Source organism: Pseudarthrobacter sp. L19 (assembly GCF_050859435.1).
Taxonomy (GTDB): domain Bacteria; phylum Actinomycetota; class Actinomycetes; order Actinomycetales; family Micrococcaceae; genus Arthrobacter.
In genome coordinates this window covers 1,711,080-1,765,106 of sequence record NZ_CP193935.1, presented here as the reverse complement: position 1 = coordinate 1,765,106, position 54,027 = coordinate 1,711,080, and the positions used below count along the sequence as shown (strand labels likewise).

Annotated in this window: 53 protein-coding genes and 7 pseudogenes (2 of these 60 running past the window's edge); 22 read left to right on the top strand and 38 right to left on the bottom strand. The window is 69.7% G+C overall.

Annotation, left to right across the window (positions count from 1 at the left end):
• A protein-coding gene (locus ACRQ5B_RS08365) for a phosphoribosylaminoimidazolesuccinocarboxamide synthase (RefSeq protein ID WP_432393243.1) crosses the window boundary here: on the bottom strand, window positions 1-907 show its 5' portion. Its footprint begins 35 nt before the window's first position; the window shows 907 of its 942 coding nt (coding positions 1-907); the start codon lies at window positions 905-907; the stop codon falls past the left edge of the window.
• Between the two features lie 2 nt (window positions 908-909).
• Window positions 910-2,214 carry a phosphoribosylamine--glycine ligase gene (gene purD, locus ACRQ5B_RS08360; RefSeq protein WP_432393242.1) on the bottom strand — a complete coding sequence of 435 codons (1,305 nt, stop codon included), beginning with the start codon at window positions 2,212-2,214 and terminating at the stop codon, window positions 910-912.
• A 165-nt stretch (window positions 2,215-2,379) separates the two neighbouring features.
• On the opposite strand from purD, the pseudogene ACRQ5B_RS08355 reads away from it, so the two are divergent.
• The 3 genes and pseudogenes from ACRQ5B_RS08355 (at window position 2,380) to ACRQ5B_RS08345 (ending at window position 5,341) form a co-directional block, all read left to right on the top strand.
• A pseudogene (locus ACRQ5B_RS08355) lies at window positions 2,380-3,919 on the top strand (molybdopterin-dependent oxidoreductase).
• A gap of 36 nt (window positions 3,920-3,955) precedes the next feature.
• The gene (locus ACRQ5B_RS08350; protein ID WP_432393241.1) at window positions 3,956-4,972 is read left to right on the top strand and encodes an asparaginase; all 1,017 of its coding nucleotides are present in this window, start codon (window positions 3,956-3,958) and stop codon (window positions 4,970-4,972) included.
• Between the two features lie 4 nt (window positions 4,973-4,976).
• Window positions 4,977-5,341: pseudogene (locus ACRQ5B_RS08345) on the top strand (sterol carrier family protein).
• Between the two features lie 61 nt (window positions 5,342-5,402).
• Here the strand turns inward: ACRQ5B_RS08345 and ACRQ5B_RS08340 are convergent.
• Entirely contained in the window at window positions 5,403-6,161 is a 759-nt protein-coding gene (locus tag ACRQ5B_RS08340) for an SDR family oxidoreductase (protein WP_432393240.1), read from the bottom strand.
• Between the two features lie 84 nt (window positions 6,162-6,245).
• Here ACRQ5B_RS08340 and ACRQ5B_RS08335 point away from each other — a divergent pair, with 84 nt between their 5' ends.
• Window positions 6,246-7,193: a CHAD domain-containing protein gene (locus ACRQ5B_RS08335; protein WP_432393239.1), complete on the top strand. Its 948-nt coding sequence runs from the start codon at window positions 6,246-6,248 to the stop codon at window positions 7,191-7,193.
• 31 nt (window positions 7,194-7,224) lie between these two features.
• Here ACRQ5B_RS08335 and ACRQ5B_RS08330 read toward each other — a convergent pair whose 3' ends face one another.
• From ACRQ5B_RS08330 to ACRQ5B_RS08315, 4 genes are all read right to left on the bottom strand, one after another.
• Complete coding sequence (locus ACRQ5B_RS08330) at window positions 7,225-8,400, bottom strand: zinc-dependent alcohol dehydrogenase (protein WP_432393238.1); 1,176 nt, start codon at window positions 8,398-8,400, stop codon at window positions 7,225-7,227.
• A 139-nt stretch (window positions 8,401-8,539) separates the two neighbouring features.
• A complete protein-coding gene (locus ACRQ5B_RS08325) occupies window positions 8,540-9,232 on the bottom strand; it encodes an HAD family hydrolase (RefSeq protein ID WP_432393237.1) in 693 nt (230 codons plus the stop codon).
• Window positions 9,219-9,518, bottom strand: coding sequence for a YegP family protein (locus ACRQ5B_RS08320; RefSeq protein ID WP_290256181.1), 300 nt, complete (start codon window positions 9,516-9,518; stop codon window positions 9,219-9,221). Before ACRQ5B_RS08320 ends, ACRQ5B_RS08325 begins: the two co-directional genes overlap by 14 nt.
• Window positions 9,519-9,647: 129 nt before the next feature.
• The gene (locus ACRQ5B_RS08315) at window positions 9,648-11,423 is read right to left on the bottom strand and encodes a glycoside hydrolase family 15 protein (RefSeq protein ID WP_432393236.1); all 1,776 of its coding nucleotides are present in this window, start codon (window positions 11,421-11,423) and stop codon (window positions 9,648-9,650) included.
• 42 nt (window positions 11,424-11,465) lie between these two features.
• On the opposite strand from ACRQ5B_RS08315, the gene ACRQ5B_RS08310 reads away from it, so the two are divergent.
• Complete coding sequence (locus tag ACRQ5B_RS08310; RefSeq protein ID WP_432393235.1) at window positions 11,466-12,236, top strand: DUF72 domain-containing protein; 771 nt, start codon at window positions 11,466-11,468, stop codon at window positions 12,234-12,236.
• Window positions 12,237-12,256: 20 nt separating this feature from the next.
• The gene (locus tag ACRQ5B_RS08305; RefSeq protein ID WP_432393234.1) at window positions 12,257-13,429 is read left to right on the top strand and encodes an App1 family protein; all 1,173 of its coding nucleotides are present in this window, start codon (window positions 12,257-12,259) and stop codon (window positions 13,427-13,429) included.
• Here the strand turns inward: ACRQ5B_RS08305 and ACRQ5B_RS08300 are convergent.
• From ACRQ5B_RS08300 to ACRQ5B_RS08285, 4 genes and pseudogenes are all read right to left on the bottom strand, one after another.
• Window positions 13,323-14,848: pseudogene (locus tag ACRQ5B_RS08300) on the bottom strand (GH1 family beta-glucosidase). The gene ACRQ5B_RS08305 and the pseudogene ACRQ5B_RS08300 overlap by 107 nt on opposite strands.
• Window positions 14,849-14,967: 119 nt before the next feature.
• The gene (locus ACRQ5B_RS08295) at window positions 14,968-15,357 is read right to left on the bottom strand and encodes a hypothetical protein (protein WP_412884001.1); all 390 of its coding nucleotides are present in this window, start codon (window positions 15,355-15,357) and stop codon (window positions 14,968-14,970) included.
• Between the two features lie 57 nt (window positions 15,358-15,414).
• The gene (locus ACRQ5B_RS08290; protein ID WP_432393233.1) at window positions 15,415-15,732 is read right to left on the bottom strand and encodes a J domain-containing protein; all 318 of its coding nucleotides are present in this window, start codon (window positions 15,730-15,732) and stop codon (window positions 15,415-15,417) included.
• Window positions 15,733-15,859: 127 nt separating this feature from the next.
• Window positions 15,860-16,285 (bottom strand): Hsp20/alpha crystallin family protein, encoded by a 426-nt coding sequence (locus ACRQ5B_RS08285; RefSeq protein ID WP_432398724.1) that lies wholly within the window; start codon window positions 16,283-16,285, stop codon window positions 15,860-15,862.
• Between the two features lie 75 nt (window positions 16,286-16,360).
• Here ACRQ5B_RS08285 and ACRQ5B_RS08280 point away from each other — a divergent pair, with 75 nt between their 5' ends.
• Window positions 16,361-16,759 carry a MerR family transcriptional regulator gene (locus ACRQ5B_RS08280; RefSeq protein ID WP_432393232.1) on the top strand — a complete coding sequence of 133 codons (399 nt, stop codon included), beginning with the start codon at window positions 16,361-16,363 and terminating at the stop codon, window positions 16,757-16,759.
• A gap of 42 nt (window positions 16,760-16,801) precedes the next feature.
• Here the strand turns inward: ACRQ5B_RS08280 and ACRQ5B_RS08275 are convergent, their stop codons facing one another.
• Window positions 16,802-17,584, bottom strand: coding sequence for a phosphatase PAP2 family protein (locus ACRQ5B_RS08275; RefSeq protein ID WP_432393231.1), 783 nt, complete (start codon window positions 17,582-17,584; stop codon window positions 16,802-16,804).
• A 314-nt stretch (window positions 17,585-17,898) separates the two neighbouring features.
• Between ACRQ5B_RS08275 and ACRQ5B_RS08270 the strand changes: the two genes are divergently transcribed.
• Window positions 17,899-18,108: a hypothetical protein gene (locus ACRQ5B_RS08270; protein ID WP_432393230.1), complete on the top strand. Its 210-nt coding sequence runs from the start codon at window positions 17,899-17,901 to the stop codon at window positions 18,106-18,108.
• Window positions 18,109-18,290: 182 nt separating this feature from the next.
• On the opposite strand, the pseudogene manD reads toward ACRQ5B_RS08270, so the two are convergent.
• The 7 genes and pseudogenes from manD to ACRQ5B_RS08235 form a co-directional block, all read right to left on the bottom strand.
• Window positions 18,291-19,519: pseudogene (gene manD / locus ACRQ5B_RS08265) on the bottom strand (D-mannonate dehydratase ManD).
• 75 nt (window positions 19,520-19,594) lie between these two features.
• Window positions 19,595-20,623, bottom strand: a complete 1,029-nt coding sequence (locus ACRQ5B_RS08260; RefSeq protein WP_432393229.1) for a sugar kinase — start codon at window positions 20,621-20,623, stop codon at window positions 19,595-19,597.
• On the bottom strand, window positions 20,620-21,288 hold the full coding sequence (locus ACRQ5B_RS08255; RefSeq protein WP_432393228.1) for a bifunctional 4-hydroxy-2-oxoglutarate aldolase/2-dehydro-3-deoxy-phosphogluconate aldolase: 669 nt from the start codon (window positions 21,286-21,288) through the stop codon (window positions 20,620-20,622). Before ACRQ5B_RS08255 ends, ACRQ5B_RS08260 begins: the two co-directional genes overlap by 4 nt.
• A gap of 5 nt (window positions 21,289-21,293) precedes the next feature.
• A complete protein-coding gene (gene dgoD, locus ACRQ5B_RS08250; protein WP_432393227.1) occupies window positions 21,294-22,442 on the bottom strand; it encodes a galactonate dehydratase in 1,149 nt (382 codons plus the stop codon).
• A gap of 6 nt (window positions 22,443-22,448) precedes the next feature.
• Window positions 22,449-23,342 (bottom strand): carbohydrate ABC transporter permease, encoded by an 894-nt coding sequence (locus tag ACRQ5B_RS08245; protein ID WP_432393226.1) that lies wholly within the window; start codon window positions 23,340-23,342, stop codon window positions 22,449-22,451.
• A complete protein-coding gene (locus tag ACRQ5B_RS08240) occupies window positions 23,339-24,307 on the bottom strand; it encodes a carbohydrate ABC transporter permease (protein WP_432393225.1) in 969 nt (322 codons plus the stop codon). The genes ACRQ5B_RS08245 and ACRQ5B_RS08240 overlap by 4 nt, the downstream gene beginning before the upstream one ends.
• Window positions 24,308-24,417: 110 nt before the next feature.
• On the bottom strand, window positions 24,418-25,713 hold the full coding sequence (locus ACRQ5B_RS08235) for an ABC transporter substrate-binding protein (RefSeq protein ID WP_400158396.1): 1,296 nt from the start codon (window positions 25,711-25,713) through the stop codon (window positions 24,418-24,420).
• A 133-nt stretch (window positions 25,714-25,846) separates the two neighbouring features.
• On the opposite strand from ACRQ5B_RS08235, the pseudogene ACRQ5B_RS08230 reads away from it, so the two are divergent.
• Together ACRQ5B_RS08230 and ACRQ5B_RS08225 are read left to right on the top strand one after the other, a co-directional pair.
• Window positions 25,847-26,008, top strand: a pseudogene (locus ACRQ5B_RS08230) (GntR family transcriptional regulator); the annotation flags it as partial.
• Between the two features lie 157 nt (window positions 26,009-26,165).
• Complete coding sequence (locus ACRQ5B_RS08225; RefSeq protein WP_432398723.1) at window positions 26,166-26,651, top strand: FadR/GntR family transcriptional regulator; 486 nt, start codon at window positions 26,166-26,168, stop codon at window positions 26,649-26,651.
• 19 nt (window positions 26,652-26,670) lie between these two features.
• On the opposite strand, the gene ACRQ5B_RS08220 is transcribed toward ACRQ5B_RS08225, so the two are convergent.
• Together ACRQ5B_RS08220 and ACRQ5B_RS08215 are read right to left on the bottom strand one after the other, a co-directional pair.
• On the bottom strand, window positions 26,671-27,702 hold the full coding sequence (locus ACRQ5B_RS08220; RefSeq protein ID WP_432393224.1) for an aldo/keto reductase: 1,032 nt from the start codon (window positions 27,700-27,702) through the stop codon (window positions 26,671-26,673).
• Window positions 27,703-27,710: 8 nt separating this feature from the next.
• Complete coding sequence (locus ACRQ5B_RS08215; protein WP_432393223.1) at window positions 27,711-28,583, bottom strand: NAD-dependent epimerase/dehydratase family protein; 873 nt, start codon at window positions 28,581-28,583, stop codon at window positions 27,711-27,713.
• A gap of 157 nt (window positions 28,584-28,740) precedes the next feature.
• On the opposite strand from ACRQ5B_RS08215, the gene ACRQ5B_RS08210 reads away from it, so the two are divergent.
• From ACRQ5B_RS08210 to ACRQ5B_RS08200, 3 genes are all read left to right on the top strand, one after another.
• Window positions 28,741-29,214, top strand: a complete 474-nt coding sequence (locus ACRQ5B_RS08210; protein ID WP_432393222.1) for a universal stress protein — start codon at window positions 28,741-28,743, stop codon at window positions 29,212-29,214.
• A 17-nt stretch (window positions 29,215-29,231) separates the two neighbouring features.
• A complete protein-coding gene (locus ACRQ5B_RS08205; protein WP_432393221.1) occupies window positions 29,232-29,951 on the top strand; it encodes a hypothetical protein in 720 nt (239 codons plus the stop codon).
• 101 nt (window positions 29,952-30,052) lie between these two features.
• A complete protein-coding gene (locus tag ACRQ5B_RS08200; RefSeq protein ID WP_432393220.1) occupies window positions 30,053-30,319 on the top strand; it encodes a DUF6480 family protein in 267 nt (88 codons plus the stop codon).
• A gap of 36 nt (window positions 30,320-30,355) precedes the next feature.
• Here the strand turns inward: ACRQ5B_RS08200 and ACRQ5B_RS08195 are convergent.
• The 4 genes and pseudogenes from ACRQ5B_RS08195 to mgtA form a co-directional block, all read right to left on the bottom strand.
• Window positions 30,356-30,780 (bottom strand): annotated as a pseudogene (locus tag ACRQ5B_RS08195) (DUF302 domain-containing protein).
• 3 nt (window positions 30,781-30,783) lie between these two features.
• A complete protein-coding gene (locus ACRQ5B_RS08190; protein ID WP_432393219.1) occupies window positions 30,784-32,136 on the bottom strand; it encodes a phosphoribosyltransferase family protein in 1,353 nt (450 codons plus the stop codon).
• A 102-nt stretch (window positions 32,137-32,238) separates the two neighbouring features.
• Entirely contained in the window at window positions 32,239-32,667 is a 429-nt protein-coding gene (locus tag ACRQ5B_RS08185; RefSeq protein ID WP_432398722.1) for a hypothetical protein, read from the bottom strand.
• A gap of 11 nt (window positions 32,668-32,678) precedes the next feature.
• On the bottom strand, window positions 32,679-34,985 hold the full coding sequence (mgtA, locus tag ACRQ5B_RS08180) for a magnesium-translocating P-type ATPase (RefSeq protein ID WP_432393218.1): 2,307 nt from the start codon (window positions 34,983-34,985) through the stop codon (window positions 32,679-32,681).
• 299 nt (window positions 34,986-35,284) lie between these two features.
• Between mgtA and ACRQ5B_RS08175 the strand changes: the two genes are divergently transcribed.
• Complete coding sequence (locus ACRQ5B_RS08175) at window positions 35,285-36,019, top strand: GAF and ANTAR domain-containing protein (RefSeq protein ID WP_432393217.1); 735 nt, start codon at window positions 35,285-35,287, stop codon at window positions 36,017-36,019.
• Here the strand turns inward: ACRQ5B_RS08175 and ACRQ5B_RS08170 are convergent.
• From ACRQ5B_RS08170 to ACRQ5B_RS08160, 3 genes are all read right to left on the bottom strand, one after another.
• Window positions 36,016-36,696, bottom strand: coding sequence for an esterase/lipase family protein (locus tag ACRQ5B_RS08170; protein WP_432393216.1), 681 nt, complete (start codon window positions 36,694-36,696; stop codon window positions 36,016-36,018). The genes ACRQ5B_RS08175 and ACRQ5B_RS08170 overlap by 4 nt on opposite strands.
• Complete coding sequence (locus ACRQ5B_RS08165) at window positions 36,693-37,574, bottom strand: alpha/beta fold hydrolase (protein WP_432393215.1); 882 nt, start codon at window positions 37,572-37,574, stop codon at window positions 36,693-36,695. The genes ACRQ5B_RS08170 and ACRQ5B_RS08165 overlap by 4 nt, the downstream gene beginning before the upstream one ends.
• Window positions 37,575-37,754: 180 nt before the next feature.
• A complete protein-coding gene (locus tag ACRQ5B_RS08160) occupies window positions 37,755-38,096 on the bottom strand; it encodes a cupin domain-containing protein (protein WP_432393214.1) in 342 nt (113 codons plus the stop codon).
• 197 nt (window positions 38,097-38,293) lie between these two features.
• On the opposite strand from ACRQ5B_RS08160, the gene ACRQ5B_RS08155 reads away from it, so the two are divergent.
• A complete protein-coding gene (locus ACRQ5B_RS08155; RefSeq protein ID WP_432398648.1) occupies window positions 38,294-38,536 on the top strand; it encodes a hypothetical protein in 243 nt (80 codons plus the stop codon).
• On the opposite strand, the gene ACRQ5B_RS08150 is transcribed toward ACRQ5B_RS08155, so the two are convergent.
• Window positions 38,533-38,946 carry a VOC family protein gene (locus ACRQ5B_RS08150; protein ID WP_432398646.1) on the bottom strand — a complete coding sequence of 138 codons (414 nt, stop codon included), beginning with the start codon at window positions 38,944-38,946 and terminating at the stop codon, window positions 38,533-38,535. The two genes, ACRQ5B_RS08155 and ACRQ5B_RS08150, sit on opposite strands and share 4 nt — an antisense overlap.
• A 193-nt stretch (window positions 38,947-39,139) precedes the next feature.
• A complete protein-coding gene (locus ACRQ5B_RS08145) occupies window positions 39,140-39,706 on the bottom strand; it encodes a type 1 glutamine amidotransferase domain-containing protein (RefSeq protein ID WP_290256213.1) in 567 nt (188 codons plus the stop codon).
• A 253-nt stretch (window positions 39,707-39,959) separates the two neighbouring features.
• Between ACRQ5B_RS08145 and ACRQ5B_RS08140 the strand changes: the two genes are divergently transcribed.
• A complete protein-coding gene (locus ACRQ5B_RS08140; RefSeq protein WP_432398644.1) occupies window positions 39,960-40,211 on the top strand; it encodes a DUF2630 family protein in 252 nt (83 codons plus the stop codon).
• A 124-nt stretch (window positions 40,212-40,335) separates the two neighbouring features.
• Complete coding sequence (locus ACRQ5B_RS08135; protein WP_432398642.1) at window positions 40,336-41,757, top strand: S8 family peptidase; 1,422 nt, start codon at window positions 40,336-40,338, stop codon at window positions 41,755-41,757.
• 77 nt (window positions 41,758-41,834) lie between these two features.
• Here the strand turns inward: ACRQ5B_RS08135 and ACRQ5B_RS08130 are convergent, their stop codons facing one another.
• A complete protein-coding gene (locus tag ACRQ5B_RS08130) occupies window positions 41,835-43,313 on the bottom strand; it encodes a purine-cytosine permease family protein (RefSeq protein WP_432398640.1) in 1,479 nt (492 codons plus the stop codon).
• 313 nt (window positions 43,314-43,626) lie between these two features.
• On the opposite strand from ACRQ5B_RS08130, the gene ACRQ5B_RS08125 reads away from it, so the two are divergent.
• Together ACRQ5B_RS08125 and ACRQ5B_RS08120 are read left to right on the top strand one after the other, a co-directional pair.
• Window positions 43,627-44,991, top strand: coding sequence for an ammonium transporter (locus ACRQ5B_RS08125; RefSeq protein WP_412884027.1), 1,365 nt, complete (start codon window positions 43,627-43,629; stop codon window positions 44,989-44,991).
• Window positions 44,992-45,033: 42 nt separating this feature from the next.
• Window positions 45,034-46,906, top strand: a pseudogene (locus ACRQ5B_RS08120) (Na+/H+ antiporter).
• A gap of 73 nt (window positions 46,907-46,979) precedes the next feature.
• On the opposite strand, the gene ACRQ5B_RS08115 reads toward ACRQ5B_RS08120, so the two are convergent.
• Window positions 46,980-47,645, bottom strand: coding sequence for a Pr6Pr family membrane protein (locus tag ACRQ5B_RS08115; protein WP_432398638.1), 666 nt, complete (start codon window positions 47,643-47,645; stop codon window positions 46,980-46,982).
• A gap of 184 nt (window positions 47,646-47,829) precedes the next feature.
• Here ACRQ5B_RS08115 and ACRQ5B_RS08110 point away from each other — a divergent pair, with 184 nt between their 5' ends.
• Window positions 47,830-48,159 carry a DUF6221 family protein gene (locus ACRQ5B_RS08110; protein WP_412884031.1) on the top strand — a complete coding sequence of 110 codons (330 nt, stop codon included), beginning with the start codon at window positions 47,830-47,832 and terminating at the stop codon, window positions 48,157-48,159.
• Window positions 48,160-48,270: 111 nt separating this feature from the next.
• On the top strand, window positions 48,271-48,912 hold the full coding sequence (locus tag ACRQ5B_RS08105) for an NADPH-dependent F420 reductase (protein WP_432398636.1): 642 nt from the start codon (window positions 48,271-48,273) through the stop codon (window positions 48,910-48,912).
• Here ACRQ5B_RS08105 and ACRQ5B_RS08100 read toward each other — a convergent pair.
• The 3 genes from ACRQ5B_RS08100 to ACRQ5B_RS08090 form a co-directional block, all read right to left on the bottom strand.
• Window positions 48,909-49,508 (bottom strand): DUF1992 domain-containing protein, encoded by a 600-nt coding sequence (locus ACRQ5B_RS08100; protein ID WP_432398634.1) that lies wholly within the window; start codon window positions 49,506-49,508, stop codon window positions 48,909-48,911. The genes ACRQ5B_RS08105 and ACRQ5B_RS08100 overlap by 4 nt on opposite strands.
• A 103-nt stretch (window positions 49,509-49,611) precedes the next feature.
• Window positions 49,612-51,300: a long-chain-fatty-acid--CoA ligase gene (locus ACRQ5B_RS08095; protein ID WP_432398633.1), complete on the bottom strand. Its 1,689-nt coding sequence runs from the start codon at window positions 51,298-51,300 to the stop codon at window positions 49,612-49,614.
• Window positions 51,301-51,355: 55 nt separating this feature from the next.
• On the bottom strand, window positions 51,356-52,135 hold the full coding sequence (locus ACRQ5B_RS08090) for an SDR family NAD(P)-dependent oxidoreductase (protein WP_432398631.1): 780 nt from the start codon (window positions 52,133-52,135) through the stop codon (window positions 51,356-51,358).
• A gap of 112 nt (window positions 52,136-52,247) precedes the next feature.
• On the opposite strand from ACRQ5B_RS08090, the gene ACRQ5B_RS08085 reads away from it, so the two are divergent.
• Window positions 52,248-52,790, top strand: a complete 543-nt coding sequence (locus ACRQ5B_RS08085; protein WP_432398629.1) for a TspO/MBR family protein — start codon at window positions 52,248-52,250, stop codon at window positions 52,788-52,790.
• A gap of 42 nt (window positions 52,791-52,832) precedes the next feature.
• Here ACRQ5B_RS08085 and ACRQ5B_RS08080 read toward each other — a convergent pair whose 3' ends face one another.
• The 3 genes in view from ACRQ5B_RS08080 to ACRQ5B_RS08070 are tightly spaced (at most 46 nt apart) and all read right to left on the bottom strand, a layout consistent with a single transcriptional unit that may run on beyond the window.
• On the bottom strand, window positions 52,833-53,330 hold the full coding sequence (locus tag ACRQ5B_RS08080) for an SRPBCC family protein (RefSeq protein WP_432398627.1): 498 nt from the start codon (window positions 53,328-53,330) through the stop codon (window positions 52,833-52,835).
• A gap of 32 nt (window positions 53,331-53,362) precedes the next feature.
• Window positions 53,363-53,731 (bottom strand): ArsR/SmtB family transcription factor, encoded by a 369-nt coding sequence (locus tag ACRQ5B_RS08075; protein ID WP_432398625.1) that lies wholly within the window; start codon window positions 53,729-53,731, stop codon window positions 53,363-53,365.
• 46 nt (window positions 53,732-53,777) lie between these two features.
• Window positions 53,778-54,027, bottom strand: partial view of an ATP-binding protein gene (locus tag ACRQ5B_RS08070; protein WP_432398623.1) — the final stretch only. Its footprint extends 1,739 nt past the window's final position; the window shows 250 of its 1,989 coding nt (coding positions 1,740-1,989); its start codon lies beyond the right edge, outside the window; its stop codon occupies window positions 53,778-53,780.

The window sequence follows — 54,027 nt, the reverse complement described above, 5'->3', positions numbered from 1 at the left end:
CCTCCAAGTAGCGGCTCCGGGTGCGGGCGACGACGTCGTCCGGCAGCGCCGGCGGCGGCGTGTCGGAGGACTTGTCCCAGCCCGACGCGGCCGAGGTCAGCCAGTCGCGGACATACTGCTTGTCGTAGGAGGGCTGCGCCTTGCCCGGCTCGTAGGTGGCGGCGTCCCAGAACCGTGACGAGTCGGGCGTCAGGACCTCGTCGCCGAGGGTGATCACACCGGTGGCGGCGTCCACGCCGAACTCCACCTTGGTGTCCGCGAGGATGATCCCGCGGCCCCGGGCGATGCCCTCGGCCTTGGTGTAGATCTCCAGGGTCAGGTCCCGCAGCCGCGCGGCGGTATCGGCGCCGACCAGATCCACGACGGCGTCGTAGGTAATGTTCTCGTCGTGCTCGCCCACCTCGGCCTTCGCGGAGGGAGTGAAGATGGCCTGCTCCAGCCGGGAGCCGTCCACCAGCCCGGGCGGCAGCGGGATGCTGCAGACCGTGCCGGAGTCCCGGTATTCGACCAGGCCGGAGCCGGTGAGGTAGCCGCGGGCGATGCATTCGACCGGGAACATGTCCAGCTTCTTGCAGATCATGGCCCGGCCCTCCACCTCTGCCGGGACGCCGTCGGCGGCCATGGCGGCGAGGACGTGGTGCTCGACGCCGAGCTGCTCGAACCACCACAGGCTCAGCTGGGTCAGGATGCGGCCCTTGTCCGGGATCTCGCTGGCCAGCACGTGGTCATAGGCGCTGATCCGGTCGCTGGCCACCACCAGGACGCAGTCCTGGCCCATCCGCTCCGTGATGGCGGGGTCCGCCGGCGCGTAGAGGTCGCGGACCTTGCCCGAGTAGATGTGCTTCCAGCCCGGCAGCTCGGGGGCTTGGGTCTGGAGACCGCCGGCGAGGGGTTCGTGTGCGTTCATGGTCAGGACTTCGCTTTCGTCGCGGCGGCGGGGCCGGCCACGGTGATCGCACCGCGGGCGGCCTTGGCACCGATGTCGGTGCGGTACTGGGATCCCTCCAGCTGGATCAGCTCGACGCCGTCGTACGCCCGTTCCCGGGCCTCCACCAGATCCGTTCCAAGCGCGACGACGGCGAGGACGCGGCCGCCGGCCGAGACCACCTTGCCGTCGTCGTCGAGCCGGGTGCCGGCGTGGATGACGTGGACGCCATCCAGGGCCTCGGCCTTCTTGAGCCCGCGGATCCTGTCACCGGTGCGCGGGGTGCCGGGGTAGTTTTCGGCGGCGACGACGACGGCCACCGCAGTGTCCCTGGACCAGCGCAGCGGCTGGGCCTCGGCGAGTTCGCCCTTCGCGGCCGCCATCAGCAGGCCGCCCAGCGGGGTCTTCAGCCGGGCCAGCACCGCCTGCGTTTCCGGGTCACCGAAGCGGACGTTGAACTCGATCACCCGGGTGCCGCGCGAGGTGAGCGCCAGGCCGATGAAGAGCACGCCGACGAACGGGGTGCCGCGGTGGGCCATCTGGCTGACGGTGGGCTGAGCCACCCGTTCCAGGACCTCGTCCACGAGGCCTTCCGGCGCCCATTCCAGCGGGGTGTACGCGCCCATGCCGCCGGTGTTGGGGCCCTCGTCATTGTCGAAGATGCGCTTGAAGTCCTGCGCCGGGGAGAGCGCCACCGTGGTGCTGCCGTCACAGAGGACGAACAGCGACACCTCTGGCCCGTCGAGGAACTCCTCGATGACCACGGTACCGCCGGCGTCGAAGCAGCTCTGCGCGTGGGCCAGCGCCTCGTCCCGGTCGTTGGTGACCACGACGCCCTTGCCCGCGGCGAGCCCGTCGTCCTTGACGACGTACGGGGCGCCGAAGGTGTCGAGGGCGTCGGCGGCTTCCTCGGCGTTGGAGGCCACACGGGCCATGGCCGTCGGCACGCCGGCTTCGGCCATGATGTCCTTGGCGAAGGCCTTGGAGGCCTCGAGCTGGGCGGCGGCCTTGCTGGGGCCGAAGACCGGGATCCCGGCTTCACGGACCGCGTCCGACACACCGGCGGCGAGCGGCGCCTCGGGGCCGACGACCACCAGGTCGACGGCCAGCCGGGTCGCGAGGGCGGCGACGGCGTCGGGATCGTTGGCGTCGATGGCGTAGGTGGGGACCAGGGTGCTGATGCCGGCGTTCCCCGGGGCCGCGTGGACCTCGGAGACATTCGGATCGGCGAGCAGGGAACGGACAATGGCGTGTTCGCGGCCGCCGGGGCCGATGACAAGTACCTTCACAGTTCCCTAGGGTACTTTGTGCACGCGGCAGGCTCCTAAGCTGTGTCGGGCCGGCAATCCCCGGGGCAGCGGCTCCGAATAAGGGATATGACATCGTCCAGCAGCACTCAGCCCGGCACCACCGCGCGGCCGCGGAAGCGTTTCCTGCCCTCGGGGCCCACAGTCATGGCTGCCCTGGCCGGGGTGGTGTCCGCCGGCGTCGTCCTGGCCGTCGCGGAACTCGTGGGGGCCTTTTTCACGGCCCGCGCCACCCCGCTGATCGCCCTCGGTTCGACCTTCATTGACTTCACCCCGCCGTGGATGAAGGACTTTGCGATCGCCACGTTCGGCACCAATGACAAGGCCGCCCTCTTTGCGGGGATGGGCCTGACCATCTTCCTCCTCGCCTGCGTGCTCGGCATCGTCGCCTACCGGCGTTGGTCGCTCGGCGTCGCCGGGGTGCTGCTGATGGGCGCCGTGATCGTCGCCAGCGTCGTGACGCGTGCCAGCGTCAAGCCGCTGGATGCGATCCCGTCGTTGATTGGCACCGTGGCTGGCCTGGTGGTCCTGCGGTTCCTGATCGGGAAACTCCTGGCGGATGCGGTCCTGGCCCGACGCCGAAGTCGGGCGCAGCGCCAAGGAACCGGACCGGCCGGCCACCAGCCGCCGCGCCTTCTTCGCCGCGACCGGCATCACCGCCGTCGGCGCTGCCGTGGCCGCCACAGGTGGCCGGCTGCTCAGCGCCGCCCGCAGCAACGTGGCCAAGGCCCGTGAGAGCCTGACCCTTCCCGCGCCGGCCAAGGCTGCAGCCCCTGTTCCCGCCGGGGTGCAGTCCAAGGTGCCCGGTGTTACGCCGTGGCTGACCCCGAACAAGGACTTCTACCGCATCGACACCGCCCTCAGCGTGCCCGAGGTCAACGCCCAGGACTGGGAACTGCGGGTCCACGGCATGGTGGAGCAGGAGGTCCGGCTCAGCTTCCAGGACCTGCTGGACGCGAAGTTGATCGAGTCGCACGTGTCGCTGACCTGCGTCTCCAACCCGGTGGGCGGCAACCTGGCCGGCAACGCCAAATGGCTCGGCATGCCCATCCGCGACGTCCTCGCGATGGCCCGGCCCAAGGACGGCGCCGACATGGTGCTCTCCACGTCTGTGGACGGCTTCAGCGCCTCCACCCCCATCGAGGTGCTGCGGGATGACCGCGACGCGATGCTGGCCATCGGCATGAACGGCGAGGCGCTGCCGCTGGAACACGGCTACCCGGTGCGGATGGTGGTCCCGGGCCTGTACGGCTTCGTCTCCGCCACCAAGTGGGTGGTTGACCTGGAGGTGACCCGGTTCGCGGACGCCAAGGCCTACTGGACCCAGCGTGGCTGGTCCGAGCGCGGACCGATCAAGACCATGGCCCGGGTGGAAGTGCCCAAGTCCTTCGCCAAGGTCCCCGCCGGCAAGGTAGCGGTGGGCGGCACCGCGTGGGCGCAGACCCGCGGCATCACCAAGGTGGAGATCCAGATCGACAACGGCCCCTGGACCCCGGTGGAACTGTCCACCGAGGCGTCCCTGGTGACGTGGCGGCAGTGGTCCTACGAGTGGGACGCCACCCCCGGACCGCACTACCTCAAGGTCCGCGCCACCGACGGAACCGGCGAGGTCCAGACGGACAAGCGGGCCGATCCGGTCCCCGACGGCGCCTCAGGCTGGCAGTCCGTCATGGTCACCGTGGAGTAACCGGGTGACAGCGGCCCGGGCACCTAGACTGGCAGCATGCCTCTGAACCCGCATGCCACCTTCTCCGTCGAGTCCGCCGTCGAATTGGCGGTGGTGGAGCGCAGCGGTTTCATCGAATCACGGCACATCGGGGCCGCCGTCGTGCTTTCCGCCGATGGCCAGGTGGTCACCGAACTGGGCGACATCACCGCCCCGGTGTTCGCCCGCTCCACCCTGAAACCGTTGCAGGCCCTCGCCGCGATGCAGGCGGGCGTCCCCCTGAGGGGCGCCCAGGTGGCCATCGCCTGCGGCAGCCACGTCGGGTCCCTGGACCACATGGACGTGGTTGAGGGCATGCTCAAGGCCGCCAGCGTGACCGAGGACCAGCTGCAGTGCCCCGCCGACTGGCCGGCCGACGAGACCGCCCGGACCTGGCTGGTGCAGACTGAGCGCGGCAAGTCCCGGCTGGCCTTCAACTGCTCCGGCAAGCACGCCGCGTTCCTGTGGGCCTGCACGGAGAACGGCTGGGACACCCACAGCTACCTCGAGCCGAACCACCCGCTGCAGCAGCGGGTCCGCTCCGTCATCGAGGAATACTGCGGGGAACGGATCGCCCACCTGGGCATCGACGGCTGCGGCGCCCCCGTGGCCGCCGTCTCCCTCACCGGACTGGCGCGGGCCTACTCGCAGCTGGCCAAGGCCCCCGGCGACCACCACTCCAACGCCCGGGCCGCCACCATCGCCACCTCCATGCTGGACTACCCCTGGGCGGTCCAGGGCCGGGGCGAGGCTAACACCATCGTGATGAACGACCTCGGCATCATCGCCAAGATCGGGGCTGAAGGCGTCCTGGCCATGGCCACCCCGCAGGGCGTCGCCGTGGCCATCAAGGTCCTCGACGGGAACATCCGGGCCACCACCCTGGTAGGGCTGACCCTGCTGGCCGCCGCCGGTGCCGTGGACATTCCCGAAGTTTCCAGCGTGCTCGAAAAAGTCATCGACCCGGTGCTGGGAGGTGGCCGGCCGGTGGGCAAGATCCGCCTCGGCCACGCCGTCTCGGCGCTGCTGGACTAGGGCCATGGCAGTGGCACGGCGCCGGATCCCGGTGGACGAAGGACGCGCGGCCCTGGCCGCCTGGCGCGCAGCCACGGACGGGGCGGTCCCCGTGCCACCGTGGCCACCGCCGTCCGCTACACCCTGGAGGAAGTCACGGCCCGGGCGCCCGGAAACTCCGTGGAAGTCCGGGTCCCCCCGTTCGGGGTCACCCAGTGCGTGGAGGGCCCCCGGCACACCCGCGGCACACCCCCGAACGTGATCGAGTGCGACGCCGCCACCTGGCTCGCCGTGGTCACCGGCTCCCTGGCCTGGGCGGACGCGGTCGACGCCGGCAAGGTGGCCGCCTCGGGCCTCCGGGCGGACCTGTCCCGGCTGCTTCCGCTCTAGTCCCGCCACGGGCCGGGGCCACTTAGCTACTGCGGGAGTGCCGCTGCGCAGCCCGCTTAGCTCACCCGCGGCCGATGAAGGGCATGCCGGCGGCGGTGATGACCACCGATCCCACGCTGGCGGCGGCCGGCATCCCGGCCATCATCAGCACCGCCCTGGCCGCATCCTCCACCGGGAAGGTCGGTTCCACCCGGCGGCTGCCGTCCGCCTGCAAAGCCCCGTCGCCCACGCCGATCGTGTCCATCAGCCCGGTGGCGGCGTTCCCGATGTCGATCTGGCCGCAGGTGATGCCGAAGCCCCGGCCGTCCAGCTCGATGCTTTTGGTCAGCCCGGTGATCGCGTGCTTCGTCACGGTGTAGGCCACCGACCGGGGCCGGGGCGAATGGGCGGAGATGGAGCCGTTGTTGATGATCCGGCCGCCCTGCGGCATCTGCGCCTTCATTGCCCGGACCGCGGCACCGGCACAGAGCAGGGACCCGGAAATGTTCACCGCCGCCGTCGCCTCCCAGTCCTCGGGGCTGAGCTCGTCCACGGCCGCCGACGGACCAAACGTGCCGGCGTTGTTGAACAGAACGTCGACCCGGCCCCAACGCTCCAGCGTCGCCGCGAAGAGGCGTTCGACGTCGTCGGGCCGGGTGATGTCGCACCGTACGGTGAGCGCCAGGGCGTGCCCGGCCCCGGTTTCCAACAGCTTTTCTTCCCGCCTTCCGGCCAGGACCACGCGGTAGCCCTCGGCCAGCATGAGCCGGGCCACCGCCCGTCCGATGCCGGATCCCGCTCCGGTGACGACGGCGACCGGGCCGGCGTGGTGGTGTGTCATGGGGTCTCCTGGGGCGTGGCGGCGGGTGCGGTCCAGCCCAGCCTATGCCGGGCGGGGCCGGTCGCTAAAGACGTACAGTGAAGCGTGGCATCCACCGCGGGAGACGTCGTGCTGGCCTACCTGGCCGGGCAGGTGACCGAGGTGCGCCGCCTGGCGCCCGGCGCCGGAGCGGGCCGGGCCGAGGATATCCACCAAATGCGGGTCGCCGTCCGGCGGCTCCGTTCGGTCCTCGCTTCCTGCCGGACCCTGTTCGTCAGCGGTGCCGTGGAACCGCTGCGCGACGAGCTGCGCTGGCTCTCGGGGGTGCTGGGCGCGGCCCGGGACCCCGGCGTGGTGCGGGACCGGCTCCTGGAGGCGGCGGCCACGGAGCCTGCGGCCCTGCTCTGGGCAGTCGACCCCGCGGCGGCCCTCATCGGCACACGGCTGGATACCGACACGGCGGCCGGGCTCGCCGCGGCCGCCGACGCCCTCACAGGTGCCCGCTACGCCGGGTTGCTGGCAGCCATCGATACTTTCCTCGCCGACCCGCCCTCGGCCCCTGCCGCCGGGGAGCCGGCGCGCCAGGTCTACCGGGCCGTGCGCCGGGACGGCCGGCGCCTGGTCCGGGCCGCCGCGGCCCTGAATGACGACACGGCGGGCGCGGACCCGGGCGCCGGGCCGGGCAGGGAGTCCGGCGCGGATCACGACGTCGCGCTACACACGGTGCGCAAGGCCGCCAAGCGGCTGCGGTACTCCGCCGAGCTGATGCTTGAGGCCGTGCCGGGCGGACCGGCGAAGCGCCTGAAGCACGCGCGCCGGGCGGCCAAGGGGGCCCGGTCAGTCCAACAGGTTTTGGGCCTGCACCAGGACAGCGTCATGGCGCGGGCGGTTCTCGTGGAGCTGGCCCGGCGTCCCGGTGCGGAGGGCGAAGCCGGCGGCGGGTCCGCCGTCGGCTTCGGCCTCGGCCGGCTGCACGCCGCGGAGGACGTTCGTGCAGCCGCGGCCGAGAAGGCGTTCCGTAAGTCCTGGCGGAAGCTGCGGCGCCGGCTGTAAGGCCGGCGGCTGCTGTAAGCCCGGCGGCAGCCTAGGGTTTCAGGACCACCTTGATGCAGCCGTCCTGCTTCTTCTGGAACATCTCGTACATGGCCGGGGCCTCGCTCAGGCTGGCCTCGTGGGTGACAAGGTCCATGACGCCCAGCGGGTCGGCGTCGTCCTCCACCAGCGGCAGCAGGTCCTCGGTCCAGCGGCGGACGTTGCACTGGCCCATCCGCAGCTGGATCTGCTTGTCGAACATGGACATCAGCGGCATCGGCGAGGCCTCGCCGCCGTAGACGCCGCTCAGGGAGACGGTGCCGCCGCGGCGGACCGCGTCGAGGGCTGTGTGCAGGGCCGAGAGCCGGTCCACCCCGGCGCTTTCGAACGTCTTCTGCGCCAGCTTGTCCGGGAGCAGCCCGGCCGCGTGCTGCATGAAGGAGGCCACCGGCGAATCGTGCGCTTCCATGCCGACCGCGTCAACCACCGAGTCGGCGCCGCGGCCCCGGGTCATGGAGCGCAGCTCATCGGCCACGTCCTTGGAGAAGTCGAGAGTTTCCACCCCGTGCCGCTCGGCCATGGCGCGGCGCTCAGGGACGGGATCCACGGCGATGACCCGGAGTCCCAGGTGGCGCCCGATGCGGGAGGCGAACTGCCCCACGGGTCCCAGCCCCATCACTGCCAGGGTCCCGCCCTCGGGGACGTCAGCGTATTTCACGCCCTGCCACGCGGTGGGCAGGATGTCCGAGAGGAACAGGTAGCGCTGGTCGGGAAGTTCAGTGCCCACTTTGATCGGACCATAATCTGCGTGCGGGACCCGCAGGTATTCGGCCTGGCCGCCGGGCACCGAGCCGTATAGCTCGGAGAAGCCGAACAGTGAGGCGCCGGAGCCCTTCTCCTTGACCTGGGTGGTCTCGCACTGGGACTGCAGCCCCATGCTGCACATGTAGCAGCTGCCGCAGGAGATATTGAAGGGAATGACCACGCGGTCGCCAATCGCCAGGTTGGTGACCGCGCTCCCAACTTCGACGACGACGCCCATCGGTTCGTGACCGATCACGTCACCCTTGTGCATGTACGGGCCGAGGACCTCGTACAGGTGCAGGTCGGAGCCGCAGATGGCGGACGAGGTGATTTTCACAATTGCGTCCGTCGGTTCCTGAATGACCGGATCCGGGACCTCTTCCACGCTCACGGATCGTTTGCCCTGCCATGTGAGTGCCTGCATGCGCATTCCTCTTTCTTGGGTCGAATCTGTCGGTGAAAAACTATGGGATCTGCTGATGGGGAAGGTGGGGCCGCCGGCGCGGGGCGCAGAAGCACCGACGCATCCTGTGAGGGCGGCCAACGCCGAAAGCCAAAGCCCGTCAGCGGCTGCGCGCGGCGAGTTTCCCGATGACGCTGCCGGCGAGGTTGGCCAGCAGGGCGCGCGGGTTTTCGTAGACCTCGGCCGCGCCGGCGTCGCGCAGTTCGGCCTCGCTGGTGCCGCCGCAGGTCACGGCGACGGTGGGAATGCCGAGTTTGGCGGCGGCCTCGATGTCCCAGACGGAATCGCCGACGTAGACCGCGTTGTCGGCGGCAACGCCCACGGCTTCCAGCGCGGCGACCAGGATGTCCGGCTGCGGTTTGCTCTCCTCCGCGTCGGCCGAGCTGGTGGCCGCGTGCAGGTAGGCGTCGGCGTCAATCGCGGCGCGCAACATCTCCAGGTCCCGCCCGTGGGCGGAGGAGGCGAGAGCGACGGCGAGGCCGACGTCGTGGCACTGGACCAGGAGTTCGCGGGCGCCATCGGTGCGGCGCAGTGAAGTCCAATAGGTGGCGAAGACGGCGGCCTGCGAGGCGGTGAGGGCGTCGTCGTCGTCACGGTCCCGTTCCGGCAGCAGGTGGTCCAGCAGCTTGTCCCCACCCATGCCGACCGAGCGGTGAATGCTCGCCATCGGCACGTCGAGACCGGCCTGGCGGAAGGACTGCCACCACGCCAGGGTGTGAAGGTAGGAGGAGTCGACCAGCGTGCCGTCGACGTCGAAGAGGACGGCCGCGCGCGGGTGGTCAGTGATGGGCACGGGTTCGCTTCGTCGCAGCCAACGTGCCGCCAGTGAGGGATGATCCACGCCCCGCACCTGCCGTCCGCCGCTTGGCCATCGATGCCATGATCGCGGTCTGACCGTCGCCGCTGCGGTCCCGCACCAGTCCGGTGCCTGCGATCTCGCGGGCCTGGGCGATCCCGGCCACCGCCGCCCGCTTGGTCGGGAAGGTCACGGAGACCGCCATCAGGTCTCCTGCGGCGTCAATCATCCGGATCCGGTACCCGCCGTCGGGTGCGTCTACGAGCTCAAAGTATCCTGCCATCGCCAACTCCTTCAGTGCTGTTCCCCTCGTGGGGGACGTTAGTAAGTATACTTATCTAAGCTCTGGAGGAAAGTCCCCGGCGTGATTCCGGGGACTGCTGCCGGCGGCGCGCCAGTGCGGCCGGAGCGGCTAGTCGCCGCGTTCCCCCTTCTCCGGTTCCAACTGCAGCGCGGTGCGGATCAGGGCGAAGTGGCTGAAGGCCTGCGGGGTGTTGCCCAGCTGCCGGGCCTCCTCGACGCCCCATTCCTCGCTCAGCAGGCCGACGTCGTTGCGCAGCGCCAGGAGCCGCTTGAACAGCTCCTCGCCCTCGCGGCGCCGCCCGGCCCCGAGCAGGGCCTCCACCAGCCAGAACGAGCAGGCCAGGAAGACGCCCTCTCCGCCGGCGACGCCGTCGTCGCTCTGCTCCACCCGGTAGCGCAGCACGAAACCGTCGTGCGTCAGTTCCCGCTGGATGGCCTCGATGGTGCCGATCACCCGCGGATCGTCCGGCGGCAGGAACCCCACCCGCGGGATGAGCAGCAGGCTGGCGTCCAGTTCCGGCCGGCCGTACGACTGGACGAAGGTGTTGCGTTCGGCGTCGAACCCGTTGGCCATGACGTCTGCGTGGATCCGGTCCCGGAGGTCTTCCCAGCGGTCCGCCGGGCCGGGCAGGTGGAAGTCACGCACGCCCTTGACCATTCGGTCCGCCGCCACCCAGGCCATCACCTTGGAGTGGGTGAAGTGCCGGCGGGGTCCGCGCATTTCCCAGAGTCCGTTGTCCGGCTGGTTCCAGGCCGTCTCCAGGTGCTCCATCAGGGCCACCTGGACGTCCCAGGACTCGTCGGGATGCTGCAGCAGGGCCGAGCGGGTCAGCGCCAGCCCGTCCAGCACCTCGCCCCAGACGTCCAGCTGCAGCTGCCCTGCGGCTGCGTTGCCGACCCGGACCGGCGTCGATTTCTCGTAGCCGGCCAGCCAGTCGAGGGTCAGTTCCGGCAGCCGGCGTTCCCCGTGCAGGCCGTACATGATCTGCAGGTCCGCCGGGTCTCCGGCGACGGCCCGCAGCAGCCAGTCCCGCCACGCGCCGGCCTCCTCGGAGTACCCGGACGCCAGCAGCGCCTGGAGTGTCAGGGTCGCGTCCCGCAGCCAGCAGTACCGGTAGTCCCAGTTGCGTTCGCCGCCGAGTTCCTCCGGCAGGGACGTGGTCACCGCGGCGACGATCCCGCCGGTCGGGGCGAAGGTGAGGGCCTTGAGCGTGATCAGCGAGCGCAGCACGGGCTCCCGGTACGGGCCGGTGATCCGGCACCGGTCCGCCCACTGCAGCCAGAAAGATTCGGTGGCCTCCAGCACCGCCTCCGGGTCCACCTTCCGCGGCCGGCCAAGGTGGCTCGGGGACCACGTGAGGACGAACGGTATCCGCTGGCCGGCCTTCACCGTGAAGTCGGAGACGGTCTGCAGGTGCTCGCCGCGCAGCGGGGCGTCGGTGACGAGGTAGGCGGCGTCGGGCCCGGCGATCGCGTGGATGCCGTGCTCGTCGTGGCGGACCCACGGGATGATGTTGCCGTAGTCGAAGCGGAGCGCCAGCTGGCCGCGCATCCGGACGCTGCCGCGGATGCCCACCACGATCCGGACGATGTCCGCGGCGCCGTCGCGCGGGGACATGAAGTCGATGACCTTGGCCTTGCCCTCCGGGGTCTCCCACTCGGTCTCGAGGATGAGGGTGTTCCTGCGGTACTTCCGGCGGGTGCATTCGCCGCCCCCGGCCGGGGCGAGCAGCCAGCGGCCGGCCTCCGGTGTGTCCAGCAGGGCGCTGAAGCAGGCCGGCGAGTCGAACTGCGGCAGGCAGAGCCAGTCGATCGAACCCTCGGTGCTGATCAGCGCGGCGGTGTGCAGGTCGCCGACCATTGCGTAATCCTCGATGCGTGCCATGGCTCTTAGCGTGCCATACGGGCCTGGGCTAGGATCCCTCCCATGCCGGAGGATCAGCCAGGGCAGGCGCGGCCGCCGCGCGGGACGGCCCACATCGGGACCAGCGGCTGGAGCTATGACCACTGGGCGGGCGTGTTCTACCCGCCGGGGCTGCCCGCGGCCAGGCGGCTGGCCTACTACGCCGCCCGGCTTGGCACGGTTGAGCTGAACGCGAGCTTCTACCACTGGCCGCGGGAGGGCTCGTTTGCCGGCTGGCGGGAGCGGCTCCCGGAGGGGTTCGTGCTGTCCGTCAAGGCGCCGCGGGGCCTGACCCACGGCAGGAAGCTCTACAGCCCGGAGGCGTGGGTGGAGCGGATTGTCCACGGCTGGCACGAGCTGGGCGACCGGCGGGGTGTGCTGCTGGTCCAGTTGCCGCCGGACCTGGAGCGGGACGATGCGCGGCTGGAGTACTTCCTTGCTGCGCTGCCCCGCTGGATCCGGGTGAGCGTGGAGTTCCGGCACCCCAGCTGGGATAACCCGGAGGTGTACGCCCTGCTGGAGCGCCACGCCGCGGCGTACTGCGTGATGAGCGGCGCCGGGCTGCCCTGCATCCTGCGCGCCACCGCGCCGTTCGTCTATGTCCGGCTGCACGGCCCGGACCCGGACCGGCTGTACGCCGGCTCCTACCCGGACGACGACCTCCGCTGGTGGGCGGCGCGGATTGGCGAGTGGCTGGACGCCGGGCGGGACGTCTATGCCTACTTCAACAACGACGGCGGCGGGCACGCGGTGCGCAACGCCCTGACCCTGCGGGATCTGCTGGGGCCGCACTGACGCTGTGGGAGAGTGGTGTCATGGAAATGGCGTCCCAACAACCCGCCCCCAGGTCCGCCCCGTCAGCCAGCCAGGCGCTGCGGCTCGCGCACCTGGTCTCGGACTCGGTGAACCACCTGCGCCTGAAGGCGGCGCGCAGCTGGAAGTTCTCCCCGCAGACCATTGCCTACCAGGGGTACGGTTCCACCGAATGGGTCCGCGTCCTGGCCCGGGTGCTGCTGACCAGCAAACCGGCGCCCGGCAGCCGGGCCGAGCAGGTGGCGCTCAACGGGAACCAGAACATCCGCGGCTGGCGCGCGTTCACCTCGGTGCCGATCCAGTTCGTCGAGGTGGAGATCGAGATCGGCGGCATCACGACGACTGTCCATGCCGACCGCGGCGGGATCGTGGACACCGTGATCCCCGTGCGTCTCGAACCGGGCTGGCACACTGCCACCATCCACGCCGAGGGCACCGAGCCCGCCGAGGCCTGGATTTATGTCATTTCCCCGGACACCACGCTGGGCATCGTCTCCGACATAGACGACACCATCATGGTCACCGCCCTCCCCCGCCCGTTCCTGGCGCTGTGGAACACCTTCGTGCTGAACGAACGCGCCCGGATGGCCACCCCGGGCATGGCCGTGCTGATGGACCGGCTGATGGTGGAGTACCCGGAGGCGCCGGTGATCTACCTGTCCACCGGGCCGTGGAACGCGGCCCCCACCCTGGCCCGGTTCATGACCCGCAATCTCTACCCCCAGGGGACGCTGTTGCTGACCGACTGGGGCCTCACCCACGACCGCTGGTTCCGCAGCGGCCAGGACCACAAGCGCCGGAACCTGGAACTGCTGGCCACCGAGTTCCCGAACATGCGCTGGCTGCTCTTCGGCGACAACGGCCAGCACGACGAGGAGATCTACTCCGACTTCGTGAAGGAGCACGCCAGCCAGGTGGCGGCGATCGGGATCCGGCAGCTATCCGCCGGCGAGGCGGTGCTGGCCGGCGGCCACTCGGGCAGCGGCGACCACAGCGCGTCCGGGGTGCCCTGGATCTACTCCCCGACGGCGCCGGCATGGTCAAGCGCCTGCAGGAGCTGGACCTGCTCTAGCCGGCCGCCGGCGCTGTTTCCTCCGGGGTGGCCTCGGCCGCCGCGGATTCCTTCGGGCTGGTTTCGGTCGGGGATTCCGCCGCCGACCGCCGAGCGGCCATGACCTCGCGGAGCCAGTGGAACGAGGCCTTGGGCGTGCGCTCCATGGTGTCCCGGTCCACGTGCAGCAGGCCGAACTGCTGGTGGTAGCCCGCGGACCATTCGAAGTTATCCAGCAGGGACCACACGTAGTAGCCGCGCAGGTCAATCGATTCCGCCGAACCGCCCGGGGAGGTCGCCTCGATGGCCGCCTCGATGTGCTCGGCGAGGTAGCGCACGCGGCGCTCGTCCGGGACGATCAGCCGGCCCTCGGCGTCGTGGATTTCCAGGTCCTGGAAGCTGGCGCCGCCCTCGGTGATGTAAACGGGCGGCAGGTTGGGGTAGCGCTCGGCCATCTCGGCCAGCGCCACGGCCATGTAGTCGGGCTTGATCGGCCAGCCGTAGGCGGTGAGCTCGGTGTCCGGGAAACTCTCGACGTGGAACGGCGTCGCTCCCCCGCCGCCGTTCAGGTCGTTGCCCATGGCCTCCGCCATGCCCTCGGGCACGGTGCCTTCGCCGGGGCCGGCCGCGACGCGGGTGGGCATGTAGTAGTTCAGTCCGTAGAAGTCCAGGGGCTGCGAGATCAGCTCCATGTCCTCCTTGGAGGGGCTGAAGGAGGAGAAGAACGTGGCGGCACGGATGGCATCCGGGTACTTGCCCAGCAGGACGGGATCGGCGTAGAGCCGGTTCTGGCCCATGTCCATGATGCCGGCGCTGACCTTGTCCAGGGGTTGATGGACGCCGGGACCATCGGCGAATAGACGTTGGTCATGCCGATCCCGCCGGGGACCTTGGCGGCCCGGAGCGCCTGCATTGCCAGGCCGTGGCCGAGGAGCTGGTGGTGGACGCTGGGCAGGGCCTTGAGCATGTGCGATTCGCCGGGGGCGTGGACGCCCAGCATGTACCCGTTGGCGCTGACCGTGGCGGGTTCATTGATGGTGACCCACCGGGCCACGCGGTCGCCGTACGCCGCCGCCGCGATCTCGGCGAACTCGCCCAGGCGGTACGCGGTGTCCCGGTTCATCCAGCCGCCGGCCTCGTCCAGCTCCAGCGGCGTGTCCCAGTGGTAGAGGGTGGCCATCGGGGCGATTCCGTTGGCCAGCAGCAGATCGATCAGCCGGTCATAGAAGTCCAGGCCCTTGGGGTTGACCGGGCCGCTGCCGCCGGGCTGGATGCGCGGCCAAGAGAGCGAAAACCGGTAGGAGTCGATGCCCAGGTCCTTCATCAGCGCGACGTCTTCGGGCATCCGGTGGTAGTGGTCGCAGGCCATCACCGGGCTGTGGTCGTCCACGATCGCGCCCGGCACCGCGGCGAAGACATCCCAGCCGGATTTGCCCCGGCCGTCCTCGTCCAGCGCGCCTTCGATCTGGAACGCGGCAGTGGCCACGCCCATGGTGAACCCTGCGGGCAGGATGGCGGCCAGATCGCGGGCGGAAGCTTTCATCGGTGGTTCCCCTATGCAGTTGCGCTGGTGATTGATTGATCTTAGGCCCGGAGCGGGGCGCTTCCTAAACCCCGGCCCGCGCCGCCGTGCCGCGGCCGGCCGCCGCCCGGAGTGCAGGTTCAGTAGTGCACGCCGTCGGGGCCGAACAGGAACTCCTTCGCGTGCGCCACGGCCTTCTTGAACGCGTCATTGCGCAGGGTGAGCAGCTGCTCGGCGTCGTCCGCCGCGGGCTCCAGGTAGGCGGTGAAGCCGGGGCGCAGGACCCAGATGTCGCCCGCCGGGGGCAGGTAGAAGACCCCGAACGAGCGGTGCTGGCTGTCCTCGGCGGCCCAGATTGGCACCACGGCCAGCGCCGCCCCGGTGTCGACGTTGATCCACTGGGCGCGCGGCAGCGGAAGTTCGTGCGCCTCCGGGTCAAGGAACGGTGCCGTGCCCTCGCCCCAGCGTTCCTCGAAGCGTTCGTGGAAGGCGGGGATCAGGTGTGAATCGTATTGCCGCCATGCGCTCATGGCTGCCCTCCTCTTATCCAGCTGCGGTGGTGGGTGCCGGGGCCCGGCGGCCGCGCATCACCACGGCCCCCGTTCCCAGCGCACCGGCGTGACCCGGACCAGCGGCTGCGTAGCCCGGCGCCGCACCGGGATGTCCCGGCCGGCACTATCGAAGCCTTCACTCCGTCCGTAGGCGGGGTCGTAGCGGGCCCGGGATTCCAGGTGGCGGAGGACGGCGAAGGCCTCAAGGACCCGGCGCACGTCCTTCCCGCCTGCCGCCCCCACGTCGGGGTGCAGGCTACGCAACAGCGCCCGGTACCGGCGCCGGATGTCAGCACCGGTAGCATCCGGCCCGACGCCCAGCGCGGCATACAGGCCCCGCGGGTCACGGTTCACGGCCCCGCCACTCCTTTCGGACGGCCCCTTGTGGACGGCTCCTTTTGGAATGCTCCTTTTGGACGGCGGGGACCCGGCGCCGGAGGGCACCGGATCCCGCGCCAAACCGGCAGAAATGCCGCCGGTGCTACTTGGCGATCTCGTGCATGCTGTCCTGGCTGTGCGTGATCTCGATCTTGCGCGCCTTGGCCTTTTCCAGGACCGGAATGCGCAGGGTCAGCACGCCGTCGGTATAGCCGGCCTTGATCTTTTCCGTGTCCAGCGAATCGCCCAGGATCAGTTGCCGGCTGAAGACGCCGCGGGGCCGCTCCGAGGCGATCATCTCGACGTTCGGCTGGGTCGGGTCACGGCGTTCGGCCCGGACGGTCAGGACGTTCCGTTCGATGTCGAGGTCCACCGAATCGACGTTGACGCCGGGGAGGTCGAAAGCGGCAACGAATTCGCCGTCCTCCTGCCAGGCGTCCATCGGCATCGCGGCAGGCCGCGCCGTGGTTCCGAAGACCTGCTGGGTCAGCCGGTCAAGCTCACGGAACGGGTCCGTACGCATCAACATCATTTCCCACTCCTTCATCCGAGAGTCCTTCAGGTTTTCGGGTTATCCGCCGCCTCTCCCTTCTACGAATTATCTATGGTGGCCGATATAGTTTTTATAGCACCGGCATCAAACTGGTGCAAGAGGATTTTGCGGCGCCGCGGCGGCGTCGACCCGAAGGAGGGCAGCATGGCGCAACGGGGGGACGACGTGGGGGTCTACGCGATTTCAGTGGTGGCCGAGCTGGTGGGCACGGGGCAGCAAAACATCCGGCTGTACGAGCGCAAGGGCCTGTTGACGCCCGACCGCACGGCGGGCGGCACCCGGCAATACAGCGAGACGGATCTGGCGGTGTTGCGGCGGATCGGTGAGCTGCTGGCGGATGGCCTGAACCTGGCCGGCGTCGCCAAGGTGCTGGAGCTGGAGACCGCCAACGCGGGGCTTCGCCGGGAGCTGGAGCGGCGCAAGGAGGCGCAGCGGCGCGGGACCCGCTAGAGGAGCGGCGGGGCGCGAGAGTCCGCGCGGCCCGCCGAACGGCTACTCCGCGGCGGATTCCTCTTTGGAGAGCTTGCCGGTGACCGGCTCCCCCTCGATACGGACGGTCCGCCAGGTGTCGAGCAGCATGACCGCGCCAAGGATCACCAAGGAGATGGACAGCGAGGCCAGCGCGTCGGTGGTCCAGTGGTACCCCAGGTACAGCCGGCTCAGCGCGGCGAAGACAATGCCGATGCCGGCGACGGTGAAGCCGACGACGGCGGCGCGCGGGTTCCGGCGCCGCGAGAAGACCAGGAACGTGGTGACCAGCAGGAAGTCGCAGGCGCCCAGGACGTGGCCGGAGGGGAAGGAGAAGGTGGCGTCGGCTCCGAAGAGCATCAGGTCCACCGGAGGGCGGTGGCGTTCGACGGCGTGGCCGATCAGCTGGGCGAGGATAACGCCGGTCAGCATGGCGCCGGCCAGCACCATGGGACGCCACGCGTGCTTGGCCAACAGGCCCCAGGCGACGGTCACCACCAGAATGATGATGGGCAGGCCGATCGGGCCGAAGACGATCGCCAGGATGATCATGATGGTGGTGGCGGGCTCGCCGCGCAGGGCCACCAGGCCGGATCGGATCGGTTCGTCCACCACACTGATGCCGGTGTGGGTCAGGACGCTGATCAGGATGAAGGTGAACAGCGCGGCGCCGAGAACCATCAGGATGGCGCCCGTGCGGTAGAGCCTGCGGCGGTCCTCGGCCTCCATATACCGCTCTTCAACGACGAACTTGTCGTGGAAGACCCGCCACCAGCCCGAGCGTTCTCCTGATTGGTCTTCCGCCATTGCCCGCGTCCGCCTCTGCCCTGTGTTCGTGGTCCCCGTGCTCTTACGCCCGGGACGTGGCCACCGCGTGGTGGCCGGCGGCCGGGCCGCCCGTATTGACCGTGTGCTTACTAATGTTCAGGAAGATTATCCCGGTTTGCTGTGAGGCCGGGCACCGGCGGCTCCGGACACACCGGAAATGAACCGGCGCGCCGCCCGCGTGGTGATTTGACTCACATTTAACTCAAAGGCTAATCTCACTTCAGCCGTGGTCCGCACGGCGTCACAGCGGGGTGAAGTGGAGCGCAGGGGGCGCTCCGGGAGAGGCAGTTCCGATGACCATAGCCAACGAGTGCATCGAGATCCAGGTGGACAGCCGCCGGCTGCTGGACGATCGGCTCAACGACGCGGTCCAGGGCCTGCAGCGGGTGGCCATGCTCACCGGCACCCACGGCATCCTGTTGACCCGCCACAAGCCCGGGCACTACACCGCGGCGCTCTCGGACCAGGTGCCGTTCGGCATGACCCGGGAACTGATCCACTAGGTCAGCCCAACGGCGCAGACCGGAGCACCGGCGCGCACCAGCATCCACAGACCAGGCCCCGGCCGGCTGAGCCTCGACTCGCCGCCCGGGGCCTTCTGTGCGTTGCCAACTTCTGGCATGCCCGCCCCTTCTGGTGCCCGCCTCTGTGATGCCCGGCGCCACACGGCGCCGGCCACTGCCGGTCACCAGTCGTGGACGGTCCCGTCGACCAGGCGGTTGTAGGGCAGGTAGGCCTGCTGGTAGGGGTACGCGGCGGCGGCTTCCTCGTTGAATTCCACTCCCAGCCCGGGCTCCTCCCCGGGTGCAGGTAGCCGTCGGTGAAGGTCATCGACTGTTCGAAGACCTCGTTGGTGGCGGCCGAGTGCTGCATGTACTCCTGGATGCCGTAATTGTGGATGGCAAGGCCCACGTGCAGCTGGGCGGCGAAGCCCACCGGCGAGATGTCCGTGGGGCCGTGGAAGCCGGACTTGACCTGGTACTGGGCGGCGAAGTCCATCACCTTCTTCAGCGGGCTGATGCCGCCAAAGTGGGTGGAAGCGGCCCGCACGTAGTCGATCAGCTGTTCCTTGATCAGGGCCTGGAAGTCGTAGACGGTGTTGAAGACCTCGCCGATCGCCAGCGGGGTGGTGGTGTGCTGCCGCACCAGCCGGAGCGCCTCCTGGTTCTCCGCCGGGGTGCAGTCCTCCAGCCAGAACAGATCGTACGGTTCCAGGGCCTTCCCCAGCTTGGCGGCCTGGATGGGCGTCATGCGGTGGTGGCCGTCGTGCAGCAGCGGCAGTTCCGGGCCGAACTCGTTCCGGACCGCTTCGAAGACCGTCGGGAGGTGCCGCAGGTAGGCGCGGGTGTCCCAGTCCTCCTCCTGCGGAAACGCGCCGCGCCCGGCCGGTTCGTAGTCGTACCGCTCGCCGGAGGCCTGGGCCTGCGCGGCCACCCCGTAGACGGCCTTGATCCCGGGGACCGCGGTCTGGATCCGGATGGACTTGTAGCCCAGCTCCAGGTGTTCGCGGACCGAGTCGAACAGGGAGGGCAGGTCCGAGCCCGAGGCGTGGCCGTAGGCGCGGAGCCCGTTGCGGGAGGCGCCGCCGAGCAGCTGGTAGACGGGCATCCCGGCCAGCTTGCCCTTGATGTCCCAGAGCGCCATGTCGACGGCGGCGATCGCGGCCATGGTGACGGGGCCGCGGCGCCAGTAGGAGCTGCGGTAGAGGAACTGCCAGGTGTCCTCGATCCTGTGCGGGTCCTTGCCGATCAGCAGCTGGGCGACGTGTTCCTTCAGGTACGCGGCGACGGCCAGTTCGCGGCCGTTCAGGGTGGCGTCCCCGATGCCGGTCACCCCGTCCTCCGTGGTGATCCGGAGGGTCACGAAGTTCCGGGACGGGCTGGTGACGAAGACGTCGGCGGCAATGATTTTCATGGGTGGAGCGGTCCTTTCGCGGCGGACGGTGACGGCGGACTCTGTTGGCGGACTCCGACGAGGAATGGGGGCGCCTCAGCGCTGCGTGCCGCCATCGGGGACGGCGCCCAGCAGGGCCAGTTCGGCGGCGGTGGGCAGGCCCTCGCAGTCACCGGCGGAGCTGACGGCGAAGGCGCCGGCCAGGGTGCCGCGGCGCAGGCGTTCGGCGGTGCCGCGGCCCTCGAGCAGGGCGGAGAGGTAGCCGGCGGTGAAGGCGTCGCCGGCGCCGACGGTGTCGATGCTGGTGACGGGGACGGCGGGGGCCTCCAGGCGGCCCGCGGCGGTGTAGACGCCGGCGCCGGCGGCACCGCGTTTGACCACGACGTCGAGGACGCCGCGGCCCAGCAGTTCCGCGGCCATCGCTGCCTCCCGCTCCGCACCGGCACTTTCGGCACCGGCACCGGCCCCGGCAACCGGATCGGCGTCGGTGGCCCCGGTCCCCCGGCGGCCGCGCGCGCCGCCGTCGGCCACCAGGTCCAGCTCGTCGTCGGAGGCGATCAGCACCGTGGCATGCCGGGCCAGCGGCGTCAGCACGGCGCGTGCCTCGTCGCGGGACCAGAGCTTGGCGCGGTAGTTCACGTCCAGGCTAACGGTCAGTCCCTCGGCGGCGCCGCGGGCGGCGGCGTACTCCACCGCCCTGCGGGCCTCAGGGCTGAGGGCCGGGGTGATGCCGGTCAGGTGCAACGCCCGGGGCGCGGCGGCGAAGGCCCGGTCCACGTCGTCCCGGTTGAGGGTGGAGCCGGCGGACCCGGCCCGGTAGTAGAACGCCCGGCTGATGTCCGCGGTGCGGCGTTCGAGGAACATCACCCCGGTGGCGCGGGTGTCCTCCACCCGGTGGCGGACGTCGATGCCCTCGCCGCGCAGGCCGCGCAGGATGAATTCGCCGTGCGGGTCGGCCCCGACGACGCCGGCCCAGGCCACGCGGTGGCCCAGCCGTGCGACGCCGACCGCCACGTTGGATTCGGCCCCGGCCACGTGCATGCCCAGGCTCCCGCCGGCCGAGAGCGGGCCGGCGGAGCGGAGCGAGACCATGGCCTCGCCGAGGGTGAGCAGGTCGACGCTCACGGCCGGGCCGCCGGGACGGCGGCGTAGCCGGAGGCCAGTTCGACGAAGGCGCGGGCGCGTTCCCGGACCGGTTCGAGGTCCCCGCCGGAGGCGGCGTCGCCGAACAGCGGACCGCCCAGGCCCACGCCCACGGCGCCGGCGTCCCAGTAGCTTTCGGCCTCGTTCAGTCCCACGCCGCCCACCGCGATGAAGGGGATGCCGGGGAACGGGTCGCGGACGGCCTTCAGGTAGCCGGGGCCGCCGACGGAGGCGGGGAAGAGTTTCACGGCCGTGGCGCCGCGGTTCATTGCCTCGTAGGACTCGCTGGGGGTGAACGCCCCGGCCAGGACGGGCAGCTCCAGCCGGACCGCTTCCTCGATGGAGCTGGCCAGCGAGGGGGTCACGATGAACTGTCCGCCGGCTTCGGCAACGTCGGCGACGTCGTGGGCGGTCAGGACGGTGCCGGCGCCGACGTAGCAGCCCTCGGGCGCCGCGGCCCGGACCGCCGCGATGGCGCCCAGGGCGTCGGGGGTGGTGAGGGCGATCTCGACGAAGCGGAAGCCCTCCCCGAGGGCGGCGAGGGCCGCGCGGGCGGCGGCTCCGCCGTCGTTGCCGCGCACGATCGCGACCAGGCGGGTGGCGCTGATGCCGCCCAGCAGGGCCGCTGAAGTGAGGGTGGTGTTCATGCTTCCTACCATTCTGCGAAGGCGCCGTCGTTGTGGCGCCAGACCGGGCCGCGCCAGGCGTGGCCGCGCTTGTCCGCGGCACGGACCACGGCCTCGTCGATCTCGATGCCGAGGCCCGGGCCGGTGAGCCGCTCGATGTGGCCGTCGACGAATTTCAGCGGCGTCTTGTCCACCACGTAGTCCAGGACCTCGGCGCCCTGGTTGTAGTGAATGCCGATGCTCTGCTCCTGGATCAGGAAGTTCGGGGTCGCGAACCCTACCTGCAGGCAGGCGGCCAGGGCCAGCGGCCCCAGGGGGCAGTGCGGGGCCAGCTGGACCTCGTAGATTTCGGCCAGTGAGGCGATCTTGCGCACCTCGGTGATGCCGCCGGCGTGGGAGAGGTCCGGCTGGGCCACGGCGATGCCGGCCTGCAGGGCGGGCAGGAATTCCTGCCGGCTGTAGAGCCGCTCGCCGGTGGAGACCGGGGTGGTGGTGGAGGCGGCGAACTCCCGCAGCAGGTGCGTGTTCTCCGGGACCACGGGTTCCTCGAGGAAGAACGGCCGGTACGGTTCCAGCAGCGGCGCCACCCGGCGGGCGTTGGCCAGGCTGAAGCGGCCGTGGAAGTCGACGGCGACGTCGCGGTGGTCGCCCAGCACTTCGCGAGCGGCGGCCACACGGCGGACGACGCCGTCGAGCTCGGCCACGGAGGCGAGCGGGCTCATCCGTCCGCTGGCGTTCATCTTCACCGCAGTGAGGCCCACCTCCAGCTGCGCGCTGATCTGGTCCGCCACCTCGTTGGGTTCGTCGCCGCCCACCCAGCCATACATCCGGATCCGGTCCCGGACGTGGCCGCCCAGGAGCTGGTGCACGGGGGCGTCGAAGTGCTTGCCGGCGATGTCCCAGAGGGCCTGGTCCAGGCCGGAGACGGCACTGGCCAGGATGGGGCCGCCGCGGTAGAAGGAGCCCTTGGTCATCACCTGCCAGTGGTCCTCGATCCGCAGCGCGTCCTGGCCGATCAGGACCTCGGAGAGCTGGTCCACGGCGGTGCGGACGGTTTCGCTGCGGCCCTCGCAGGTGGCCTCGCCCCAGCCGACGATTCCGCTCTCGGTCTCGATCCGGACGAAGAGCCAGCGCGGCGCGACGAGGAAGGTTTCGATTCTGCTGATGCGTGTCATTCGTGCCTAGCCCTTGGTGGCCCCGGCGGTGAGGCCGGAGACGATGTATTTCTGCGTGAAGAGCGCAATGATCATGATCGGGATGGTGACCACCGTGGCGGCGGCCATCAGTCCGCCCCAGTCGATGCTGGCGTAGGAGACGAAGTCGAAGATTGCCACCGGCAGGGTCTTGGTCTTGGAGCCCGAGAGCACCAGGGCGAACATGAAGTTGTTCCACGAGAAGATGAAGGACAGGATGCCGGCCGTGGCGATGCCGGAGACGGAGAGCGGCAGGGTGATCCGGCGGAACGCCCCGATCGGGGTGAGCCCGTCCACCTGCGCGGATTCCTCGAGTTCCAGCGGCAGCGAGTCGAAGTAGCTCATCATGATGTAGACGATCAGCGGCAGCGCCACGAACATGTGGCTGAGGATCAGCACCTCGAAGCCGCCCACCATCTTCAGGTTGGAGAAGACGTAGTACCAGGGCACCAGCAGCGAGACGCCGGGGATGACACGGGCCATCAGGACCACCAGGGCCGAGCGGTGCATGGTGAACCGGCTCATGGCGTAGGCGGCGGGGACGCCGAGCACCAAGGACAGCGCCGTGGAGACGAAGGCCACCCAGAAGCTGTTGAAGATGAAGATGAAGTAGTTGTTCCTCTGCAGCACGTTGGCGTAGTTCTCGCCGGTGGGCGTGAAGACGAAGGACTTGGCCGTGTCGTAGATGTCCACGTTGGTCTTGAAGGAGGCCAGCAGCATCCAGATCAGCGGGGCGATGAGGAAGAGTACGACGGCGATCAGCGCGACGACGCGGAAGACCTTGTAGGCGCGGGTGGCCAGCGGCTTGCGGCGGCGGGCGGGACGGGGCGCCGCCGACGGGGCGGGTGCGATGCCGGCCGGGGTCTGGGTGGGGACGGTCATTTGCTTACCGCTTTCTTGCGCATGGTCAGCAGCCACATGGTGCCGATGATGATCATGAAGAACAGGATCAGCACCGCGGAGGAGAGCCCGTACTGGTTGTAGTCGAAGCTCAGGCCGTAGGCGTAGACGTTGAGGGTCTCCACCTCGTGGAAGGAGCCGCCGCCCTTGCCCTTGGTGGCGTAGAGGATGTCGAAGGTCTTCAGCGCGTCGATGCCGCGCAGCAGGATGGCGACGATCACGGTCGGCATCATCAGCGGCAGGGTGATGAAGAAGAACCGCTGGAAGGAGTTGGCGCCGTCCATCCGGGCGGCCTCGTCGGGTTCGTCCGAGAGCGAGGTCAGGCCGGCGAGGAGGATCAGCACCACCATGGGCGTCCATTGCCAGATGTCCATGAAGATGGTGGTGCCCAGGGCGGTGTCCTGGCCGGAGAGCCAGGGCTGCGGCGGGATGCCGATCATGCCCAGGAGCTGGTTGACGAAGCCGATGTTGGGGTCGAAGATCAGGCGCCACATCATGCCGACCGCCACGGGGGTGGCCACCAGCGGGAGCAGGATCGCGACGCGGACCCACTTCTCGCCGCGGAACGGCCGCCAGAGCAGCAGGGCGATGCCCATGCCCAGGACTACCTCGCAGATCAGGGCCACGCCGGTGAAGGAGAGGGTGCGGCCGACGGCGGGCCAGAACCGTTCGACGTCGGAGAGCACGGTGACGTAGTTGTCCAGGCCGATGAACTCCGACGCCGCGCGGACCGAGCCCTGCGAGTCGGTCAGGCTCAGGTACAGGGTCCAGGCCAGCGGGAAGATGATCAGGACGCCGACGAAGATCATCGCCGGGGCGGCGAAGATCCACTTGCGGTGCCGGTTGGCCCAGGCGGAGAAGCTTCGCTGCGGGCCGGCTGAGCGGGCCGGGCCGCGGCCGGCGGTCCCCGGCGGCGTGTCGCTGCGGGTGGTGTTCAGAACAGACATGGTTCACCTAAGGAGTCAGGGGGTGAAGGTGGGGCCGGCGGTCCGGCCCGGAGTGGAGCGGTCCCCCGCGGGACGGCCGGAGAACCGGCCGTCCCGCGGGGGAAGGAGCGCTACTTCTTTTCGCTGTCCAGGAACTTCTGGAACGCGTCCGACGCCGAGGAAGCCTCGGTGGAGGCATCCGCGCCGGTGATCGTGGCGACGATCGGGGCGCCGACGATTTCGCGGGCCTTGCCGACGGTGACAACCTCGGGACGGTCGTGGCCGACGCCGTTCTTGGCGCTGACGGCGATCGCGTCGGCGAGGTCCTTCGGGTAGGTGGAGGTGCCGGCCGGGTCGGCCCAGACCGAGGCACGCGGGCCGGGGACGCCGGCCTTCTGTGCGGCCAGGGTGCGGTCCTTGCTGGTGGCCCACTGGATGAACTTCCAGGCGTTGTCCTGGTTACTGGAGGCCTTGTTGATGGCCAGGCCCCACGAGGGGATGTTGTACGGCTTGGAACCGGCCGGGCCGGCGGGAAGGGCGGCGAAGCCCACCTTGTCGGCGACCTTGGACTTGGCCGGGTCGGTGGCGTTCTTGTAGAGCGAGTCGGCCTCGGTGTAGAAAGCGGCCTTGCCCTGGGTGAAGATGGCCATCGCCTCGGGCCAGCTCATGTCGGTGCTGACGTTCTTGGGGCCGGAGTTCTTGATCAGGCCGCCGTAGAAGGAGTAGGCCTTCTTGGCCGCGTCGCTGCCGATGGCGGACTTGCCGTTGGCGTCGATGAAGTCGCCGCCGAAGCTGTAGAGGAAGCTGGAGAACTGGGTGACGGCGGCGGACTTGCCGGTGCGGGCCACGAAGCCGGCGGTGTCAGGGTTGGCGGCCGAGATCTTCTGGGCGGCGGCCTGCAGTTCGTCCATGGTCTTGGGAACCTCGATGCCGGCGGCCTGCAGCAGGTCCTTGCGGTAGTAGAGGACCTCGCGCTCGGTGATGATCGGGACGCCGACCACCTTGCCGTCGACGGTGGAGGCCTTGACCGGGCCCTCCTGGTAGTCCTTCCAGTCCCAGCCGGCGTCACCGGTGACCTTGGAGGTCAGGTCCGCGAGGTAGCCGTTCTTGGCGAATGCCTTGCCCTCCTGGAGCGGGCGGTACATCATGACGTCGATTTCGTCGCTGCCGGCGTTGAGCTTGACGTTGTACTGGTCGGAGAGCTGGTCCTCGCCGAGCTGGGTGAGTTCGACCTTGAGGCCGGTGGCCTTCTCGAACTCGGGGATCGCGGCCTTGATGCCGTCGGTCCACACGTGGTTGGCCAGGGTGACCCGGACGGTGCCGGCTGCCTTGGCATCGCTGCTGCCGCTGCCACCGCCGCAGGCTGTCAGTCCGAGCGAGAGGGCCGCGGCCACCGCCGCGTATTTCACCATAGAACGCCGCTTCATTACGACTCCCTTGTCTTCAGGGCCGGACCCGGTCCAGCCGTGCGCGGATGCATCTTTACATCTGCTCTGGAGCGATCCTAGTGAAATAAAGCAGACTTAAACAACCCCTTGCGCCCACCCGTATGCTTTATTCATGCAAACCCCAAAGGCGGAGTCTTCAGCTGACCTGCACTCCGTGCTGGTCCAGACGCTGGGCCTCGCCATTGCCGAGGGGACCCTGGCGCCGCACTCGATCCTGCGGCTGGATGAACTCGAGGCCCGGCACGGGGTGTCCCGGTCCGTGGTGCGTGAGGCCACCCGGGTGCTCTCGGCCATGGGCATGCTGGAATCCCGCCGCCGGCTCGGCACCGTGGTCCGGCCGGAGGAATGCTGGAACCTCTACGACCCGCAGGTGATCCGGTGGCGGCTGGCCTCTTCGCGCCGGGTGGACCAGCTGCGGGCTCTGGAACGAACTGCGCGGCGCCATCGAACCGCAGGCGGCGAGGCTCGCCGCGGAGCGGGCCACCTGGGAGGCCGGCAGCGACCTGGTGGCGCAGGCCGCCCGCCTCTGGGCAGCCGGGCAGCGCGGCAACCAGGACGAGTTCCTGCGCCTGGACATCGAGTTTCATGCCACCGTGCTCCGGGCCTCGGGCAACCCGATGTTCTCCCAGCTCCACAACCTGGTGGCGGAGGTCCTCACCGGCCGCACCGAGCACGGCCTGATGCCGCACCTGCCCCAGCACGAGGCGCTGCAGCTGCATGTCGACGTCGCCAGCGCCATCCAGCGCGGCGAAATGGACGCCGCCCACGCCGCCATGCGGCGCATCGTGGAGCAGTCCACCGAGGAAATCGGCGACATCTGGTCCAGCAGCCATCAGCAAAACGCCGGCAGGGACGACGCCGGGGCGGCCCCCGCGCCGGGGGCCGCCCCGCAACCGGGGACGGCCGCCGCCCCGTAAGCCGGGAGGCAACCCCGCGCTAGCGGCCGCCGGCGATCTTGCGGCTGCGCTGTTCCCGGGCCATCGGCCCGTACGGGTAGACGCCCACCCGGGGCGCGCTGACCTCGTCGAGCCGCGCCAGCTCGTCGTCGGAGAGCTCCAGCCCGGCCGCCGCGAGGTTGTCCTCCAGCTGCTCCACGCTCCGCGCGCCCAGGATCACCGAGGTGACCGCGGGCTGCCCGGCCAGCCACGCGAGCGCCACCTGGGCGTCGCTGACGTTGTGCCCTTCCGCGATGGCGTGCACGGCGTCGACGATCTCCCACGTGCGCGGATCCGCGTTGCGCGCCTCCCACGCCTCCATGCCGCGCTTCGGGTTCTCGCCCAGGCGGGTGGCACCCTGCGGGGCCTGGTCGCGGCGGTACTTGCCGGAGAGCCAGCCTCCGCCCAGCGGCGACCACGGGAGCAGGCCGATCCCGGCGTCGAGGGAGGCGGGCACGATCTCCGACTCGATCTCGCGCACCAGCAGGCTGTACTGCGGCTGCAGGGTCACCGGCGGGTTCCAGCCGTGGGCGCGAGCCAGGTGCACGGCCTTGGTCAGCTGCCAGCCGAGGAAGTTCGAGAAGCCGTAGTAGCCGATCTTCCCGCTGCGCACGGCGTCGTCGAGGAACCGCAGGGACTCCTCCAGCGGGGTGATCGGGTCCCAGGCGTGCAGCTGGTACAGGTCGATCTGATCCACGCCCAGCCGGCGCAGCGAATCATCCAGCGCCCGGGTCAGGTGCCGCCGGGAGGTGCCGACGTCGTTGGGCGCCGCACCCATCGGGAAGCGCCCCTTGGAGGCGATCACGACGGAGTCCCGGGCGTCCGGCCGGGCGGCGAGCCAGCGGCCGATGATTTCCTCCGAGACGCCGGCGGAGTAGACGTCGGCCGTGTCGATGAAGTTGCCGCCTGCGGCGACGTAGCAGTCGAGGATCGCGTGCGACTGCTCCTCGGTGGCCTCGGCGCCGAACGTCATGGTCCCGAGGGCGTACGTGGAGACGACGGCGCCGCTGGCGCCCAGGGTGCGGTAGTCCATGCGGGTCCTCAGTCTTCGGTGGGGGTGGTCTCGAGGGAGTGGTAGTCGCGCCAGCTGTGTTCCGGTTCGTACCCGAGGACGCGGCGGGCCTTGTCGATCGAGAGCATGGTCTCGTGCTCGCCGAGGTCCTTGACCACCTTCACGCCGGGGAAGACCTCAGCCGCGAGTTCGGCGCTGGGCCGGCTCATGACGGTGTCAGCGTTGGCAATCACGAAGGCCTCGAAGCCTGGCTCGGTGTACGCCAGCGCCCGGGCCACGGCCTGTGCGCCGTCGCGGCCGTCGATGTAGCCCCAGAGGTTCCACTTGCGGAGCCGGGCGTCGGCGTCGAAGGACGGGAATTCCTCGTAGTCCTCGGCGTCCATGACGTTGGAGAACCGCAAGGCGCTGATGCTCAGGGTGGGGTCCCAGCGGGTCAGCTGAATGGCCATCTGCTCCTCCAGGTGCTTGACCAGGGAGTAGGTGCTCTCCGGGCGGGCCGCGTACTCCTCGTCCACCGGGATATAGGGCGGGTCGATGTCGAAGGGCAGGCCCAGCACGGTCTCGCTGGAGGCGGAGACAATTTTCTTGATCCCGGCCCGGCGGGCAGCCTGGAAGACGTTGTAGGTGGCCAGCACGTTGTTCTCGAAGGTGGCCGCGTCCGGGGCCAGTCCGGGTGCCGGGATCGCGGCCAGGTGCACGATCGCATCGAAGCCCTCGTGCCGGTCGTCCAGGCCAAGGATCACGTCCACCACGTGGCCGTAGTTGCGCAGGTCCACCCGGGTGAAGCCGGGATCCCGCTCTCCGGTCTGGTCCAGGGCGGTCACCTGGTGGCCGTCGGCCCTGAGCCTGCGGACCACGTGCCGTCCCAGTTTTCCGTTTGCTCCGGTTAGTGCAATTCTCATCGGTTCTCCTCGTGGTCGCGACGCTGCCGTGGCTCCACCCTAGATCGGCCGCGGCCCCGCCGCACACAGGGTCCGCCCAGAGGACAGTGCTACATCGGCTCCCCCGCGGTGACTTTCGGCCCTAGGCGGCGCCCGGGGCGGCGGGAATGGTGGGGGCATGGGCGCAGATCAGCGGATTGTCGTGGGTGTCGATGGCTCGGAATTCTCGACGACGGCGCTGCGCCTCGCCGGGCGCATGGCGGACGGGCTGGGCGCCCCCTTGGCTGTGGTCACCTGCCTGGGCAGCTCCGACCACTTCTTCGCCTCCCACTTGCCGGAGGAGCGCGCCGCCTCCACCGAAGAGCTGGAGGAAACCGCCAAACGGCTGCTGGAGGAGACGCTGGAGCGGGCCTTCGGCAGCGAGCGCCCTGAGCGGCTGAGCCGCGAGGTGAAGTTCGGGCCGCCGGCGAAGGTGCTGGTCGATGAAAGCGCCGACGCCCAGCTGTTGGTGGTGGGCCGCCGGGGCCGCGGCGGCTTCCTCGCGCAGGTGATGGGATCGGTGAGCGGCGCCTGCGCCGCCCACTCCAAGTGCCCGGTCCTGATCGTGGGCCAGGACAACGCCGGACAGGCCGGGGCCGCCGGGTCGGCGTGACGCCCGGGAGGCAACCCATGCAGTCGGCACGAACCAGCATCGTAGCGGGCCTGGCCCTGATGGGCGTCGGGTTGCTGTGGCTGCTGGACGTCCTCGGGGTGCTGGCGGGCGCCGTCGTAATCCCGCCGCTGATCTTCGCCGCCGTGGGCGTGGCCTTCGCGGTGCTCTTCGTCCGGGACCGGGCCTTTTGGTGGGCGGCGATCCCCGGTTCGGTCTTCCTGGGCCTGGCCGCCGTGATCCTGGCCGGCCAGGCCGGCGCGGGCGGCCGGGCCGGCGCCTTCCTGTTCGTCCTGATGGCGGCGGGGTTCGCGGCCGTCTTCCTGCGGGTCCCCGGTTACTGGTGGGCACTGATTCCGTGCGGGGTGATGCTGACCCTGGCGGTGGTGGTGGCCCTGCCGGCGGGCCTCCCGGATGCCACCACCGCCGCCGTCTTCTTCCTGGGCCTCGCGGTGACCTTCGCCGTCCTCGCCCTGGTCCCGGTCCACGGGGAACCGGAGTCCGGGGCATCGCCTACCGCCGCGGGCGGAACCCCCGTGCGAGCGGTGCGGATGCGGTGGCCGCTGGCGCCGGCAGCCGTGCTGGGTGTGCTGGGGGTCGTGTTCCTGGTGCAGGCCGCCGCCGTCCTGGTGCCGTCCGCCGTCGTCGTCCCGGCGGTGGTGACCCTCGCCGGCATCGGGCTGCTCGCCTACGCGGTCCGGGCGCACCGGCATGGGGGCAACCGGCCGCACGGCGCCTAGGCGGAGTTCCGGCGAAGGCTGTCCGCCGGGCGCCCCGGGCGGCTAGGATAGTCAGCATGCTTATCAAAGCGTCCTGAGCAGGCCCGACGGAAGGCATCACCATGAGCAGCTACCACCCCGAAAATGACCCGGCCAACCCGGACCCGCCCAAGCCCGGCGGCGGCTCGGCGGACCCGGAGGCCGCGGAGGCGCTGAAGGCCCGGCATGCCGCAGCCCGCGGCGACGGCCAGCCCGATGCGGCGGCGTCACCGAACCCGGATCCGCTGGCGGGAAACATCACCGGGCTGGAGCCGGGCGGCGGCGTTCCGCCCGGAGAGACACCCCCGGCGGAGGGCCAGATGAGCCGGGACCAGGGGCACACCGAGTAACGGCTTCCAAACAGGGACTCCGGCCCGGGGCCGGTTCTACGAGCCGGCGTCTGAGCCCTGCACCAGTTCATCGAGGGCGGCGCGGAGCCGGGTGCCGGCGTCGTCCGCCACCTCACGCACCGCATCGCTGTCGCTGAGCTGCACCATGGTCTGGGGGTCGATGGCCTGGACCGTCGTGGCCGGATCCCCTGCCCCGCGGCGGACCACCACGTTGCACGGAAGCAGGGCCCCGAGCTCCGGCTCGGCGGCGAGCGCCTTGCTGGCCAGGTTCGGGTTGCAGGCACCCAGGATCACGTAGTCGCCCACGGCCGAGGCGGCGTCCTCCCCAGTTTTGCCGCGAAGGTGTCGCGGACGTTGATCTCGGACAGCACCCCGAAGCCCTGGGCGGCGAGCGCCGCCTTGGTCTTCGCCACTGCTTCTTCCCAGCTGGCCGGCACGACGGCGGTGTACGTGTACTGCATGCATCACTCCTTGGCGGTGGCGGCCCTCGCGGGCGCGAGGTGCTTGCCGAACCAGTCTCTGGCCAGGATGGCCGCGGCGGCAAGGGTCCCCGGTTCCTCGAAAAGGTGCGTGGCCCCCTGGACCACGGCCAGCTGGTTCGGGCAGCGCAGCTGTGCCTTTGCCTGGCGGTTCAGCTCCAGGACCTCGGTATCCAGGCCGCCGACGATCAGCAGCGTCGGGGCGCGCACGGCGCCGAGCCGCGAGCCGGCCAGGTCCGGCCGGCCGCCGCGGGAGACCACAGCCGTGACCCGGGCAAAGGGTTCGGATGCGGACCACAGCGCCGCCGCCGCGCCGGTGCTGGCCCCGAAGTAGCCCACGTCGCACACCGCGGTGTCCTCACGGGTACCCAACCATTCCGTGGCGGCCGTGAGCCTGCGGGCGAGCAGCTGGATGTCGAAGACGTTCGCACGGTCACGCTCCTCGGCCGGGGTCAGCAGGTCCAGCAGCAGGGTCCCCAGCCCGGCGTGCTGCAGCACCCCCGCCACGAAGCGGTTCCGGGGGCTGTGCCGGCTGCTGCCGCTGCCGTGGGCGAAGACGACGACGGCGCGCGCCGGCACCGGCAGGTGCAGCTGCCCCGCCAGCCGCACGCCGTGGGCCGGGATCTCCACTTCCTGCTCAACCTCGGCCGGGTCCGGTGCCGCGGCCGTCCCCGTGCCCTGATACGCCGGGGCGTCATGGAGCCTGCGGGCTGCGGCGTCTAGGAGCTGGACCACCTCGTCATCCTCGGTCGGTGAGAAGTCCCGGTAGTGGTAGCCGACGGCGGTGAACTGGCGCGGGGTGGCCAGGCAGACCACCTCGTCGGGCTCCACCAGCCGGGCGAGGGTGTCAGCGGGCGCCACCGGGACGGCCAGGACCACCCGGGCGGCGCCGAGCTGCCGGGCGATTTTGCAGGCGACCCGTGCCGTGGATCCGGTGGCGATCCCGTCGTCGACGATCACCGCGATCCGGCCGGTCAGGTCCTGGCGGCGGCGGCCCCTGCGGAAGCGGGCCACCCGGTCCTCCAGGACCACCCGCTCGCGGTCCTCCACGGCGCGTATTTCGTCCTCGCCCACCCGGGACTGGGCCAGGACGTGTTCTTCGAGGACTCGGGCCCCGCCCTCCCCGATCGCCCCCATGGCCAGTTCCGGTTGGTAGGGCAGGCCCAGTTTCCGGACCACGATCACATCCAGCGGGGCGTCCAGGGCAGCGGCCACCTCCGCCCCCACGGGCACGCCGCCGCGGGGCAGTCCCAGCACCACAATGTCCTTGCCGCGAAGGTCCCAGAGGCGCCTCCCCAGCTGCCGCCCGGCGTCGACCCGGTCTTCAAAAATGCTCATGGTCCCGGCTTTCCGATCAGGGAGGCGGCCGCCGGGCACCGCCGGCGGAGTGGGCCGCCGGGGCGGTGGATGCCCGGCCGGGCCGCTTCATCTCACTATCGTTCACGGCTTTCGGGGGCGTGAGGGCCCTTGGACCCGGTTTCGTTTGCCGCGGTTTTGCCTGCCGCGGCGGGGCGCCAACGGTGCCCGGCGGGCATGGCGGGTGGTGGCGCCGGGGGTGCTGAACCGCGCGGCCCGCCGGGCCATGTGGTGGTCCCGGCCCCGCCGCCGGACACGGGGCAGAACCGCCGCAGGGGGCTGCTGCGCGGCCCGGGCAAAGAACCACTGCTTCGCTACCTCCACCAGCACCAGGTAGACCACCGTCATGCCCAGCAGCGCCAGGAAGAACGGGACCGGAAGCGGGTCGAATCCCAGCAGCCCGGCCAGCGGGGAGAGCGGGAGGAAGACGCCCACCGCCACGACCCCAAGCGACGCTCCGAGCAGCCCGGCGGAGGGCCGGCTGCGCAGGAACGGGACCCGCCGGGTGCGGATCGCGAAGATGATCAGCGTTTGCGTGGCGATCGATTCGATGAACCAACCGGCCCGGAACTCCCCGGGACGGCGTTGAAGACGTACAGCATCAGGCCGAACGTCGCGAAGTCGAAGAGGGAGCTGATCGGGCCGAAGAGGAACATGAACCGCCGGATGAAGCCGATGTTCCAGTGCGCCGGCGCCAGCAGCTGCTCGCGGTCCACCCGGTCCCCGGGGATGGCCAGCTGGCCGGTGTCGTAGAGCAGGTTGTTGAGCAGGATCTGGCCCGGAAGCATCGGCAGGAAGCTCAGCACCACGGAGGCCGTCGCGGCGCTGAACATGTTCCCGAAGTTGCTGGAGGTCCCCATCAGCACGTACTTGATGGTGTTGGCGAAGATCCGGCGGCCCTCCATCACGCCGTCGGCCAGGACACCCAGGTCCTTGTCCAGGAGAACGACGTCGGCGGCGTCCTTGGCCACGTCGGTGGCGCTGTCCACGGAGATGCCGATGTCCGCCTGGTGCAGGGCAAGCGCGTCGTTGACGCCGTCGCCCATGAATCCCACCGCCCCGCCGCTCTGGCGCAGCAGCCGGATGATCCGGGCCTTCTGCTCGGGCGAGACGCGGGCGAAGATGCTGGCCTCGCGGGCGGCGGCGCTCAGCTCCGGGTCGGACATGGCCTCGGCCTCGGCGCCGGTGATAGTGCCGCCGGAGAGGACGCCGAGTTCGTCGCAGACCCGCTCGGCCACCTTCGCGTTGTCCCCGGTGGCGATCTTGACCGTGATGCCCAGTGCCTCCAGCCGGTCCAGCGATTCGCGCGCGTTGGCCTTGGGCGGGTCGAGGAAGACCAGGAAGCCGGCCAGCCGGAGCCCGGTTTCGTCGGCGGGGGTGAGGTCCGCCAGCCCGGGCGCCTCCCGGGTGGCCACCGCCACGACGCGGGAGCCGGCGGCGAACTGGGCGTCCAGCAGCGCCTGGACCTCGGCGGTGACGGGTCCGCAGAGGGCCAGGACGTCTTCCGGGGAGCCCTTGGTGATGATCCGCGGCCTGCCGTCGCCGTCGCGGACCAGTACGGAGGTGCGGCGCCGGAGGTGGTCGAAGCCGATCACGTCGAGGCGTTCGTACCGCGCCGGCTCGAAGCCGGCGGCCTGCGGCGATTCCCACAGCGCGGCGTCCAGCGGGTTCTGGCCGATGACGGAGCGCTCCGCCGCGGAGTAATCCACCTCGGTGGCCAGGAGTCCCAGGGTGAACAGCTCGGGCGGGCCGGTTCCCTGAGCCACGGGGAGCGCCATCGTGAAGCTGATCCTGCCCTCCGTCAACGTGCCGGTCTTGTCCGTGACCAGGATGTCCATGTCGCCGAGGTCCTCGATGCAGACCAGCCGCTTGACCAGGACTTTCCGTTTAGCCAGCTGCCGGGTTCCGGTGGCCAGGCTGGTGCTGACCACGGCGGGCAGGAGCTGGGGGGTGATGCCCACCGCGATGGCGAGGGAGAACAGCAGCGACTCGATCACCGGCCGCTGCAGGAGCAGGTTGGCGACAAAGATCAGCGAGGTCAGCCCGATGGCGACCTCCAGCAGCAGGAAGGAGAACCGCTTGAGGCCCAGCTGGAACTCTGTTTGCGGTTGCCGCTCCCCGAGGCCCAGGGCGATCCGGCCGAATTCGGCGCGTCCGCCGGTGGCGACCACCACGCAGGTGCAACTTCCGGACTGGATGACGGTGCCCATGAAGGCGCAGGAGGTCAGGTCGGCGAGCGAGGCGTTCTCCGTCACGGGCGCGGGCGTCTTGGCCACCGGCATTGACTCGCCGGTCAGGATGCTCTCGTCGCAGAGCAGGTCTTTAGCCCTAAGGATGCGCAAGTCCGCCGGGATGATGGCGCCGAGGCCCAACTGGACGACGTCGCCCGGGACCAGAGAGGTGACGTCCACCTCGCAGACGGTGCCGTCACGGACCACGACGGCGGTGTGCGTGACCCGGGAGTGCAGGGCCTCGGCTGCCCGCTCCGCGCGGAATTCGTTGCTGAACCCCAAGCCGACGCTGACGAGGAGGATCACGCCGATCACCACCGAGTTGGTGGCGTCGCCCAGCGAAAGGGAAAGCCCGGCGGTGATCAGCAGCAGGATCAGGATGGGGCTACGGAACTGCCGTGCCAGCACGGACCAGGCGCTGGCCTCGTGGGTCCGGACCGCATTGGGTCCCACCGCGTCCAGCCGGTCCGCGGCCGTAGCCCCGGACAGCCCGTCCGGCCCGGAGCCGAGGGCGGTCAGGACGGCGTCGGGCGCCTGCCGCGCGGCGTCGGTGATGGTCAGCGGCGGGGAGGCGGCCTCCCGTAGTTCAAGCTGTGACATGCGGTATCCGTCCGAGTGCCTGCCAGTTAGGCCTAAGACTACGACCGGCACCGGCACCCGTCATGCCGTACGGCGGAATTCCTGTCAGCGGTCGGGGCGCCGTCCGCTCCCGGCGGCCGGCCGGATTTGTCGTCGCCAAAAGAGTCCGGCGTCCTGTATATACTTTTTCTCGGTACGGTTTAGCAGAAGGCCGTTGGACGAATTTGGTCCGGCCCTGACACCGTAACCACCGTGAACTTGCTCGCCGTGGTGCCCCAGCTGCCGGATCGACACCTCGAGCGAAACGGCATCAACGAACAGTGGCAAGTGATTCATCTGTGGCTTCGATTAGCCAACACCTGAACCAATTCGTGCTCAATAGCGCGGACATGGAAGAGTTCCTCGGCGAGTTAGCGAAGGTCTCCGCGCGCACCCTCTCCGAGGACGGCGACGAAGTGCTGTGCGGTATCACCCTCCTACGGGAGCGCAAGGCGGCCACCGTGGCCAGCAGCAGCGCCGCCGCCCAGGCCATGGACGAGATCCAGTACGGCTTCAGCGACGGCCCGTGCATCACGGCGTCCCGCGAACAGGTTCCGGTCCACATCGAGGACCTGGAAGCGGACGACCGGTGGCCGCAGTGCACGGCACGGATCCGGGACCACGGCATGCGCTCGATCCTGGCCGTCCCCTTCCTCCTCGATGGCGACACCCGGGCCGCGCTCAACCTGTATTCGCACCGCCCGCACCGCTTCGACGAGCGGGCGCGCGACCTGGCCCACGGCTTCGTCAGCCAGACGTCCATGGCGCTGCGGCTCGCGGTCCGGTTTGCCCACTTCAGCGAGAAGGCCAGCAACCTCAGGGCCACCCTGGAGACCCGCACGGGCATCGACGTCGCCGTCGGCATCATCATGGCGCAGAACCGCTGCAGCCAGGCGGAGGCGTTCGAGCTGCTCAAGACCGCCTCCAGCACCCGCAACGTCAAGCTGCACACCGTGGCGGCTAGCATCGTCGACTCCCTGGGCCAGGGACCAGCGCGGACGCACTTCGACAGCTAGGCCTGCGGGGCGGCCGCCTCCTCGAGGACTGTCTTCAGAGTCTGTTCGTGGGCCAGGATGCGGAAGTGGCCGCCGGTGTCGAGCTGGATGTTCCGCGCCCCGGGCAGGACGCTGCCTTCCGGGATATGCGGGTCGAAGAGCCCGTAGATGGAGGTGATCCGCTCGTTGACCCGCTGCTCGCGGGAGAGCTGGAGGGTCACGGCGCTGCGCGGGGAGAGTGCCCGGAGGCTCGGCAGCAGCATGAACCCGGCGTAGCGCGAGCCCGAGAACGGCGACGCCACGGCCACCATGCGGACCAGCCGTCGCTCGGGGTCCAGGGCCATCATGGCGAACTTGCCGATCAGGCCGCCCTTGCTGTGCGCCACGATCAGGACGTCCGTCAGGTCCCGGTCCCGCAGGTAGCCGGCGATCAGTTCGGCGGCCTTCGGCACGGCCAGCCGGTTCCGCTGCAGCACGGTCACCACGTGCACCGGATGCCCGGCGTCGTGCAGGGTCCGGATCAGCGGCAGCATGAAGCGCCAGTCCTCGAAAATGCCGGGGATGATGAGGACGTGGCGGCCCGTCCCGCTGAGGAATTCATCCGGGCTCACCCGGGAGACGGCGCTGCGCAGTTGCCGGCCGACGGCGTACACGTAGTCCAGCGCCCACCAGCCGGCGACCCGGAGCGGACCGCTCATGCGACGGGCTCCGCGGCGGGGGCGGCTTCGGTCAGGCCGGCGAAGCGGAGGATCGCCTCGGCCACCTCGACGGACTTGTTGTGCTGGACCACGTGTCCGGTGCCCTCGACCTCGAGGAACGCACCCGCGGCGGCCCGCGCCATCAGGCGGTGGCACCAGTCCCTCGGCGCCACCGGATCGTGCTCGCCGCGGAGCACCAGGACCGGGGCGGACACGTCCATGATCCGGTCCTCCAGGCGGTAATCCATCATCACCCTGAGGTTCTTCAGGTACCAGGCGGGCCCGCAGCGCAGGTAGTCGGTGAAGACGACGGCGTTCGAGGACGGGCTCTCAAAGAAGAGGCAATCCCGGCCCAGGGCCAGCGCCTGCCGGGCCACGGTGCGCCTGCGGTCGTTGACCACGGGACCCATCAGGACCACGTGACGGACCCGGGCCGGCTGCTGCACGGCCACCTCCGTGACGAATTGGGTGCCCATCGAGTGTCCGACAATGACGAAGTCCAGCACTCCCAGCCGTTCCAGCGCACCGATGATGTAGGTGGCCTGTTCGGCGGCGTTGAGGGTGTGGTCCGGTTCCGGCGTGGCCCCGAAGCCCGGCAGGTCGATCGAGAAGGTATCCACCGTGGCGGCGAGGTTCCGGTGCAACCGCTCGAGGTAGCGGTGGGAAGCGCCGATTCCATGGATCAGGACGACGGCGGGCGGCCCCGGCGCAGGTTCCGCGGAACCCGTCATTCCAACGTCGCTGTCGGCAGCTCCGGCATCGCGACTGCCCGCATCGGCGGCGTCTCCGGCGTCGTCGGTGTGCGCGATCCTGCGGGAGGCGAACACGTGGCCCACGTGCCCGGCCACCTCAACCTCGATGCGCACGGGCCTGCTCATGGGGTATCTCGTTTCTTTCGGCGTCCCGTAAGCATACTGACTACACCTGAGCGGGTGCTGGGCGCCGCTTCGACGGTTCCCTGCCCATAAGACGCGCGGACGCGTCGATCCGGCGAGTAACCGTCGAATCGGGGTTCGCCGCGGCCGGGCCGGTAGCGGCGCCGGCCCCGGTCAGTGCGGCTAGGCCGGACCGAGGGGCGCCGGGCCGGAGGACGGAGCCGGAGCCGGTTCCTTGAGTTCGACGAAGAGGGCGTGCGTGGCGCTCGCGCCGATATTCTCACCGGAGTGGGACTGGGCGGGCAGCCACCGCGCCTCCCCGGCGGGGAGCTCGACGGCGGTCTCCCGTCCATTGGCGGTCAGGCGGCGACGGAAGCTGCTGAGGGTGACCATCACCGAGTCCGGATGCCGGTGCTCCACGGTCTTGTCGCCCGGGGCATCGACGTATTCCAGGACGCGGACGCGCTCATTTTCGAAGACCACCCGGTACAGCGCAGGGTTGGTCTCCACGGGATCCTGGTTCATGTCCGGACTGTAGCCCCGGACGGCCCCGGGCACCACGGCCTTACTGCCCGACCCTCCCCGCAGTGCCGCGCCGGAACGGCCCTGCCGGTCCGCACTCGGGCCTGTACCGCCGCGGCGGGTCCCTGTAGCGTGGCAGGACGGCCCGGGTCCGCCGGTCCGCGCGAGTCATCGGAACATGCGAGTCATCGGAGGAACACGTGAGCGACAAGCCGGTTGAGCCCGAAGAGATCGTCAGCGACGGAGTGCAGGAGGGCAGCAATCCGGTCCCCCGCGACGAGGAAGGCAACGCCGCCGGCCAGTCCGCCGGAGAGCCTGGGACGGACGGTCAGCAGGAAAGCAACGGGACCCCCGACTCGCGCAAGGTCCCAGGCCCCGCGGAACAGGACGACGCCGAGACGGCGGACGACCGCGGTCTCACCACCGACACCACGCCGGACTAGGTGGCGGGCGGGGCGATGTTGACCAGCCAGTCCACCCCGAACCTGTCCTTGCACATCCCGAACATGTCGCCCCACGGTGCCCGGTCCAGCGGGACCGTGACCGATCCGCCGTCGGACAGCTTGTCCCAGTAGCCGCGCAACTCGGCCTCGTCGGCGCCGCTCAGGGACACGGAGAAGTTGTTGCCCGGCGTGTAGTCCATGCTGCTGGGCGTGTCCGCGCCCATCAGCACCATGCCCGAGTCCGCCGTCAGCATGGCATGCATAATTTTGTCTTGCTCGGCGGGGTCCTCGCTGGCGTGGAAGTCGGCGAAGGTACTCATGGTCAGCTGGCCGCCGAAGACCGACTGATAAAACGTCATGGCGTCCCTGGCGGTGTCGCGAAAGCCAAGGTAGGGGTTCAGCGTGGTCATAGTTCCGGCCTCCCGGGAGCTGGTCAGGTGCTGTTGCTGGTCAGGTGCCTGCGGGCGCCGCACCCCACGGAGGGACCGGTTCCCGCTGGGTGACATCCTGCCGGATCGGGGGCGCCCTGCACAGGGTCAAACGCCGCAGGCCGCGTTCCCACCGTGATGGGGACGCGGCCTGCGGCGCGGGTTGAGCTGTCTGCTAGGCGGTCTGGCCTGCGTGCTCGCCCTCGGCGATCTCTTCGATCAGCTTCGCGTTGAAAGCCTCGAGGTCGTCCGGGGTCCGGCTGGTGACCAGGCCCTGGTCGACCACGACCTCCTCATCGGACCAGTTGGCGCCGGCGTTCTTGAGGTCGGTTTCGAGCGTGTAGTACGAGGTCAGGCTTCGGCCGTTTGCCACACCGGCGTCGATCAGCAGCCACGGGCCGTGGCAGATCGAGGCGACCGGCTTGTGCTGTTCGAAGAAGCTGCGGGCGAAGGCCTGGGCTCCCTTGTCGGCACGGAGGTGGTCGGCGTTGACGACGCCGCCGGGGATGACCAGCGCGTGGAAATCGTCGGCGTTGGCCTGGTCGACGGTGAGGTCCACGGTGAACGTCTCACCCTTGTCGGTACCGTCGTAGCCCTGCAGGGTGCCGCTCTTCGGCGACACCAGGGTGGGCTCGCCGCCGGCTTCCTTGACTGCGTTCCAGGGGCCGGTCAGCTCGACCTGCTCGACGCCGTCCGTCAGCAGGAAAGCGACCTTCTTGCCCGAGATGTTGTGTTCCGACATACGTCCTCCTCTAAGCGATGCGCGTCGCGGGCGGCCTGAGGGCCGCGGTGTTCCGCGCAGAAAGATTGGTGGCTTGCCTTTCCCACTCTAGGAACTTCGAAAATAATAAGCAAGCTGATCATATGATGGGGTTACGCCGCCCGTCAGCGCGGCCGCCGACTCCCTGCCCTCTGGTCAGGGGTCCGGCGGTGGCTACGCTGGCGGGGTCAATCCGGCACCGGAACCGCGGGCTCACCGCAGGAAGCAGGCAATCATGGACGAACGCGACATTCTGCAGCGCATCACCGCCCTGGTGGACGAGGAGCGCGGACTTCGGGAGCAGGCCGAGGCCGCCAGCCCGGAGCACGACCACACTCCGGACCGTCTCCGCCTCCAGCAGCTCGAGGAGGACCTGGACCAGTGCTGGGACCTGCTTCGGCAGCGGCGGGCGAAGCGGCAGTATGGGGAGAACCCGGATGAGGCCGAGGCCCGCCCCGTCAGCCAGGTGGAGGGCTACAAGGGCTGACGCGGCGCGCGACGGCGGCGCACCGGGGCGGGCCAAGGACCAAAGGGCCCCTGATTTTTCTGTGGCACCGGCCTACCATATGGACGGGGGCACCCGGAAGCGCTGTCGCTTAATGGAGGCCACGATGTTCACTTTTGTCCGCACACCTTTGCCGTCGGCGCAGAAGGAGTCGGTGGCCGCCCCGCCGGGCCTCCCCCGCCGCTCCCGGCCCTGGGCAGCGGCCGCCGCCGTCGTCGTCGCGCTCGGAGCGGCGACTCTGGGCGGATCCCCGGCCTCAGCGGCCGCACCCACCCAAAGCTTCATCGTGGTTCTCAAGGACGGCACCGGCGACGCCGGGGCAATCGCGGCCGCGCACCGGAGCAGCTTCGGGGTCACCGCCGCCACCGTCTACCGCAACGCCGTCAGCGGGTACGCCGGCACCATGACCCAGGCCCAGGCGGCCCAGGTGGCCACGGATCCGCGCGTGGACTTCGTCACCGCGGACCGGCGCTTCGGCCGGCCTGACGAACCGAAACCGGCCGGATCCCAGGTGGCACCGGCGTGGTGGCAGCGCATCGGCGGCGACCCGGAGGAAGCCCCGGAGTCTGCCCGGGCCAACCCGGCCCGCGACAAGGGCACCGGCGTGAACGTGGCCGTGATCGACAGCGGCATCGACGGCAACCACCCGGACCTGAACGTCCGCGGCGGCGTCGACTGCACCTCGGGCCAGCCCGTCAAAGTCACCCCGATCGACAAACTGGGTCACGGCACGGCCGTGGCCGGCGTTATCGGCGCCCGCAACAACAACCTCGGCATCATCGGCACGGCGCCCGGCACCCCGCTCTGGTCGGTCCGCGTGGTGACGGACGACGACGTCATCACCGAGGCGAGCCTCATCTGCGCGATCGACTGGGTCACCTCCACCCGCCGCGACGACGACCCGACAAACGACATCTCGGTGGCCAACATCAGCATCGGCGGCCCCGGGTCGGACACGGCCAACTGCGGCAAGGGCACCGACCCGATGCACTACGCCATCTGTCGCTCGATCCGCGCCGGCGTCACCTATGCGGTGGCGGCGGGAAACGAGTCCTCCAACCTGGCCGGCACCGTTCCGGCCAGCTACCACGAGGTCCTCACGGCCACCGCGATCGCCGACTTTGACGGGCAGCCGGGCGGACTCGCCGGCACCGTCTGCGGGACGGTGGACTTCGGTATCTTCGGCCAGAAGGACGACGCGCCGGCCTTCTTCTCCAACTACGCGGTGGCCGCCAAGGAGCGCCGCCATACGGTGGCGGCGCCGGGGGTCTGCGTCCTCTCCACCGCACCCGGGGGCTACGGCATCAACCACGGGACCAGTTTCGCCAGCCCCGCCGTGGCCGGCGCCGTCGCCCTCTGCATCAGCGACGGGGCCTGCCATGGTTCCGGGGCCGAGGTGGGCGAGCAGTTCCTGGACCACATCGAGGCGTACAACCACCGGCACAAGGACTTCGGCTTCACCGGCGACCCGCTCCGGCCCGTTGATTCCAAGTACTACGGCTATCTGACGGAGATCGCCCGCTTCTGAGTTTGTCCAGCCCGTTTCGACGGTTCCAAACGTCTATCCGGCAGGGAACCGTGGAATCGGTGCGCCCGTGAGGCCGGTCAGGCGACGGGCGCCGCGCTGAGCCGCTCCGGCTTGTCCGCGTCCGGAGTTCCGACGTCCGCGGGGTAAATCATCTCCTCCGACGCCCGGGAGCTGCGCTTTGCCAGCGGGTAGAAGACGACGGCGGTCACCACCAGCCCCACCAGCCAGGAGATGTCAGAGCCGCCGAGCACCTCGGTCATCGGGCCGGTGTACAGGGTCTGGGCCAGGAACGGGATCTGCGCGACGATGCCTACCGCGTAGGAGATCAGGGCGGGTGCATTCCAGCGGCCATAGCGCCCGTTTGGATCGTAGAGGGCCGGGATGTCTACCCGCTCCTTCGACACCAGGTAGTAATCCACCAGGTTGATGGAGCTCCACGGGATGAAGACCATCAGGAGCAACAGGACGAAGTTCTTGAAGTTGGCGATGAAGTCCGGGGACGCGAGGACCGCTATCAGCACGGAGAGTCCAATGAAACCGACCACGTAGGCGAACCTGGTGCGGGAGGACGTAACGGCCTGGCGGGTGAATGCGGTGACGGAGGTCAGCATGGTCATGTAACCGCCATAGGCGTTCAGCGTGTTCACGGTGAGTTTGCCGGTGACGATGACCAGGTAGATCACGACGGCGATCAGTCCCCCGCCGCTGAGGTTGCCGAGGAAGGCGACCTGACCGTCGAGGAAACGCTGGCCTTTCGGGAGCGCCATCGACGCGAAGAGTGCCCCCAGCGTCATGGACCACTGCGAGCCCAGCACCGTCCCGGCGAAGGCTGCGAGGAAAGTCTTGCGGGCCGGAGTGGATGCCGGCAGGTACCGCGAGTAGTCGGCGACGTACGGGCCGTAGGTCAGCTGCCAGCCGGCTCCGAGGGAGACTGCCAGCAGGAACGTGGGGAATTCGAAGGAACCGGAGGCGAGCATGGCGCCGACGTCCTGGCTGGTGAACAGGCGCACTCCCAGGTAGGTGAAGCCCACAACGCCGACAACGGTAGAGATGCGCCCCAGCAGGTGGATGTATTTGTAGCCAAGCGTTGCGACGAGGACCGTCAGGGCGCCGAAGATGACCATGCCGACGGCGGGGACTCCCGTGCGGGTGATCTGGTCGATCGCCTGTCCCGCCAGGACCGTGCCCGTGGCCGCGAAGCCCAGGTACATGACGATCACCAGGACAAGCGGAATAACCGCTCCGAACACGCCGAACTGGGCCCGGCTGGAAATCATCTGGGGCAGGCCGAGCTTTGGACCCTGGGCCGCGTGCAGTGCCATCACCGCGCCGCCGAGCAGGTTGCCCAACAGCAAACCCAGAATGGCCCAGAGCGCGTCGGCGCCGAAGAGGACGGCCAAGGCGCCGTCGACAATCGCCGTAATCTGCATGTTCGCCCCGAACCACAGGGTGAACTGCTGCCGGGGCGAGCCGTGCCGCTCGCCGGCCGGAACGAAGTCGATGGAGCGGCGTTCAACGCGCTGCCCGCCGCCTCCCGTTCGAGTGGATGCCTGCATGCTCGTCCTCACTTCAAAGATTTGGGTGGTCGGTCCATCTGAGCACGCGGCGTGACCGGGATCACCGGTGAAAAGGACGTTATGGTCTGGGATTCCGGACGGGCTACTGAAGCAGGTCCCTCGGCGACCCGGGTGAGCCCTCGTTAACATCCCCGAAACATGACCGTTAACGCCCCGACACGAAAGCCCGAATCCTGTAACTTTCCCGCAACGCAGAGCCCGACTGCCTGAAACACTCCGACGCGAGGATTAAACCCGGTTGGGGGCCGGCGGCGAAGTGTCCCGGTACAACGGTTGACGAAGGGACACGCAGGTGCAGCTCACCGCGGGAAGCGTCTGGATCATCATCTCTGCAGCCCTCGCGCTGCTCATGACCCCGGCCCTGGGCCTGTTCTACGGCGGCATGACCCGCGCCAAGGCCTCCTTGAACATGATCATGATGAGCTTCGTCTCGGCGGGCATCGTCGGCGTCGTCTGGGTCCTCTGGGGCTACTCGATGTCCACCGGCCAGGGCGTGCTGGGCATCTTCGGAGACCCGTTCGCCAACGCGGGCCTCTCCCGGCTGATCGGCTCCCCGGACCTGATCAAGGCCGGTTTCAGCGCCACCTTCGCCATCATCACCGTCGCCCTCATCAGCGGGGCCATCGCCGACCGCACCAAATTCTCCGCCTGGGCACTCTTCGTCCCGGTGTGGATCACCGCCGTCTACTGCCCGCTGGCCTATATGGTCTGGGGCGGCGGGCTAATGAGCCCTGGCGGCGCCGTCAGCAAGATCTTCGGCCAGGTCATCGACTTCGCTGGCGGCACCGTCGTCGAAATCGCTTCCGGCACCGCGGCCCTGGTCATGGTCCTGATCGTCGGCAACCGCCACGGTTTCGCGAAGGACCCCTCGCACCGCCCGCACAACATCCCCTTCATCATGCTGGGCGCCGGCATCCTCTGGTTCGGCTGGTTCGGCTTCAACGCCGGCGCCGCCACCACCGTGGAACAGGCCGGCCTGATCTGGGTCAACACCCTTGCCGCCCCGGCCGCCGCCATGCTCAGCTGGCTGGCCGTGGAGAAGGTCCGGCACGGCCACCCCACCTCGCTCGGCGCCGCGTCCGGCGTCGTCGCGGGCCTGGTGGCCATCACGCCCTCGTGCGCCAACGTCAGCCCGCTCGCCGCCGTCGGCCTGGGCCTGCTGGCCGGTGCCGCTTGCTGCGTGTTCGTGGACCTGAAGTTCCGCTTCGGCTTTGATGACTCGCTCGACGTCGTCGGCGTCCACCTCGGCGGCGGCCTGATCGGCACCCTGGCCCTGGGCTTCATCGCCCTGCCCGTTGACGGCCACGGCGGCGGCCTGTTCTACGGCGGCGGGCTGCAGCAGCTGGTGGCCCAGACCGTGGCCGTGCTAATCACCGTGCTCCTCTCGGCCCTGGCGACGGCGGTCATCGGCCTGGCCATCCACAAGACCATCGGCTTCCGGGTGAGCCACGAGGCCGAGGTGGCTGGCGTCGACCGCTCCGAGCACGCCGAGACCGCCTACGAGTTCGACGGCCTGGCGCACAGCCGCTTCAACCCCTTCGGCCACCATGGCCTCCCTCACACGGTGCACGCGGCGGCGGGCCACGGGCGGACCGGGGAACCGGCGGAAGAACACGGTCGCGTCAAGGAGTCCGTCACGGCGGGCAACGCCGCCTGAGAACCGGTCCGCGCCGCGGGGAGCGCCTGACAGAATGAGCCTATGGACATAGCCCTCGGTTTGCTGGTGCTCGTTGCGGTCGTCTGCGCCGGAAGCGCCCTGGGCCGGAAGCTGGACATCTCGGTCCCGCTGCTGCTGGTCCTGGCCGGCGTCGCGGGGTCCTTCATTCCCTTCGTCCCGGACATCGAACTGAACCCCGAAATGGTCCTGGTGGGCCTGCTGCCGCCGCTGCTCTACGCGGCGGCACTGCGCACCTCGCTGTTCGACTTCGGCTCCAACCGCCGCGCCATCGGCCTGCTCTCGGTGGGCTACGTGATCTTCGGAACCATCGCCGTCGGCCTGGTGGTGTGGTGGCTGTTCCCGGAAATCCCGCTCGCGGCCGCGATCGCCCTCGGCGCCGTCGTCGCGCCGCCGGACGCCGTGGCCGCCACCGCGATCGCCCGCAAGGTGGGCATGCCGCGCCGGATCGTGACCATCCTCGAGGGCGAGTCACTGGTCAACGACGCCACCGCCCTGGTCTGCCTGCGCAGCGCCATCGCCGCCATCGCGGGGACCGTCTCGGCGGCCGGCGTCGCGGGGGATTCGTGCTCGCCGCGGGCGGCGGCCTGGTGGTGGGCCTGGCCGCGGCCTACGTCCTGACCATGCTGCGCAAGCGGATCCGCAACGTCGCGATCAACACCTCGACGTCGTTGATGGCCCCGTTCGTTGCCTACCTCCCGGCCGAGGCCATCCACGCCTCCGGGGTCCTCGCCGTCGTCGTCACCGGCCTGGTGATGGGGATGAAGGCGCCGTCCATGCCCAACGGCGCGGCCCGGCTCAGCCAGCGCAGCAACTGGAACACCGTGCAGTTCCTGCTGGAGAACTCCGTGTTCCTGCTGATCGGCCTGCAGGTCCGGACCATCATCGAGGGCGTCCAGGACGATTCGCTCGGCGCGGGCCGGATCTGGGCCGGCTGCGCGGTGATCCTGCTGGCGGTGCTGGTGCTGCGGCCGGTCTGGGTCTTCCCCGCAACCTACCTGCCGCGGCTGATTCCCAGTATCAAGCGCAAGGACCCGGCCCCGCCCTGGCAATTCGCCGCGATCGTGTCCTGGGCGGGCATGCGCGGTGTGGTCACACTCGCCGCGGTGCTGGTGCTGCCGGCAGACCTGGAACACCGCTCCGTGCTGATCCTTGCGGCCATGGTGGTGGTGGGCGGCACCCTCACCCTGCAGGGCTTCACGCTGCCCCCGCTGGTCCGGTGGCTGCGGGTGCAGGGGCCGGACCGGCGCGAGGACGCGCTCAACCAGGCGTCCCTGATGCAGTTGGCGACGGCGGCGGGCGTGGAACGCTTGCAGGAACTGCGCACCGACAACGACCCGCCCGAAGTGATGGCGATGCTGAAGCGGCGCACCCAGGAGCGCGGGCTGGCGGCGTGGGAGCGCCTGGGCCGGCCCACCTCCGAAGCCGCGACCCCCAGCCAGCGGTACGCGGAGCTGCGCCTGGCGATGCTGGAGGCGGAACGGTCCAAGGTGCTGGAGCTCCGGCGCGGCGGCGAGTACGCCCACGAGGTGCTCAGCGAGGTCCTGGATCGGTTGGACGTCGAGGAATCCATGCTGGATATCTCCCTCGACGAGCTGGACACGGCCGGCGACGGCGGCGGCGAGGGCCTTGCGCAGCCCGGCGGCGCCTGCGGGCACTTGGAGTCCGCCCCGGACCGCGAAGTCCCCGAGGACCCCTTCTGCGCCGAATGCCGGCGGGAGGGCACGACGCCGGTCCACCTCAGGATGTGCCTGGCGTGCGGAAACGTCGCCTGCTGCGACTCCTCCCCGGCACCCACGCCACGAAGCACTACCGCTCTACCGGCCATCCCGTGATGCGCAGCGCCGAACCCGGCGAGGAGTGGCGCTGGTGCTACGAGGACGACCTGCTGGGCTAGGCACCGCTTCGCTTGCGCCAGCGGGGCCGGAGCCACATCCCTGTATCAATGAGCCCGTGTCAGCGCGCCGGAGTCACCGCGCCGGTGTAGCTCGTTCTGGAGCGGGGTCCTCGCCCGCCGTCACGGGTGAGAGGCGGAGCCTGGTGGAGAGCGCGGCGATGGCTGCGAAGACGAAGGCGCCGATGGCGATGGCCAGGGACATCACGGCCACCATGCCGTACCCGCCGTTCCGGGGATCGAGGAAGGGGTAGGGGTACCAGCCGACAATGGGGCCGCGGATCAGGCTGTAGACGAGGTACAGCAGTGGAAAGGCCAGCCACACCATGGAGGTCCGCAGCGGAATCCTGGTGGTCGGCAGGTCCACAAGCCAATCGATCACCATGATCGTGGGGATCGTGTAGTGCAACACCACATTGATCCAGGGAATCGGGGTGTTGACGTCGATGTCGCTCAGGAGCAAGTTGTACACAATGCCCGTGATGGTCATGTAGATGGTCGCGGCGCCCCGCAAGAGGTCCAGCCACCGGGGGCTGAGGCCCTTCCACGAGCAGTAAGCGGCAATCCCTAGGGTCACGAAGGCGATGACGTTCGATTCAATCGTGAAATAGCTGAAGAAGTTGCTCGCCTTGGCCCCTGGAACATTCAGCAGGAGGTGGGACAGCTGAAGGACGACGGCGGCGAGGCCGAGGGCTGCAAACCAGGCCCTGAAGAGGGCAAGACCACGGTTGGGCGTTGTCATGGACGATCTCCCTCGCTGTGTACCGGCGGCATCGGATCGGGCGGCACCGTCGTGCCGCCCGCCCTCACCGTCACCCTACCGGCAGGAACACCCGGCGCAGGGCCGGCGGGGATCACGATCCGGACACACGGTTCCGGCCGTCCGCGGATGCCTGCCGGCGGTGGCCGGGCGTACCCTCGGAGCTGTGGACATCGTTGAATTCCTGTCCCAACGGATCGGCGAGGACGAGGCCGCGGCCAGGTCACTGCTGACCGATAGGACCCTCTCCAAGTCCGGCGAATGGTACGAACAGCGGCTGCTGCTCGAGTGCGAGGCCAAACGGCGGCTGATCCAAGTGGTGGAGGCTGCCCGGCAATCCGCCCTGACGGCCATGGTCACCGAATCCGTTGACGACGGTTCCGGGGACGGCGGCTGGGCGCCCCGGTCACTGGACTGGATGGAACGGTCGCTGCGGGCGGTGGCGCTGCCCTACGTCGACCACCCGGACTTCAACGAGGACTGGCTGCGGCTCTGACGTGCCGGCCATGAGGCGTTTGGGTCCGTCCGCCGACCGGAAAAGCTCCGCGCAGAGCGAACGGCCCGCACGGCACGAAATATCCCGGGACCCGGCGTCGTTGCCCCCACTATGACAACTATTGGAATCATCGGTGCAGGTCACATTGGCAGCCAGGTCGCCCGCAAGGCGGTCGAACTCGGCTACGACGTCGTCATCAGCAACTCCCGCGGACCCGAGACGCTGGGCGACCTCGTCGCGGAACTGGGGCCGAAGGCCCGCGCGGCCACGGCCGCCGAAGCCGCCGCGGCGGGCGACTTCGCCGTCGTCACCGTCCCGCTGAAGAACATCGGCGACATCCCGGCCGAACCGCTGGCCGGGAAGATCGTGGTGGACACCAACAACTACTACTGGGAGCGCGACGGCCGCATGGCCGCGCTGGACAACGGCGAGGCCACCACCTCCGGCATGCTGCAGGACCTCCTGCCGCAGTCCAAGGTGGCCAAGGGCTTCAACCACATCATGTACACCCAGATCACCACCGACGGCACCCCGGCCGGCACCGACAACCGCCGGGCGCTGGCCACCGCCAGTGACTACCCGGAGGCCGCGGAACTGGTCACCCGGCTGTACGACGAGTTCGGTTTCGACACCGTCAACATCGGCCCGCTCTCCGAGAGCTGGCGCGTGGAACGCGACCGCCCCGCCTACGGCAGCCGCCAGAACGCCGAGGAACTGCGCGAGAACCTGGCCAAGGCGCCCCGCACCCTCTAGCGGTGTCCCCCGGACCGCCGGCGCCACCACGGGCGCCGGCGGTCCGGCTCCGTTGCCGGGACCTCCGGCTCCGCCGCAGCACGACGCTCCCGCCACCTGGCCACCTCGACGTCGGCGTCCCGCGTTTTCGTAATCACCGGCGGACCGCCCTGCAACTGGCGCCGCGCCTCGATAACGCGGGCATTGAAGTCGGCGATGATCTCCCGCACCTGGGATTCCGCCACCTGCTGGTCCAGCCGGCCATCCAGGGCGGCATCCTCGGTCCTCAAGAGGATTGCGGCCGGACCCAGTCCGCTGAGGTCCTCACGTTGCAGCAGCCCCTTGACCCACCAGTCCGGGTCGTACACCTCGCCCAGGCCCGGAATCGGCTTTCCGGCGTACTTCAGGTTGTCGAATTTCCCCTGCGCCATGGCGTCCCGGACCAGGTACTCGGCCCGCGCCGCGTCGTCCACTGCGGCGCGCTTCCGCCGCAGCTCCTCCTCCACGGCGTCCAGCTCGGCCTGTTCCTCGACCGAACTGCCGCTGATCCGAAGGGATCGCAGCTCGGCGGCCCGTTCCACCCGGCGCCGGAATGCCGAATTCTCCCCCTCGACCATGCCTGCACCCCTTCCCGGGTCCGATGCTTTCTCCCAGTATGACCAGCGGGACGACGACGGCGGAACCCCAGCACTGGCACCGGCAGCCACGGGCAGTGGAGTGTCAGAGCCGCGGCAGGACGTCCTCGCGGACCTGCTTGCGGAGGATCTTGCCCAGCATGGACCGGGGCAGGTCGGGGACGGCCACCACCCGGCGCGGAACCTTGTAGCCGGCCAGGTGCTCGCGGCAGTGGGTCCGCAGGGCTTCCTCGTCCAGGGAGGTGCCGGGTTCGAGTTCGACGGCGGCCACTACCATCTCGCCGCCACGTTCCAGCGGCTTGCCGACCACCGCGGCGTCGCGGACGTCCGGGTGCAGGCGCAGCACGGCCTCCACCTCGGTGGGTGAGACGTTGAAACCGCCGGTGATGATCAGCTCCTTGGCCCGGTCCACCACGGTGGTGAACCCGTCGGCGTCGACGGTCACCACGTCGCCGGTCCGCAGCCAGCCGTCCGCCGTCAGGGTTTTGGCGGTTTCCTCGGGGTTGTTCCAGTAGCCCTGGAAGACCCGCGGGCCCTTGATCAGGAGCTCCCCAGGCTGACCCTGCGCGACCTCCACGGAGGGATCGTCCACCTCGACCACCTTCATCAGTGTGGAGGGGAACGGCACGCCGATCGTCCCGGTGCGGCGGGTGGGGTGGAACGGGTTGCCGAGCGCCACCGGGGAGGACTCGGTCATCCCGTAGCCCTCCACCAGCAGTCCGCCGGAGACCGACTCCCAGAGTTCCACCACGTGGTCGGGCAGGTTCATGGCCCCGGAGATGCAGTACTTGCAGGACCGCAGGGAGATGCCCTTCTCCTTCGCAGCCATGGCGGTGCGCTCGTAGATTGGCGGGACGGCGCAGTAGACGGTGGCGGGCGACTTCTTCATGGCGGCCAGGATCAGGTCCGGGTCGAACTTGGGGAAGAGCACCAGCAGGCCCTGCTTGCGGATCCCGTAGGTCAGGTAGAGCGTCATGCCGAAGGCGTGGAACATCGGCAGGATCGCGTAGAAGATCTCCTTGCGGTATTCCGCGCCCGCCATCCAGGCCTCGCCCTGCAACGCGTTGGCGTAGAGGTTGAAGTGCGTCAGCATGGCGCCCTTGGGCCGGCCGGTGGTGCCGGAGGTGTACTGGATCGCGGCGAGGTCCGTGACCGCCGGGCGGGGGTGCGAGGGGTCGATCCGGCCGTGACCCAGCAGGTCCTTCCACGGCGTGGTGCCGGGGGCCGGTGCGGTGAGCGACTCCCGGGTTTGGCGGAGCTTCTTCACCGGCAGGGAAAGGGCCAGCCGTTTGACGGCGGGGAACGCCTCAAGGAGATTCACGGAGACGACGTGGTCGATTTCGATGTCGGAGGGGAATTCGCGGACGGCGGCGGCGGCCTTGTCCCAGGCGATCACCACGCGTGCTTGGTGATCCTCGAACAGGTGGCGCAGCTCGCGGGAGGTATACAGCGGGTTGTGTTCGACGACGACGGCGCCCAGGCGGAGGACCGCGTAGAACGCGACGACGTGCTGCGGGCAGTTGGGGAGGATCAGAGCCACGCGATCGCCGGCGCGCACGCCTAGGCGGCGCAGTCCCTCGGCGGCCCGGTCCACCTGCTCGCCGAGGTCGGTGTAGCTGGTCCGCCGGCCGAAGAACTCCATGGCGGGGGCGGCGCCGGCCTCGCTCACGGACCGTTCGAACATGGACACGAGCGACTCGGTGGGCAGCTCGATGTCGGCCGGGACGCCCGGCTGGTAGTTCTTCAGCCAGGGCCGGGGGTCCGTGTTGTGCATGGTCACATCATTTCGCGAACAGCGGCCCGGCAGCTAATCCCCGGCGGCCGCGGCGTCAGAGGGCGGACCAGCCGCCGTCGGAGGCGAGCACCGCGCCGTTGATGTTGGTGCCGTCGTCGCTGAGCAGGAAGGTGATGGAGGCCGCCAGCTGCGCCGCCGAGGCGGGCGTCGGAATGTTCGCGCCCATCAGCGGTCCCAGCCGCTCGACCGCCAGTTGCGAGCCCCATTCGGCGACGATGTTGGTGATGGTCGCGCCGGGGGCAACCGTGTTGAAGCGCAGCCCCTTGGGCCCGTACATCACCGCCGAGTTCTTGGTCAGCCCGATAACGGCGTGCTTGGAGGCGGTGTACGCGGCGCCGGCGGCGGAGCCGCGCAGGCCCGCTTCGGAGGAGACGTTGACGACCGAGCCCGTCCCCGCCTCCAGCATCAGCGGCAGGACCGCCCGGGTCAGCCGCATCAGTCCGGTGACATTGATCCGGAACACGCGCTCCCAGACCGCGTCGTCCACCTCGTGGATCGGGGCGAAGTTGTCCATGATGCCGGCGACGTTCGCCAGGGCGTCGACGCGGCCGCCGGCGGCCTCGACGACGGCGGCGACGGTTTCCGCGGCGGAGATGTCCCCCGCGACGGGCAGGATCTCCAGCTCCCCGTGCCCGGCCACCAACTCATCGAGGCGCTCCGCGCTCACGTCCGCGGCGACCACCCGGCCGCCCTCCTTCGCGACCCGGAGGGCCGTTGCCAGCCCGATGCCCGAACCCGCCCCGGTGACGATGACGGTCCTGCCCGCGAACCGGCCGGGTGTGATGTTTTCCTGCCATGCAGCTTCGTTGCCCATGATGTCCTTCCAGACGCAGCAGTCCTTGACAGCGCCAGCTTAGGGCAGCTGACGGCCGGGGAACATGGGTCACGGTTTGACGGGAGTGCCGGATGTTGTTCACAGTGATTCTGTGCTCTTGAACGTCGAACCAAGCGCTCCGGGCACGTCCGCCCCCGGCGCCCTCCCGCGGGGCCGGCAGGCAGCCGCCCTGGGGGTCTTCCTGGCCGTCTCTTTCGTGGTGTCCTTCGTGGGGTCCCTGCCCATCCGGGCCAACGCGGCCGGCTGGTACGCCACCGCCCTGACGGCCCCGTGGACGCCGCCTGCGCTGGCCTTCAGTTCCTTCTGGCTGTTGCTGTACGCGGGCATGGCGGTCGCCGCCTGGCTGGTCTGGCGCCAGCGGCTGCTGCCGCGCCGGCCGGCCTTCCTGGCCTACGGCGGCCTGCTGGTGCTGAACCTGGCGTGGCCCCTGATGTTTTTCGGCATGTATCCGCTGATGGGGGCGGCCGCACTGTGGCTGGCCCTGGGGCTGATCGCGGCGCACGCGGCCCTGGCCGCCGCCACGGTGTTCCGCTTCGGCCCGATCAGCACCGCTGCCGGACTCCTGATGCTCCCGTACCTGTCCTGGCTGGTCTTCTCGGCCAGCCTGAACCTGTACGCCGCCCTCAACAACTGAGGGCGGCGTAGAGCTTCAGGGCTACGGTTCTGGACGTGCCGCTCAGGCGCGGACCGGTTCGGCAAGGAGCGCGTCCACCTGGCCGAGGGCGCCCTTCATGCCTTCCTCCATGCCCATGGCGACGATCTTTTCCATCTGTTCCTGGGTTTCGAAGGTTGAGACCACGCTCATCCGGGTGCGGCCGCCCAGGTCTTCCAGGGTGACAACGCCGTGGATGGTGCCCATCTCCGCGACCGGCTCGCCGTCGTCGTCGGCGAAACCGTCGTCGAACACCAGGCGGTGCGGGGCCTCCAGGGAGACGAAGCGCCACCACCCGCGGGCCTTCTCCCCTTCGGGGCCGGTCATGTAATAGCTCGCCTCACCGCCGGGGACGAAGTCATGCTTTTCGAAGGTCGCCGGCCAGGTGGGCGGACCCCACCAGCGTTCGAGCTGCCGCGGATCCTCCCAGATCTGCCAGACGCGCTCGACGCCGGCGTCGAACTCCGCGATCACGGTGAGGCTGAGCGCCCCGGGATCCTGGGCTGAACTGATGACGGTCATGATGTCCCCTTCCCTGCGATTGGTGATGCTGGTTAGTCCCCGGTGGAGTCACTCCCCCGCGCGGGCGGCGTACCTTCCGCGAGGAGGTCCGCGATCCGGTCCGAGCGCTGCCTCCAGATGTTTTCGTAGTCGTCCAGCAGACGCCGGACCCGTTGCAGTCCGTCATGGTTGGCCCGCACGATTTGCTCCCGTCCGCGTTTCTCCTTGGTCACCAGGGTGGCGCGCTCCAGGACGGCAACGTGCTTTTGGACGGCGGCGAAGCTCATCGCGTAGCGCTCGGCGAGGCCCGAGACCGAAGACTCCGACGCCGTCACCCGCCGCACGATGTCCCGCCGGGTGGCGTCGGCCAGGGCCTGGAACACCCGGTCCGCCGCCTCTTCACTCAACTGATCTACAACCATTTGGTTGTAGAATAGGCCGCTTCTTAGTGACCGTCAAGGGTTTCTGTCAGCCCAGGAAAGTCCGGTGGACGTCGCTGCCGTAGCGGCGGACGATGTCCCGCCGGGCGGCCTGGAACGCTTCAAGATCGCCGCCATGGCCGTTCTGGGCCACGCGGCGCCGGGCGAGTTCGTCCGCGATGACGTCCAGGAACAGTTCGGCCAGCAGCAGCCGGGCCGAGTCGCGGAACCGGCCCCGGCCGTCGACGTAGAGCCGCACGGTGGGGGCCGCGGTATTGATGATGACCTTGCGCTCCGCT

Coding starts and splice junctions, on each gene's coding strand:
- ACRQ5B_RS08310 (WP_432393235.1), top strand. CDS start 11,466: ATGCCGGAGGATCAGCCAGGGCAGGCGCGGCCGCCGCGCGGGACGGCC.
- ACRQ5B_RS08170 (WP_432393216.1), bottom strand. CDS start 36,696: ATGAGCGGTCCGCTCCGGGTCGCCGGCTGGTGGGCGCTGGACTACGTG.
- ACRQ5B_RS08275 (WP_432393231.1), bottom strand. CDS start 17,584: ATGGCGGAAGACCAATCAGGAGAACGCTCGGGCTGGTGGCGGGTCTTC.
- ACRQ5B_RS08205 (WP_432393221.1), top strand. CDS start 29,232: ATGCAGTCGGCACGAACCAGCATCGTAGCGGGCCTGGCCCTGATGGGC.
- ACRQ5B_RS08245 (WP_432393226.1), bottom strand. CDS start 23,342: ATGACCGTCCCCACCCAGACCCCGGCCGGCATCGCACCCGCCCCGTCG.
- ACRQ5B_RS08340 (WP_432393240.1), bottom strand. CDS start 6,161: ATGACACACCACCACGCCGGCCCGGTCGCCGTCGTCACCGGAGCGGGA.
- ACRQ5B_RS08075 (WP_432398625.1), bottom strand. CDS start 53,731: ATGGTTGTAGATCAGTTGAGTGAAGAGGCGGCGGACCGGGTGTTCCAG.
- ACRQ5B_RS08295 (WP_412884001.1), bottom strand. CDS start 15,357: ATGAGCGCATGGCGGCAATACGATTCACACCTGATCCCCGCCTTCCAC.
- ACRQ5B_RS08165 (WP_432393215.1), bottom strand. CDS start 37,574: ATGAGCAGGCCCGTGCGCATCGAGGTTGAGGTGGCCGGGCACGTGGGC.
- dgoD (WP_432393227.1), bottom strand. CDS start 22,442: ATGACACGCATCAGCAGAATCGAAACCTTCCTCGTCGCGCCGCGCTGG.
- ACRQ5B_RS08140 (WP_432398644.1), top strand. CDS start 39,960: ATGGACGAACGCGACATTCTGCAGCGCATCACCGCCCTGGTGGACGAG.
- ACRQ5B_RS08280 (WP_432393232.1), top strand. CDS start 16,361: ATGGTGGCCGATATAGTTTTTATAGCACCGGCATCAAACTGGTGCAAG.
- ACRQ5B_RS08135 (WP_432398642.1), top strand. CDS start 40,336: ATGTTCACTTTTGTCCGCACACCTTTGCCGTCGGCGCAGAAGGAGTCG.
- ACRQ5B_RS08215 (WP_432393223.1), bottom strand. CDS start 28,583: ATGAGAATTGCACTAACCGGAGCAAACGGAAAACTGGGACGGCACGTG.
- mgtA (WP_432393218.1), bottom strand. CDS start 34,985: ATGTCACAGCTTGAACTACGGGAGGCCGCCTCCCCGCCGCTGACCATC.
- ACRQ5B_RS08100 (WP_432398634.1), bottom strand. CDS start 49,508: ATGGTCGAGGGGGAGAATTCGGCATTCCGGCGCCGGGTGGAACGGGCC.
- ACRQ5B_RS08090 (WP_432398631.1), bottom strand. CDS start 52,135: ATGGGCAACGAAGCTGCATGGCAGGAAAACATCACACCCGGCCGGTTC.
- ACRQ5B_RS08190 (WP_432393219.1), bottom strand. CDS start 32,136: ATGAGCATTTTTGAAGACCGGGTCGACGCCGGGCGGCAGCTGGGGAGG.
- ACRQ5B_RS08210 (WP_432393222.1), top strand. CDS start 28,741: ATGGGCGCAGATCAGCGGATTGTCGTGGGTGTCGATGGCTCGGAATTC.
- ACRQ5B_RS08095 (WP_432398633.1), bottom strand. CDS start 51,300: ATGCACAACACGGACCCCCGGCCCTGGCTGAAGAACTACCAGCCGGGC.
- ACRQ5B_RS08115 (WP_432398638.1), bottom strand. CDS start 47,645: ATGACAACGCCCAACCGTGGTCTTGCCCTCTTCAGGGCCTGGTTTGCA.
- ACRQ5B_RS08200 (WP_432393220.1), top strand. CDS start 30,053: ATGAGCAGCTACCACCCCGAAAATGACCCGGCCAACCCGGACCCGCCC.
- ACRQ5B_RS08320 (WP_290256181.1), bottom strand. CDS start 9,518: ATGGCAGGATACTTTGAGCTCGTAGACGCACCCGACGGCGGGTACCGG.
- ACRQ5B_RS08220 (WP_432393224.1), bottom strand. CDS start 27,702: ATGGACTACCGCACCCTGGGCGCCAGCGGCGCCGTCGTCTCCACGTAC.
- ACRQ5B_RS08160 (WP_432393214.1), bottom strand. CDS start 38,096: ATGAACCAGGATCCCGTGGAGACCAACCCTGCGCTGTACCGGGTGGTC.
- ACRQ5B_RS08350 (WP_432393241.1), top strand. CDS start 3,956: ATGCCTCTGAACCCGCATGCCACCTTCTCCGTCGAGTCCGCCGTCGAA.
- ACRQ5B_RS08270 (WP_432393230.1), top strand. CDS start 17,899: ATGACCATAGCCAACGAGTGCATCGAGATCCAGGTGGACAGCCGCCGG.
- ACRQ5B_RS08235 (WP_400158396.1), bottom strand. CDS start 25,713: ATGAAGCGGCGTTCTATGGTGAAATACGCGGCGGTGGCCGCGGCCCTC.
- ACRQ5B_RS08240 (WP_432393225.1), bottom strand. CDS start 24,307: ATGTCTGTTCTGAACACCACCCGCAGCGACACGCCGCCGGGGACCGCC.
- ACRQ5B_RS08255 (WP_432393228.1), bottom strand. CDS start 21,288: ATGAACACCACCCTCACTTCAGCGGCCCTGCTGGGCGGCATCAGCGCC.
- ACRQ5B_RS08330 (WP_432393238.1), bottom strand. CDS start 8,400: ATGCAGGCACTCACATGGCAGGGCAAACGATCCGTGAGCGTGGAAGAG.
- ACRQ5B_RS08130 (WP_432398640.1), bottom strand. CDS start 43,313: ATGCAGGCATCCACTCGAACGGGAGGCGGCGGGCAGCGCGTTGAACGC.
- ACRQ5B_RS08105 (WP_432398636.1), top strand. CDS start 48,271: ATGACAACTATTGGAATCATCGGTGCAGGTCACATTGGCAGCCAGGTC.
- ACRQ5B_RS08285 (WP_432398724.1), bottom strand. CDS start 16,285: ATGTTGATGCGTACGGACCCGTTCCGTGAGCTTGACCGGCTGACCCAG.
- ACRQ5B_RS08305 (WP_432393234.1), top strand. CDS start 12,257: ATGGAAATGGCGTCCCAACAACCCGCCCCCAGGTCCGCCCCGTCAGCC.
- ACRQ5B_RS08080 (WP_432398627.1), bottom strand. CDS start 53,330: ATGACCGTCATCAGTTCAGCCCAGGATCCCGGGGCGCTCAGCCTCACC.
- ACRQ5B_RS08145 (WP_290256213.1), bottom strand. CDS start 39,706: ATGTCGGAACACAACATCTCGGGCAAGAAGGTCGCTTTCCTGCTGACG.
- ACRQ5B_RS08150 (WP_432398646.1), bottom strand. CDS start 38,946: ATGACCACGCTGAACCCCTACCTTGGCTTTCGCGACACCGCCAGGGAC.
- ACRQ5B_RS08315 (WP_432393236.1), bottom strand. CDS start 11,423: ATGGCACGCATCGAGGATTACGCAATGGTCGGCGACCTGCACACCGCC.